This window comes from Vreelandella sp. EE27, assembly GCF_968206495.1.
Window position 1 is genome coordinate 1 of the sequence record NZ_OZ309109.1, and the last position, 56,550, is coordinate 56,550.

47 protein-coding genes, 3 rRNA genes and 1 other RNA gene (1 of these 51 only partly in view) are annotated in these 56,550 nt (G+C 61.6%); 27 read left to right on the forward strand and 24 right to left on the reverse strand.

The annotated features are described in order from the left end of the window. The 4 genes from dnaA (at position 1) to gyrB (ending at position 6,297) form a co-directional block, all read left to right on the forward strand. Positions 1-1,464: a chromosomal replication initiator protein DnaA gene (gene dnaA / locus ACWHVV_RS00005; protein ID WP_447927536.1), complete on the forward strand. Its 1,464-nt coding sequence runs from the start codon at positions 1-3 to the stop codon at positions 1,462-1,464. Between the two features lie 63 nt (positions 1,465-1,527). After that, on the forward strand, positions 1,528-2,631 hold the full coding sequence (gene dnaN, locus ACWHVV_RS00010) for a DNA polymerase III subunit beta (RefSeq protein ID WP_447894765.1): 1,104 nt from the start codon (positions 1,528-1,530) through the stop codon (positions 2,629-2,631). A 102-nt stretch (positions 2,632-2,733) separates the two neighbouring features. Next, on the forward strand, positions 2,734-3,837 hold the full coding sequence (recF, locus tag ACWHVV_RS00015; RefSeq protein ID WP_447927537.1) for a DNA replication/repair protein RecF: 1,104 nt from the start codon (positions 2,734-2,736) through the stop codon (positions 3,835-3,837). A gap of 39 nt (positions 3,838-3,876) precedes the next feature. Further along, a complete protein-coding gene (gene gyrB, locus ACWHVV_RS00020) occupies positions 3,877-6,297 on the forward strand; it encodes a DNA topoisomerase (ATP-hydrolyzing) subunit B (protein WP_447927538.1) in 2,421 nt (806 codons plus the stop codon). Positions 6,298-6,401: 104 nt separating this feature from the next. Here the strand turns inward: gyrB and gmhB are convergent, their stop codons facing one another. The 4 genes from gmhB to glyQ form a co-directional block, all read right to left on the reverse strand. Further along, positions 6,402-6,968 (reverse strand): D-glycero-beta-D-manno-heptose 1,7-bisphosphate 7-phosphatase, encoded by a 567-nt coding sequence (gene gmhB, locus ACWHVV_RS00025; protein ID WP_447927539.1) that lies wholly within the window; start codon positions 6,966-6,968, stop codon positions 6,402-6,404. Further along, positions 6,965-7,756 carry an RIO1 family regulatory kinase/ATPase domain-containing protein gene (locus ACWHVV_RS00030; protein WP_447927540.1) on the reverse strand — a complete coding sequence of 264 codons (792 nt, stop codon included), beginning with the start codon at positions 7,754-7,756 and terminating at the stop codon, positions 6,965-6,967. Before ACWHVV_RS00030 ends, gmhB begins: the two co-directional genes overlap by 4 nt. Positions 7,757-7,930: 174 nt before the next feature. Next, entirely contained in the window at positions 7,931-9,994 is a 2,064-nt protein-coding gene (glyS, locus tag ACWHVV_RS00035) for a glycine--tRNA ligase subunit beta (RefSeq protein WP_447927541.1), read from the reverse strand. Continuing rightward, positions 9,995-10,954 (reverse strand): glycine--tRNA ligase subunit alpha, encoded by a 960-nt coding sequence (gene glyQ / locus ACWHVV_RS00040; RefSeq protein ID WP_447927542.1) that lies wholly within the window; start codon positions 10,952-10,954, stop codon positions 9,995-9,997. Positions 10,955-11,061: 107 nt separating this feature from the next. On the opposite strand from glyQ, the gene rfaD reads away from it, so the two are divergent. Beyond that, positions 11,062-12,018, forward strand: a complete 957-nt coding sequence (rfaD, locus tag ACWHVV_RS00045) for an ADP-glyceromanno-heptose 6-epimerase (RefSeq protein WP_447927543.1) — start codon at positions 11,062-11,064, stop codon at positions 12,016-12,018. After that, positions 12,011-13,057, forward strand: coding sequence for a lipopolysaccharide heptosyltransferase II (gene waaF, locus ACWHVV_RS00050; protein ID WP_447927544.1), 1,047 nt, complete (start codon positions 12,011-12,013; stop codon positions 13,055-13,057). The genes rfaD and waaF overlap by 8 nt, the downstream gene beginning before the upstream one ends. Here waaF and ACWHVV_RS00055 read toward each other — a convergent pair. After that, positions 13,047-14,696: a sulfatase-like hydrolase/transferase gene (locus ACWHVV_RS00055; RefSeq protein ID WP_447927545.1), complete on the reverse strand. Its 1,650-nt coding sequence runs from the start codon at positions 14,694-14,696 to the stop codon at positions 13,047-13,049. The genes waaF and ACWHVV_RS00055 overlap by 11 nt on opposite strands. Positions 14,697-14,814: 118 nt before the next feature. Here ACWHVV_RS00055 and ACWHVV_RS00060 point away from each other — a divergent pair, with 118 nt between their 5' ends. Continuing rightward, positions 14,815-15,576: a glycosyltransferase family 2 protein gene (locus tag ACWHVV_RS00060; RefSeq protein WP_447927546.1), complete on the forward strand. Its 762-nt coding sequence runs from the start codon at positions 14,815-14,817 to the stop codon at positions 15,574-15,576. Here the strand turns inward: ACWHVV_RS00060 and ACWHVV_RS00065 are convergent. Further along, complete coding sequence (locus ACWHVV_RS00065; protein ID WP_447927547.1) at positions 15,538-16,578, reverse strand: glycosyltransferase family 9 protein; 1,041 nt, start codon at positions 16,576-16,578, stop codon at positions 15,538-15,540. The genes ACWHVV_RS00060 and ACWHVV_RS00065 overlap by 39 nt on opposite strands. A gap of 92 nt (positions 16,579-16,670) precedes the next feature. Here ACWHVV_RS00065 and ACWHVV_RS00070 point away from each other — a divergent pair, with 92 nt between their 5' ends. Continuing rightward, positions 16,671-17,777 carry a glycosyltransferase family 4 protein gene (locus tag ACWHVV_RS00070; RefSeq protein ID WP_447927548.1) on the forward strand — a complete coding sequence of 369 codons (1,107 nt, stop codon included), beginning with the start codon at positions 16,671-16,673 and terminating at the stop codon, positions 17,775-17,777. On the opposite strand, the gene ACWHVV_RS00075 is transcribed toward ACWHVV_RS00070, so the two are convergent. Beyond that, positions 17,759-18,487 carry a 3-deoxy-D-manno-octulosonic acid kinase gene (locus tag ACWHVV_RS00075; RefSeq protein WP_447927549.1) on the reverse strand — a complete coding sequence of 243 codons (729 nt, stop codon included), beginning with the start codon at positions 18,485-18,487 and terminating at the stop codon, positions 17,759-17,761. The two genes, ACWHVV_RS00070 and ACWHVV_RS00075, sit on opposite strands and share 19 nt — an antisense overlap. Between ACWHVV_RS00075 and ACWHVV_RS00080 the strand changes: the two genes are divergently transcribed. From ACWHVV_RS00080 to waaA, 3 genes are read left to right on the forward strand one after another with little or no spacing between them, the layout of a single operon-like run. Then, on the forward strand, positions 18,486-19,574 hold the full coding sequence (locus ACWHVV_RS00080; protein ID WP_447927550.1) for a glycosyltransferase family 9 protein: 1,089 nt from the start codon (positions 18,486-18,488) through the stop codon (positions 19,572-19,574). The two genes, ACWHVV_RS00075 and ACWHVV_RS00080, sit on opposite strands and share 2 nt — an antisense overlap. Continuing rightward, positions 19,571-21,001 (forward strand): bifunctional D-glycero-beta-D-manno-heptose-7-phosphate kinase/D-glycero-beta-D-manno-heptose 1-phosphate adenylyltransferase HldE, encoded by a 1,431-nt coding sequence (gene hldE, locus ACWHVV_RS00085; RefSeq protein ID WP_447927551.1) that lies wholly within the window; start codon positions 19,571-19,573, stop codon positions 20,999-21,001. Before ACWHVV_RS00080 ends, hldE begins: the two co-directional genes overlap by 4 nt. Next, complete coding sequence (gene waaA, locus ACWHVV_RS00090; protein WP_447927552.1) at positions 21,001-22,287, forward strand: lipid IV(A) 3-deoxy-D-manno-octulosonic acid transferase; 1,287 nt, start codon at positions 21,001-21,003, stop codon at positions 22,285-22,287. Before hldE ends, waaA begins: the two co-directional genes overlap by 1 nt. Here the strand turns inward: waaA and rpiA are convergent. Then, positions 22,284-22,955, reverse strand: coding sequence for a ribose-5-phosphate isomerase RpiA (gene rpiA / locus ACWHVV_RS00095; protein WP_447927553.1), 672 nt, complete (start codon positions 22,953-22,955; stop codon positions 22,284-22,286). The two genes, waaA and rpiA, sit on opposite strands and share 4 nt — an antisense overlap. 157 nt (positions 22,956-23,112) lie before the next feature. Here rpiA and ilvA point away from each other — a divergent pair, with 157 nt between their 5' ends. Then, positions 23,113-24,627 carry a threonine ammonia-lyase, biosynthetic gene (gene ilvA, locus ACWHVV_RS00100; protein WP_447927554.1) on the forward strand — a complete coding sequence of 505 codons (1,515 nt, stop codon included), beginning with the start codon at positions 23,113-23,115 and terminating at the stop codon, positions 24,625-24,627. Positions 24,628-25,058: 431 nt separating this feature from the next. On the opposite strand, the gene ACWHVV_RS00105 is transcribed toward ilvA, so the two are convergent. From ACWHVV_RS00105 to ACWHVV_RS00115, 3 genes are all read right to left on the reverse strand, one after another. Then, positions 25,059-25,688 carry a 5-formyltetrahydrofolate cyclo-ligase gene (locus ACWHVV_RS00105; RefSeq protein ID WP_447927555.1) on the reverse strand — a complete coding sequence of 210 codons (630 nt, stop codon included), beginning with the start codon at positions 25,686-25,688 and terminating at the stop codon, positions 25,059-25,061. 4 nt (positions 25,689-25,692) lie between these two features. After that, positions 25,693-25,876, reverse strand: a non-coding RNA gene (gene ssrS / locus ACWHVV_RS00110) — 6S RNA. Between the two features lie 56 nt (positions 25,877-25,932). Further along, complete coding sequence (locus tag ACWHVV_RS00115; RefSeq protein ID WP_447527283.1) at positions 25,933-26,241, reverse strand: cell division protein ZapA; 309 nt, start codon at positions 26,239-26,241, stop codon at positions 25,933-25,935. Between the two features lie 177 nt (positions 26,242-26,418). Here ACWHVV_RS00115 and ACWHVV_RS00120 point away from each other — a divergent pair, with 177 nt between their 5' ends. From ACWHVV_RS00120 to ACWHVV_RS00135, 4 genes are all read left to right on the forward strand, one after another. Beyond that, positions 26,419-26,997: a UPF0149 family protein gene (locus ACWHVV_RS00120; protein ID WP_447927556.1), complete on the forward strand. Its 579-nt coding sequence runs from the start codon at positions 26,419-26,421 to the stop codon at positions 26,995-26,997. A gap of 13 nt (positions 26,998-27,010) precedes the next feature. Continuing rightward, positions 27,011-28,351: a Xaa-Pro aminopeptidase gene (pepP, locus tag ACWHVV_RS00125; RefSeq protein WP_447927557.1), complete on the forward strand. Its 1,341-nt coding sequence runs from the start codon at positions 27,011-27,013 to the stop codon at positions 28,349-28,351. Between the two features lie 75 nt (positions 28,352-28,426). Further along, the gene (gene ubiH / locus ACWHVV_RS00130; protein ID WP_447927558.1) at positions 28,427-29,659 is read left to right on the forward strand and encodes a 2-octaprenyl-6-methoxyphenyl hydroxylase; all 1,233 of its coding nucleotides are present in this window, start codon (positions 28,427-28,429) and stop codon (positions 29,657-29,659) included. A 51-nt stretch (positions 29,660-29,710) separates the two neighbouring features. Continuing rightward, complete coding sequence (locus ACWHVV_RS00135) at positions 29,711-30,967, forward strand: UbiH/UbiF/VisC/COQ6 family ubiquinone biosynthesis hydroxylase (protein WP_447927559.1); 1,257 nt, start codon at positions 29,711-29,713, stop codon at positions 30,965-30,967. Positions 30,968-30,982: 15 nt separating this feature from the next. Here the strand turns inward: ACWHVV_RS00135 and ACWHVV_RS00140 are convergent, their stop codons facing one another. The 3 genes from ACWHVV_RS00140 to gpmI form a co-directional block, all read right to left on the reverse strand. Continuing rightward, entirely contained in the window at positions 30,983-32,284 is a 1,302-nt protein-coding gene (locus tag ACWHVV_RS00140) for a S41 family peptidase (RefSeq protein WP_447927560.1), read from the reverse strand. A 66-nt stretch (positions 32,285-32,350) separates the two neighbouring features. Further along, on the reverse strand, positions 32,351-33,508 hold the full coding sequence (locus ACWHVV_RS00145) for a murein hydrolase activator EnvC family protein (RefSeq protein WP_447927561.1): 1,158 nt from the start codon (positions 33,506-33,508) through the stop codon (positions 32,351-32,353). Beyond that, positions 33,505-35,070, reverse strand: coding sequence for a 2,3-bisphosphoglycerate-independent phosphoglycerate mutase (gene gpmI / locus ACWHVV_RS00150; protein WP_447927562.1), 1,566 nt, complete (start codon positions 35,068-35,070; stop codon positions 33,505-33,507). Before gpmI ends, ACWHVV_RS00145 begins: the two co-directional genes overlap by 4 nt. A 256-nt stretch (positions 35,071-35,326) precedes the next feature. On the opposite strand from gpmI, the gene ACWHVV_RS00155 reads away from it, so the two are divergent. From ACWHVV_RS00155 to ACWHVV_RS00165, 3 genes are read left to right on the forward strand one after another with little or no spacing between them, the layout of a single operon-like run. Beyond that, entirely contained in the window at positions 35,327-35,749 is a 423-nt protein-coding gene (locus ACWHVV_RS00155; protein ID WP_447927563.1) for a rhodanese-like domain-containing protein, read from the forward strand. Positions 35,750-35,805: 56 nt separating this feature from the next. Next, a complete protein-coding gene (gene secB, locus ACWHVV_RS00160) occupies positions 35,806-36,321 on the forward strand; it encodes a protein-export chaperone SecB (protein ID WP_447927564.1) in 516 nt (171 codons plus the stop codon). Positions 36,322-36,343: 22 nt separating this feature from the next. After that, entirely contained in the window at positions 36,344-37,096 is a 753-nt protein-coding gene (locus ACWHVV_RS00165) for a 16S rRNA (uracil(1498)-N(3))-methyltransferase (protein WP_447927565.1), read from the forward strand. Between the two features lie 31 nt (positions 37,097-37,127). Here ACWHVV_RS00165 and ACWHVV_RS00170 read toward each other — a convergent pair whose 3' ends face one another. Together ACWHVV_RS00170 and ACWHVV_RS00175 are read right to left on the reverse strand one after the other, a co-directional pair. Then, on the reverse strand, positions 37,128-37,670 hold the full coding sequence (locus ACWHVV_RS00170) for a hypothetical protein (RefSeq protein ID WP_447927566.1): 543 nt from the start codon (positions 37,668-37,670) through the stop codon (positions 37,128-37,130). Next, a complete protein-coding gene (locus tag ACWHVV_RS00175) occupies positions 37,663-39,291 on the reverse strand; it encodes a sodium:solute symporter (protein WP_447527295.1) in 1,629 nt (542 codons plus the stop codon). The genes ACWHVV_RS00170 and ACWHVV_RS00175 overlap by 8 nt, the downstream gene beginning before the upstream one ends. Before the next feature lie 155 nt (positions 39,292-39,446). On the opposite strand from ACWHVV_RS00175, the gene ACWHVV_RS00180 reads away from it, so the two are divergent. The 4 genes from ACWHVV_RS00180 (at position 39,447) to ruvX (ending at position 42,244) form a co-directional block, all read left to right on the forward strand. Beyond that, positions 39,447-40,130, forward strand: a complete 684-nt coding sequence (locus ACWHVV_RS00180) for a CvfB family protein (RefSeq protein WP_447927567.1) — start codon at positions 39,447-39,449, stop codon at positions 40,128-40,130. A 71-nt stretch (positions 40,131-40,201) separates the two neighbouring features. Next, a complete protein-coding gene (gene gshB, locus ACWHVV_RS00185) occupies positions 40,202-41,161 on the forward strand; it encodes a glutathione synthase (RefSeq protein WP_447927568.1) in 960 nt (319 codons plus the stop codon). 70 nt (positions 41,162-41,231) lie between these two features. Beyond that, positions 41,232-41,789 (forward strand): YqgE/AlgH family protein, encoded by a 558-nt coding sequence (locus ACWHVV_RS00190; protein WP_447927569.1) that lies wholly within the window; start codon positions 41,232-41,234, stop codon positions 41,787-41,789. Beyond that, positions 41,789-42,244, forward strand: a complete 456-nt coding sequence (gene ruvX / locus ACWHVV_RS00195) for a Holliday junction resolvase RuvX (RefSeq protein ID WP_447927570.1) — start codon at positions 41,789-41,791, stop codon at positions 42,242-42,244. Before ACWHVV_RS00190 ends, ruvX begins: the two co-directional genes overlap by 1 nt. Before the next feature lie 66 nt (positions 42,245-42,310). On the opposite strand, the gene pyrB is transcribed toward ruvX, so the two are convergent. Further along, positions 42,311-43,336: an aspartate carbamoyltransferase gene (gene pyrB, locus ACWHVV_RS00200; RefSeq protein ID WP_447927571.1), complete on the reverse strand. Its 1,026-nt coding sequence runs from the start codon at positions 43,334-43,336 to the stop codon at positions 42,311-42,313. A 535-nt stretch (positions 43,337-43,871) separates the two neighbouring features. Between pyrB and ACWHVV_RS00205 the strand changes: the two genes are divergently transcribed. The 4 genes from ACWHVV_RS00205 to ACWHVV_RS00220 all read left to right on the forward strand — a co-directional run bounded on the left by ACWHVV_RS00205 (position 43,872) and on the right by ACWHVV_RS00220 (position 50,694). Beyond that, positions 43,872-45,404 (forward strand): 16S ribosomal RNA (locus ACWHVV_RS00205). 289 nt (positions 45,405-45,693) lie between these two features. After that, positions 45,694-48,585: ribosomal RNA gene (locus ACWHVV_RS00210) — 23S ribosomal RNA — on the forward strand. A 111-nt stretch (positions 48,586-48,696) separates the two neighbouring features. Beyond that, positions 48,697-48,812: ribosomal RNA gene (gene rrf / locus ACWHVV_RS00215) — 5S ribosomal RNA — on the forward strand. Together the 16S, 23S and 5S rRNA genes form the textbook arrangement of a ribosomal RNA operon. Before the next feature lie 550 nt (positions 48,813-49,362). After that, a complete protein-coding gene (locus tag ACWHVV_RS00220; protein WP_447927572.1) occupies positions 49,363-50,694 on the forward strand; it encodes a deoxyguanosinetriphosphate triphosphohydrolase in 1,332 nt (443 codons plus the stop codon). Between the two features lie 5 nt (positions 50,695-50,699). Here ACWHVV_RS00220 and ACWHVV_RS00225 read toward each other — a convergent pair whose 3' ends face one another. The 7 genes from ACWHVV_RS00225 to ACWHVV_RS00255 all read right to left on the reverse strand — a co-directional run. Continuing rightward, positions 50,700-51,608, reverse strand: a complete 909-nt coding sequence (locus tag ACWHVV_RS00225; protein WP_447927573.1) for a nuclease-related domain-containing protein — start codon at positions 51,606-51,608, stop codon at positions 50,700-50,702. A 55-nt stretch (positions 51,609-51,663) separates the two neighbouring features. Further along, a complete protein-coding gene (locus ACWHVV_RS00230; protein WP_447927574.1) occupies positions 51,664-52,038 on the reverse strand; it encodes a translation initiation factor Sui1 in 375 nt (124 codons plus the stop codon). Then, positions 52,022-52,738: an HAD family hydrolase gene (locus tag ACWHVV_RS00235; RefSeq protein ID WP_447927575.1), complete on the reverse strand. Its 717-nt coding sequence runs from the start codon at positions 52,736-52,738 to the stop codon at positions 52,022-52,024. Before ACWHVV_RS00235 ends, ACWHVV_RS00230 begins: the two co-directional genes overlap by 17 nt. Before the next feature lie 253 nt (positions 52,739-52,991). Further along, entirely contained in the window at positions 52,992-53,330 is a 339-nt protein-coding gene (locus tag ACWHVV_RS00240; protein WP_447927576.1) for a hypothetical protein, read from the reverse strand. 154 nt (positions 53,331-53,484) lie between these two features. Further along, positions 53,485-54,549, reverse strand: coding sequence for a class II fructose-bisphosphate aldolase (gene fba, locus ACWHVV_RS00245; RefSeq protein ID WP_447527306.1), 1,065 nt, complete (start codon positions 54,547-54,549; stop codon positions 53,485-53,487). Positions 54,550-54,595: 46 nt separating this feature from the next. Further along, positions 54,596-55,768, reverse strand: coding sequence for a phosphoglycerate kinase (locus tag ACWHVV_RS00250; protein WP_447927577.1), 1,173 nt, complete (start codon positions 55,766-55,768; stop codon positions 54,596-54,598). A 34-nt stretch (positions 55,769-55,802) separates the two neighbouring features. Further along, on the reverse strand, positions 55,803-56,550 hold the 3' portion of the coding sequence (locus tag ACWHVV_RS00255) for a type I glyceraldehyde-3-phosphate dehydrogenase (RefSeq protein WP_447927578.1). Its footprint extends 299 nt past the window's final position; the window shows 748 of its 1,047 coding nt (coding positions 300-1,047); its start codon lies beyond the right edge, outside the window; the stop codon is at positions 55,803-55,805.

Below are 56,550 nucleotides of genomic sequence, written 5' to 3' on the forward strand. Positions count from 1 at the left end.
GTGTCACTCGCGCTTTGGCAGCAGTGCCTGGATTATCTGCAGGACGAACTAAGCTCCCAGCAGTTCAATACATGGATTCGCCCCTTGCAGGCCGAAGAAGGGGGCGCCAACGAGCTATGTTTGTTGGCGCCTAACCGCTTCGTGCGCGACTGGGTGAGCGATAAATACGCCAAACGCATTAGCGAGCTGATCCGCGAGCTCGCCCCGGCCAAACCGCCTAAAGTGAGTTTGACCGTCGGCAGCCGTCGCGCCGCGGCAACGCCCCAGCCCCGGGATCTGGGTAACCCGGTCTCCGCCGCGCCTGAGCGCCCTTCCGCACCGGCGGTACATACGCCGCCGCGCGGCGATATCGCCGACGAACGCGAAATCGAAACCCTGCGCGAACAGCCTCAAAACAAGCGCGGCAACGAGCGCCAGGTGCAGGTCGAGGGCAGCCTCAAGCACGGCAGCGGGCTCAACCCCAATTTCACCTTCGACAAGTTCGTCGAAGGTAAGTCGAACCAGCTGGCCCGAGCGGCCTCGCGCCAGGTCTCGGAAAACCCCGGCGGTGCCTATAACCCCTTGTTTTTGTACGGTGGTGTGGGCCTGGGTAAAACCCACTTGATGCACGCGGTAGGTAACGCCCTGGCCGGAAAGCGGGAAAACGCTCGCGTGGTGTATCTGCACTCCGAGCGCTTCGTGGCGGATATGGTCAAGGCGCTACAGCTCAACGCCATCAACGATTTCAAGCGCTTCTATCGCAGCGTCGATGCGCTGTTGATCGATGACATCCAGTTTTTTGCCGGTAAGGAGCGCTCCCAAGAGGAGTTTTTCCACACCTTCAATGCGCTTTTGGAAGGCGGCCAGCAAATGATTTTGACCTCGGACCGCTACCCCAAAGAGATCAACGGGGTCGAAGAGCGTTTGAAGTCCCGCTTTGGCTGGGGGCTAACCGTTGCCATCGAGCCACCGGAGCTCGAAACCCGGGTTGCCATCCTGATGAAAAAGGCCGATCAAGCCAGCGTCGATTTGCCGCATGACGCCGCCTTTTTCATCGCGCAAAAAATTCGCTCCAACGTGCGCGAGCTCGAAGGCGCGCTCAAGAAAGTCATCGCCGATTCGCACTTCATGGGCAAGCCCATCACCCAGGACTTCATTCGCGAATCGCTGAAGGATCTGCTCGCGCTGCAGGACAAGCAGGTCGGCGTGGACAACATTCAACGCACGGTGGCGGAGTACTACAAGATCAAGGTGGCGGATCTGCTCTCCAAGCGGCGCTCGCGCTCGGTGGCCAGGCCCCGGCAAGTGGCGATGGCGCTGGCCAAGGAGCTGACCAACCACAGCCTGCCGGAAATAGGTGACGCCTTTGGCGGGCGCGATCACACGACGGTGCTGCACGCTTGTCGTAAGGTAAAGACCCTGCAGGAAGAGAGTGCGGATATCCGCGAGGATTACAAAAACCTCATGCGCCTGCTCACCAGTTAAGGCTTTGTAAAAATCCACTTAAAAAGCCAGATGCGGCTGACGACCATTTAACCTGGAGTAGTGATGAAGTTTTCAATTTCCCGAGAGGCGTTACTACGTCCCCTGACGCTGGTTGCGGGCGTGGTCGAGCGCCGTCAAACGCTGCCGGTGCTCTCCAACGTGCTGATCCAGGTCGAAGGGGACCAGGTCGCGCTGACCGGTACCGACCTCGAAGTCGAGCTGGTCGGCCGCACGGTGGCAAGTCAGGTGGACCAGGAAGGCGGCGCGACCGTCCCCGCACGCAAGCTGATGGATATCTGTAAATCTCTGCCGGATCAGTCCGAGATTCAGCTAGCGGTAGAGGAGGGGCGGGCGGTACTGCGCAGCGGCCGCTCGCGGTTTACGCTCTCGACGCTTCCCGTGGCCGAGTTTCCCAATATTGAAGATGGCGAAGGCAGCCAGGAGCTCAGCGTACCGCGTGGCACGCTCAAGCACCTGATCGAATCGACGTCCTTCGCCATGGCCCAGCAGGACGTACGCTACTACCTGAACGGCATGCTGCTGGATATCCAGAGCCAACTGCTGCGCGCCGTTGCAACCGACGGACACCGCCTGGCCATGTGCTCGCGGGAAACCGACGTCAACATCGAGCAGGGTCAGAAAATGATCGTGCCCAGAAAAGGTATCCTGGAGCTTTCGCGCCTGCTCGACGACAGCGACGAGCCGGTCAGCCTCACCCTGGGTGCCACGCATCTGCGTGCCCACACCGGTGATTTCACCTTTACCTCGAAGCTGATCGACGGCAAGTTCCCGGACTACGAGCGAGTCGTGCCGAAAAACGGCGACAAGGTATTGATTGCCGAGCGCGCCGAACTCAAACAGGTCCTCTCGCGTACCGCGATTCTTTCCAACGAGAAGTACCGTGGCGTGCGCCTCTACCTTGAAGAGGGCAACCTCAAGGTCATGGCCAATAACCCGGAACAGGAAGAGGCCGAGGAGAACGTGGCCATCGAGTACACCGGACCCGCCATGGAGGTCGGCTTCAACGTCGGCTATCTGGTCGACGTGCTTTCCGTACTCGACGAAGAGCGCGTGCAGATGACCCTGGCCGACCCCAACAGCAGCGCGCTGTTGGAAGAGCCCGGCGGCGGCGATGCGCTGTACGTGGTCATGCCCATGCGGCTTTGATGGTTCCTGAACGAGTGAAACCTCGCTTTAGTTCACGATGCGGCGCCTTTGAAGAAGGCGCCGCTTTTCCATGACCCCCGGCAGTAAAGGCGAACCCCGTTAATGAGCCTGACCCAGCTCAATCTGCAAGGCATTCGTAATCTTGCGCCAGTGGATATGGCGCCGTCGCCCCACGTCAACCTGATTCACGGGCTAAACGGCAGCGGTAAGACGAGCCTGTTGGAAGGTATTCATATTCTGGGTATGGGCCGTTCCTTTCGCACCCACCAGCTCAAGCACGCCATTCAGTTCGAGGCCGCCGCCATGACGCTCTACGGGCGTTTGGCCGGTGACCCGGAGGTAGCCCTTGGGGTGCGCCGCTTGCGGGCCGAGCGCGAGCTCGAGCTGCGCCTGCGCGGGCAAAAGGACGTACGCCTGGCAGAGCTGGTCGATGCCATGCCACTGCAGCTCATCAACCCGGATGCGTTTCGCCTGCTCGAAGGATCTCCTGCCGGGCGACGCGAATTCATGGATTGGGGCGTGTTTCACGTGAAACACGACTTTTTGACCGCTTGGAAGCGTGCCCGGCGCGCGGTGAAACATCGGAATGCACTGCTAAGGCGTGGTAGAATAACCGATGCTGAAATCGCCGTGTGGGAGCAGGAGCTTTGTGAGTCCGGCGAGCGGATGGACGCGCTGCGGCAAACCTGGTTCAACGCTTTTCTACCGGTATTCGAAGAGACGTTAAAACGGCTGCTGCCGACCAAGGGGCTATCACTGCGCTACGCCCGTGGGTGGGATGCCAAGCGCTCTTTGGCCGAGGTGTTGAAAGCCAGCCGCGAGACCGATCAGCAAATGGGGTTTACCCAGCAGGGCCCGCAGCGCGCGGACCTGCGCATAAGGCTCAATAAGCAGCCCGCCATCGAGGTGCTTTCCAGAGGCCAGCAGAAGCTGGTGGTCAGTGCGCTAAAACTGGCCCAGGGGCGGCTTCTGGAAAGCAGCGCCAAGCGGCAATGTATTTATCTGATAGATGATTTACCGGCAGAGCTCGACCATCAGCACCGCAGGCTTTTTTGCGAGTTGTTGGAAGAGATGGAGTGCCAGGTATTTATTACCAGCGTCGACCCACAAGCGCTAAGCGAGCTTTGGCAACCGGCGACCCAAATAAAGATGTTTCACGTGAAACATGACGATAATGGGATCGGCCGGCTGGCCTCAGCCGGGTAGATGACACGGAACGAGACAGACTTCACGACGGAGTGGTCAATGAGCGAGCAGGCTTACGATTCATCAAGCATCAAGGTGCTCAAAGGGCTCGATGCGGTACGCAAGCGCCCCGGTATGTACATCGGTGATACCGACGACGGCACCGGACTGCATCACATGGTCTTCGAGCTGGTGGATAATTCCATCGATGAAGCTCTGGCGGGCCACTGCAGCGAGATTCGCGTGGTAATCCACCCGGACGAGTCCATTACCGTTAGCGATAACGGACGAGGCGTTCCTACCGAGCTTCATGAAGAAGAGGGCGTATCGGCGGCGGAAGTCATCATGACCGTGCTCCACGCCGGTGGCAAGTTCGACGACAACTCCTACAAAGTGTCCGGCGGACTGCACGGTGTGGGTGTATCGGTGGTCAACGCGCTCTCGGCAGAGCTCAAACTGACCATATGGCGTCAGGGTGAAGTATTCGAGCAGCTCTACAGGCATGGCGTGCCCCAGGCACCGCTGGGCGTTGTAGGTCAAACCGAGAAAAGCGGCACCCGTGTGCACTTTCGCCCCTCGACCGATACCTTCGCCAATATCGAGTTTCATTACGACATTCTTGCCAAGCGCTTACGTGAACTATCGTTTCTAAACTCTGGCGTTGCCATTCGTTTAATGGATGAGCGCAGCGGCAAGGAAGAGCTATTTCACTACGAAGGCGGTTTGAAAGCCTTCGTCGAGCATCTTAATCAGAACAAGTCGACGCTGAACCCGGTGTTCCATTTCAACGCGATCCGTGATGATGGTGTCGAGGTGGAAGTCGCGATGCAGTGGAGCGATACCTTCACGGAAAGCATTTACTGCTATACCAATAATATTCCCCAGCGCGACGGTGGTACGCACCTGGCCGGCTTCCGTGCGGCGCTGACGCGTACCTTGAACCACTATATCGAAACCGAAGGCCTGCTGAAAAAAGCCAAGGTCAGCACGGCCGGTGACGATGCGCGGGAAGGTTTGACGGCGATCATTTCGGTGAAGGTGCCGGATCCCAAGTTCTCCTCGCAGACCAAGGATAAGCTGGTCTCCTCCGAGGTGAAAACGGCGGTCGAGCAGGAGATGGGCCGTTTGCTGGCCGAGTACCTGGTCGAAAAGCCCAACGAGGCGAAAGCGATCGTCAACAAGATGCTCGATGCTGCCCGGGCCCGGGAAGCGGCGCGCAAGGCGCGTGACATGACCCGCCGTAAAGGGGCGCTGGATATTGCGGGTCTGCCCGGCAAACTCGCCGACTGCCAGGAGAAAGATCCCAGCCAGTCCGAGCTTTACCTGGTGGAGGGTGACTCCGCCGGCGGTAGCGCCAAGCAGGGGCGTGACCGTCGCACCCAGGCCATCTTGCCGCTCAAGGGTAAAATCCTCAACGTCGAGAAAGCACGCTTTGACAAGATGCTCTCCTCGGCGGAAGTCGGTACGCTGATCACCGCGCTTGGCTGTGGGATCGGCCGCGAAGAGTTCAACCCGGACAAACTTCGCTATCACTCGATCATCATCATGACCGATGCCGACGTCGATGGTTCGCACATCCGCACGCTGCTGTTGACGTTCTTCTTCCGCCAGATGCCGGAACTTATTGAGCGCGGTCACGTGTTTATCGCCCAGCCGCCGCTTTACAAGATCAAGCGCGGCAAGCAAGAGCTCTACCTGAAAGACGAGCAGGCGATGATCGACTACCTGACCACCACGGCGCTCGATGGTGCGGGACTTCACGTCAATGCCGATGCGCCGGCGATTACCGGCTCTCAGCTCGAAGCACTGGTGAATCAGTACCGCAATGTGATGAAGCGTATCGACCGCCTGGGCCGAGTATTTCCGATCGAAGTGCTGCGTCAGGCGGTACACGCAAGCGCCCTTCAAGGCGAAACCAGCCTGAAGGATCGGGTCACCATGGAGAACTGGATTGCCGAGCTGCAAACCGCCATGGACGAACGGGTGGCCTACGAAGGCGGGCCGCGCTACCATTTCGCGCTCAAGGAAGACAGCGAGCGTGGCCTGCTGCTGCCCACGGTGTCGCTCATCGCCCACGGTGTCACCACCGAGTACGTGTGGGGGCTCGATTTCTTCGAGAGCGCCGATTACCGCGCCATGTCGGCACTAGGCGAAACACTGAACAATCTGCTGGAAGAGGGCGCCTTTATCGCCCGCGGTGAGCGCAAGAAGCCCGTTGTAGACTTCTCCGAGGTGCTGGTGTGGCTGATGAACGAAGGCCAGCGAGGGCTCTCGGTACAGCGCTACAAGGGTCTTGGCGAGATGAACCCGGACCAGCTATGGGAAACCACCATGGACCCCGACAGCCGCCGCATGCTGCGCGTGACCATCGAAGACGCCGTGGCCGCGGATTTGATGTTCAACACGCTAATGGGCGACGAAGTCGAGCCTCGCCGTGATTTCATCGAAACCAACGCGCTGGTCGCTAACCTCGATATCTAGCGCTTTGTTTCACGTGAAACATGAGCAAAAAAACGCCGCGCTTAGCGCGGCGTTTTTTTATGTTTTGAACCTGCGATTCTGCGGCTTCCATCCTTTGTTACGCCTTAAGCGGCGAGTAGCCACCGGGTAAACGCCGCCAGGTCATCGAATACCTGGGCGTTCTCCAGCCCCTCACCTTTCTCGAGCGTTCGTGCCCCCTTGCCGGTTTTTACGAGCACCGGCTGGCTGCCTACTGCAACACCGGCTTGAAGATCGCGCAGGCTGTCGCCCACCATCCAGCTGCCTTTTAGGCTTTCAAGATTCAGCGCGTGCTGAATTTGTTGCAAAAGGCCGGGCAGCGGCTTGCGGCAGGTGCAATCGTCGGCGGGTTCGTGAGGGCAGTAAGCAATGTGGGCGATAGTGCCGCCCACGTTTTCGACCAAGTGAGTGAGCTTGTCGTGCATGGCCGCAAGCGTCGCCTCACTAAAATAGCCCCGGGCCAGGCCGGACTGGTTCGTCGCCACGGCCACGGTGAAGCCAGCGTGGGTAAGCTCGCCGATCGCGGCAATCGAGGCGGGGTAGGCGACCCACTCATCGAGGGATTTAACGTAGTGATCCGAGTCGTGATTGATCACGCCGTCGCGGTCGAGGATCACCAGTTTGCTTGCTGATACGGGCAGAGTGGGGCTCATGAGAAGTGCTCGTGTAAGGCCGTAAGCGAGCGCAGGGTGACATCGATCTTGCGCCCGTCGCCGCCCAGGCGCTTGAAGGGGATTTTACGCAGGCGCAGCAGGGCAGGCAGCATCGCCTTGAACTGGCTGACGACGTCCTCGCGTTCGTTCTCGAGCCCGGCAATGAACGCCGGCGTCAACCGCTCGCGCGCAAGCGGTGACTTATGCAGTTTGCCGTAAAGCGAGAATATCAGGCAGTACCAGTCGCGCACCATGCAGTTAACCCGCGTATGTACCTGGCCCGGGTCGGTTTCAAAATCGATGAAGACCACTTTGCCTTCAGTGATGAGAATGTTGCGCGCAAAGGCCTCGCTTAGGTAGGCGTCGTGGCGGTGAAGATCGACCAATGAGTCGAGGCCGAGGGTGAGTAGCGAATCGACCTCGGCTTGTGTCGAGGCGCGCTTGAGCGCATCGAGCAGGGTGGTGGCGGGGGCCTGCGGGGTTCCAGCATCGGCGAGAAGCAGCGCGTTGTCATCCGCGGCCAGCACGGTGGGAACGTTGAAGCCCGCTGCGTCCAGCGCTTGTAGCCTGGCCACTTCGGTTTGAATGCTCTGTTCGCCGCCCAGGTTGGGAACGGGCTTGAGCGCTTCGATCCTGGTGAGTCCGGCTAAAAGTTTGAGCGGCGCGTAGGCGAGCCGCGAATTGCGTTTCGCCGCCCGCTTTAACCATACCTTTTCGCCATCGATTGTATGCGCAGCCATGGACGCCTGTTGGTCCGGGTAGGTCTGCTTTAAAAACGTTTCGTACATCGGGGTCTCTTTTTCGAGCGTGGGCGGCGCCTTCAACGGCTCGCGAACTCTATTAACCTAGCAAGATACGCTAAGTGTTTCACGTGAAACAGCGTGTTTTGCACGCCGTTATTGCCCTAACAAGTATCATAAAAAAAGGGGACCGAGGTCCCCTTGAATACGAGCGCCGGGATTTTACTGAGGCAAAAGCGAGATATCCGCCACCTCGAGGAAGAGCGCCTGCAGGCTTGCCAAAAGCGCCAAACGGTTTTGGCGGATCGCCGGGTCATCGGCCATGACCATGACGTCATCGAAGAAGGTGTCGACCGGCGCCCTGAGCGTTGCCAATGTATCCAGCGCACGTTGGTAGTCGCCGGCGGCAAACAGCGGCGCGACCTGGGTCTGGCTTTTGGAAACGGCGTCAAATAGCGCGCGCTCGGCGTTTTCCTGCAACAGTGTCTCTTCCACGGCGGTGCTGCCGTCGAAGTCTTGTTTGCTGAGGATATTAGAGACGCGCTTGTTGGCGGCGGCCAGCGCCTGGGCTTCTTCGCGCTGGGTAAACGCCTTCACCGCGTGCAAGCGGCGAGCAAAATCCAGCGGTTTGGTCACCGGGCGGGCGCGTACGGCCAGGTACATCTCCGCGGTAATGCCTTCTTCCTGACCCCAGGCACGGAAGCGGTCCAGCATGTAGGTCAGAACGTCGTCGACCAGTTCCGCCGAGGCGAGCTCGCGGTGCTGTTCGGCGGCCACGTTCAAAAGCTCGCCCAAATCCAGGTCGAGCTCACCTTTGACCAGAATGTTGAGCACGCCGATGGAGGCGCGGCGCAGGGCGAAGGGGTCCTTGGCGCCGGTGGGGCGCTGACCGATGGCGAAGATACCCACTAACGTGTCGAGGCGGTCGGCCAGCGCCAGCGCCTTGCCCGCCTGGCTTTGCGGTATATCGTCCGCAGCGAAGCGGGGCAGATACTGCTCCTCCAGCGCCTGGGCGACCTCGACGGGTTCACCGTCCTGCTCGGCGTAGTAGCGGCCCATGATGCCCTGAAGCTCGGGGAACTCGAGCACCATTTCGGTCACCAGGTCGCACTTGGCCAACGCCACGGCGCGCTGGGCATGGCCGGTATCACCGCCGATCTGCTGGGCAATGAACGTGGCAATCGCGGTGCTGCGGCGTACCTTGTCGGCAAGCGTGCCGAGCTGCTGCTGGAACACCACGTGCTCGAGCTGGGGAATGCGCGAGGCCAGGCTCTGTTTGCGGTCGGTATCATAGAAGAACACCGCATCCGCCAGGCGCGGGCGAATCACCTTCTCGTTACCCGCGATCACCTGCTGTGGGTCCTGGCTTTCGATATTGGACACCGTGATGAACAGCGGCTTCAACGCGCCGTCGTCGTCCAGCAGGTGGAAGTACTTCTGGTTCGCCTTCATCGACGAGATCAGACACTCACCGGGTACTTTCAAAAAGCGTTCGTCGAAGGTGCCGGTCAGCGCGACGGGCCACTCGACCAAACCGCTTACTTCTACCAGCAGGTCTTCGTCGATGACGGCGTTGGCATGGTGAACCTCGGCTTCGGCCAGCACCTGCTCGCGGATGCGCTCGCGCCGTTTGGTGCGATCCGCCAGCACATAGGCGTTCTCCAGGGTGGCCAGGTAGTCGTCAGCGTGCGCGAGCTGAAGAGCATCCGGGGCGTGGAAGCGGTGGCCGTAGGTGGTACGGCTCGCCTCCAACCCCAGCGCCTCGGCGGCGATCACGTCACTGCCGTAAAGCGCTAACAGCCAGTGAACCGGGCGCGAGAACTCGACACGGGAAGCACCCCAGCGCATGTTCTTGGGCACCGGCAGGGTAGTCAGCGTCTTGCGAAGAAGCGCCGGCAGCAGGTCCTGGACGCTCTCGCCGGGCTGGTGCTCGCGAAAGCCAAGCCAGGTGCCTTTGTCGGTTTCCAGGTGAATCAACTCGTCCACGCTGACCCCGCAGGAGCGCGCGAAGCCTTCGGCGGCCTTGGTGGGCACACCGTCCTTGAAGGCGGCGGCCAATGCCGGGCCGCGCTTTTCGACTTCGCGGTCGGGCTGCTTGTCGGCCAGCGCCTCGACGCGCACGGCCAAACGCCTGGGCGTGGCGTAGGCGATTACTTTCTCGAAGCCGATCTCGGCATCCGTAAGCCCTTTTTCGATTCCCGAGGCGAACGCGTCCGACAGCGCATCCAGGGCGCTCGGCGGCAGTTCTTCAGCGCCAAGCTCGAGTAGTAGCGTATCAGCGGCCATTTATGCGTCTCCCTGGTCGTCTAGTAGTTCACGGCGAAGGGCCTCGGAGGCCATCGGGAAGCCTGCTGCCTTGCGCGATTCGAAATAAGCGTGGGCCACGTCGCGGGCCAGCGTGCGCACGCGCAAGATGAAGCGCTGACGCTCGGTGACCGAGATCGCGTGGCGCGCATCCAGCAGGTTGAAGGTGTGCGAGGCCTTGAGCACCTGCTCGTAAGCGGGCAGCGGCAGTGAAGCCGCCAACAGCTTCTGGCACTCCTGCTCCTGGTGGTCGAAGTTGGCGAACAGGTGATCGACGTCGGCGTGCTCGAAGTTATAGGTCGACTGCTCGCGCTCGTTTTGCAGGTAGACGTCGCCGTAGGTGACGCGGCTGCCGTCCGGGGCAATCGCCCACACCAGGTCGTACACGCTGTCCACGTCCTGCAGGTACATGGCGATACGCTCGAGCCCGTAGGTCAACTCGCCGGTGACCGGGTAACACTCGATCCCCCCGGCTTGTTGGAAGTAGGTGAACTGGGTCACTTCCATACCGTTGAGCCACATTTCCCAGCCAAGCCCCCAGGCGCCGAGGGTAGGGGACTCCCAGTTGTCTTCGACGAAGCGAACGTCGTGGATCAGCGGGTCGAGCCCCAGGCGTTTGAGCGAGCCAAGGTAAAGCTCCTGGAAGTTGCTCGGCGAAGGCTTCATCACCACCTGAAACTGGTAGTAGTGCTGCAGGCGGTTGGGGTTTTCACCATAGCGCCCGTCGGTGGGGCGCCTTGAAGGCTGCACGTAGGCGGCGTTCCAGGTCTCCGGACCAATTGAGCGCAGGAAGGTGGCGGGGTGGAAGGTTCCCGCGCCCACTTCCATATCCAGCGGCTGGAGGATCACACAGCCCTGTTCCGCCCAGTACTGCTGCAGCGCAAGGATCAAGCCTTGAAAGGTCGACACATCCGGTGTCGATTGGTTCGTCGAGACACTCATCGCAAAAAGCACCATTGGCCATGAATTCAGAAGCCGTCAAGTATACAATCCCAAGCAGATGGGTTATAGGCACCAAAGCCAACCAGAGCGCTTTTGAAGGAGATCTTATGATCGTAGTGACCGGTGGAGCCGGATTTATCGGCGCCAATATCGTAAAAGCGCTCAATGCGCGTGGACGCACCGACATTTTAGTAGTCGACGACCTGTCGGACGGCACCAAGTTCGTCAATCTGGTCGACTGCACGCTGTTCGACTACCGCGACAAGGACGACTTCATCGCCGAGATCAAGGCGTCACTACGCGGCGAGCCCAACGACCTTCCCGCCATCGAGGCGGTTTTCCACGAAGGCGCCTGCTCGGACACCACCGAGTGGGACGGTCAGTACATGATGGAAAACAACTTCGAGTACTCGAAGGTGTTGCTGGAGTACTGCGAGCAGCACGGCGTGGCGCTGTTGTACGCCTCCTCCGCGGCCACCTACGGTGGCAGTGAGGTCTTCAAGGAGGACCCGTCGTTCGAGAAGCCGCTCAACGTGTATGGCTACTCGAAGCTGCTGTTCGATCAGCACGTACGGGCGCGTATGCCGACGCTTGCCACCCAGGTCGTCGGGTTTCGCTACTTCAACGTGTACGGCCCGCGGGAGCAACACAAGGGCAAGATGGCGAGCGTGGCGTTTCATAACCACCGCCAGGTGAGCGCGGGCGAGACGCTCAAGCTCTTTGGCGCCCACGATGGGTTCGAGGCCGGCATGCAGAGCCGCGATTTCGTTTATGTCGGCGACGTAGTCGATGTAAACCTGTGGTTTCTGGATCACCCGAGCGTCTCGGGTATTTTCAACCTGGGCACCGGCCGGGCGGAGCCGTTCAAGGCGATCGGCGAGGCGGTGATCGACTACTACGGCAAGGGCCAGATCGACTACATCGACTTCCCCGAAGAGCTCAAGGGCCGCTACCAGAGCTACACCCGGGCGGATATCGAGCGCCTTCGAGAAGCCGGGTGTGACGTGGAGTTCAAGACCGTCGCCCAGGGCGTGAAAGCCTACCTGGAGTGGCTCAATGGCTAACACCGCCAAGCGGCTTTTGGTCGTGGGTCCCTCCTGGGTGGGGGACATGGTGATGGCCCAGAGCCTTTTTATCGAACTCAAGGCGCGCTACCCGGGCGCCACGCTTGGCGTGGTCGCCCCCGGCTGGTCGCAGCCGATTCTTGCGCGTATGCCCCAGGTCGATGAAGTGTTGGCGCTGTCGGCGGGCCACGGCGAGTTTGGTTTGAAAAGCCGCCGCGAACTGGCGGCGCGGCTTCGCGGGCGGTTCGATACGGCCATCGTGCTGCCCCGTTCCTGGAAGGCCGCGCTGGTACCGTTTTTGGCCCGTATCCCCGAGCGAGTGGGCTTTTTGGGGGAGTACCGCTACGGGCTTTTGACCGAGGCGCGTAAGCTCGACAAAACGGTGCTCGACCAGACCGTGAAGCGCTTCGTCTCGCTGGGCTTGCCCCAGGAGCAGGCCCTAAACGGCGATTTCGCGATTACCCCGCCGCGCCTCGACGTGGATTTAGACAACCTGGTGAACCTGCGTTTGAAGCTTGCGCTTTCGTCGCGCCCGGCGGTGGGAATGATGCCGGGCGCGGAGTATGGCCCGGCCAAGCAGTGGCCGCCGGCGTATTTTCACGCCCTGGCCAAGCGCTTGATCGATGACGGGTTCGAGGTGCGCATTTTCGGCGGGCCAAAGGATCATGCGGTGGGCGAAGAAATCAAACGCGATCTTCCCCACATTTACAACCTGTGCGGGCAGACGGCGCTGGCGGATGCGGTGGATTTGCTCGCCGACTGCCGCCAGGTGGTGACCAACGATTCCGGGCTGATGCACGTAGCCGCCGCCGTGGGCGTGCCGATTCACGCGCTCTACGGCTCGTCGTCGCCGCGCTATACGCCGCCGCTCACCGACAGTGCGACGATCCACTACCTGGGGCTCGAGTGCTCGCCCTGCTTCAAGCGCGTCTGCCCGCTGGGCCACACCAACTGCTTGAACCATTTGACCGAACAGCGGGTTTATAACGCGCTGCACGCAGCTCACGAAGGCGCGCCCAACGTTATCGTCAGCGGTTGAGGTCCGCGTTGCTGGTCGCGGCGTCCGGCCTTTCGAGGGCCTGCTCGGACGGCGTCGACGCGGCGCGGCGTTGCGGGGTCAAACCTTCCCAAAGCCTGTGTTGAAGCGCGGTCTCTTCACGCAGGCGTTCGTTGAGTACCTCCAGCCCGTGGGCCTCGGCAAGCGTCGAGCGGTCGCCCAATAGCGACACGCCAAGCCCCGCGCGGTGCTCCTTTAAAGGCAGGCCCATCGCTTCCAGCAGGGTGGGAAATACGTCGAGCATGGTGGCGTTTCGCCGAATGCGTTGAGGCTCGATGTGATCGCCCAGCATGATCAGGGTATTGTCCCGGTCGAGGGCGGTGAGCTGGTCCCACACCGAGACGCGCATGGTCAAGTGATCGCTCAACACCACGACCAGGGTATTGTCCAAAAGGCCCTGATCGTCCAGGCGCTCGATCAGCTCCCGCGCCTGCCAGGCCGAGCACTCCACCGAGTAGAGAATATCCTGGCCGTCGAACTCGCCCTGGCGGTCGAGGCAGGTTTGCGAAGGAAAGCCGTGGGGGGCGTGGCCAGCCAGGCTTAGATTGACCACTGCCCAGGGGCCGTCATCCTCGCTGTTCAAACGGCGTATCTCCTGCTCGGTCTGATCGTAAAGCGTGTCGTCATAAACGCCCCAGCTATTGATGTACTCCGGGTTATCGAGCTCCTCGACCCACTCCTCCTTGCCTTTGACGGTCTGGAATTGGTGGCCGCGATAAAAAAGCCCTTTGCCGGCAAACTGCGAGCTGGCCCCACCCAGATAACTGAGCCGGTAGCCTTGCCCGGCCAGCACGTCGCCCAAACACTCCACCCCGGGCACTACCTGCTGTAGCGGCTCGAACTGGGTGTCGTGCAAAAGCCCCGCCGGCATCAAGGGCACACCGCACTGGCTTGCGATCATGCCGGCCATGGTCCAGCCGGTGTTCTCCATTTGGCGCACCCCTTCGAAGACCATCCCGCGCTCGCCCAGCGCCTCCAAGTCGGCGTAGGCATTTCCAAAGCGTTCGTCGCCGTAGGTACGCTCCAGGCTCTCCAGGTACATCAGCACCAGGTTGGGTGGGTCGCTCTGGCTGACCTGCGGCGGCGGCGTGTAGCGCCGGTCGAGCCACTCGCCATCGTCGGTGACGATGGCCGCGCTGCGCTGGCCCAAACCATAAAGCAGCGGGTTGATCGCGAGGATCGCCAGCGCGAAAAAACGCTCGGCAAGCCGCCAGCGCTGGTCGTGACGGGCCATCCAGGTCACCGAGGCAAGCACCGCGACCATCGTCAGCGTATAGAGCACGGCGATGACGACCTTGCCGCCGCCGCCGTGGTTGGTGATGCCCGCCTGCAGGTGGAAAAACACCGCCCCCAGATCCACGTTGCCAAAGCTATCGGCCAGGTAGACGTAAATGCCCAGAAGGCTCAAGGGAACCAGCGACCAGGGCCATACGGCGCGATAGCGTGCCCGCCGGGGCTTGCCCCAGCGAAGTTTGAGCCCCGCGCCGATCCAGACGGCGGCAATGATGAAAAGCGTCCACCAGGGCAGGCGCGTTACAACCGTCACGGCGTAGCCAAGGCTTAGCCCTAGAACCATAAGCGGCAGCCAAGGGGTGAGTCGATAGGTCCTTATCCACGCCATGCCATATCCCTTTCCATCGTGAATCAAATGAGTATGCTAGCTTAGCAAATGTGTTGTGTGCGGGTGGCAGATTCCCGGCCGGCAACGATTAACACCCCGTACCTGGCAAAGGTGACCTGTGGCCATTTCCGCTGTACTGATCGTCAAAAACGAAGCGCATCACCTTCGCGCTTGCCTCGAAACCCTGGCCTGGGCCGATGAGATCGTCGTTCTCGACGCCGGAAGCCTTGATGAGACGTGCGCCATCGCCCGGGAGTTCACCGACAATGTCAACGTGAACGCCGACTGGCAAGGCTTTGGCGTTCAACGTCAGCGCGCCGAGGCGCTGGCGCAAGGCGACTGGATCCTGATGATAGACGCCGACGAGCGCGTCACCGATGAGCTTCGCGAAAGCATCGAAAACGCCGTCAAGGCGCCGCCGGCGGTGTACGCCCTGAGTCGGCTCTCCTGGTGCTTTGGCCGTTTCATCCGCCACAGTGGCTGGTACCCGGACCGGGTTTTGCGCCTTTACCCCAAAGGCCAGGCCGCCTATAACGCGGCACTTGTACACGAAAAACTCGTGGTGCCCGAGGCGCTCAGCGTCGAGCCGCTAAACGGCGATCTACTGCACTACACCTACCGCGACGTGCGCCACTACCTGGAGAAATCCGCCCACTACGCCGATGCCTGGGCCGAGCAGCGCGCAGCCCTGGGCAAAAAAGCCTCCATCGGCCAGGGCGTGGCGCATGGGCTGGGCTGCTTCATCAAGATGTACCTGCTCAAGGCAGGGTTTTTGGACGGCCGCCAGGGGTTGCTACTCGCTATTCTCTCCGCGCACTCCACCTTCAACAAGTACGCCGCGCTATGGGTGCGCCATCAGCCGGGTGCGGACAAGCGCTGAAATATCGGCAGCCGCCGCGTCGATATCGATGGCGGCCATGTCCTGGCTATCGGCGTTTTCCGGCGGGCTAAAGGCCAGCCGTTTATCGGCGGCGTTGCAGGTTTGCCAGCGAAGCGGCGTGGCCGAGCGTTTGGCCGGGTAAAACCCGGCGGTGGCGATATTCAAACAGCCGGCGATATGCAGCGGCCCGGTGGAACCGGCAATCAGCATGTCGGCCCCGGCCAGCTGTAGCGCAAACGCCTTGACGCTCTCGCTGGGCGCCAGGCGCGCGGCGCTAATGTCTTCCCGGGCGAGCAGTTCGACCAGCGCCTGAGCCTGGGGTTCTTCACCGGGGCCGGCGCTCACTCGCCAGCAAAGCGCGGCGTCTACTTGTTCATCTACCTGGCGCACCAGCGCGGCGTACTGCGCGGTGGTGAGATTCACCGCCGAGCCGCCGCTGCCCGGATGCACCACGATCGCGAAAGCGTTTTCCTGGCCGACCAGCGCCTGGCGCGCGTGGGCGCGTAGGGCGTCGTCCAGTGGCCAGAAGGGCGGGGCGGGCAGGCGGGGCAGCTTGAGCGAGAGCTTTTCCAAAAGCGCGCAGGCCAGGTCCACGTTGTACTGGTACTCGGTTTTTTTCGATTGCGAGCGACGCTGGGTGATGCGGTCGGTGTAGAAAATTTGCGCCCACTTGGTCGCCGGCGCCAGGCGTAGCGGTATGCCCGCCCGCCAGCCCAGCATGCCAACGCGAGGAGTGGAGAAAAGTGTCAGCAGGGCGTCGAAACGCGCGGCCTTGATGGCCTCGAGCAGCGCCTTTTGGGCGCTCTTGTCGCCCTGTGGGCCCGGGTCGATGATGACCTCGTCCACCCAGGGGCAAGCCTGGGCCAATGCCTGGGTGTAGGCAGGCACCAGCACGGTGACGTGGGGTTGGGGAGTGGCGCTTTTGAGACAGGCAAGGGCCGGCCAGGCCAGCATAAAATCGCCAATTTTGTCGTTACGCACGACCAGCACTTTCTGCGCCATGATGAATACCCGGTTAATTGCAGCCTGTATACTACAAGACAACGACGAACTTGTTTAACGGCGCGTTTAGCGGGGCGATGATGGCGAAGAAAGTGCTACAACTTTGCATGTCCGATGGCAAAGGAGGAATGGAGCTTTATGTCGACCGGGTGATCGAGGACCTTCTCGAGGCCGGGGTCGAGGTCATCGGACTGTGCCTGCGCGAGACTCGAATCGAGACCTACTTCGAGCGCAATGGCGTCACCTTTTTGGCGTTCGAGAGCAACGCGCAGGCGCTCAAAAGCGCGCTGCGCATTCGCCGTTGGCTGATCGACGAAAACGTCCGGGTGATTCACTGCCATAAATCGAGCGATTTGCGCCTGACCTCGCTTTTGAGGCTTTTACTGCCGAGCATTCGCGTTTTGTACACCGACCACGTCGGCGGCCAGCGGGCCAAGAAAAGCCCCTATCACCGCTTCGCCTACGCAAGCGTGGACCGCGTGCTCTCGATTAGCCAGGCCACCCACGCGCGTAACGTCAAGAACCTGCCGCTGGCGCGGGAGCGTATCATCTGCCTGCCCCACGGCGTGGATATCGACAAGTATCATCCGGCTCGAACCCCCGGCGCGGTCAGCGCCAAACGCGGCGAGCTCGGCATTCCCGAAGGTGCGGTGGCCATTGGCCTGCCCGGGCGAGTAACGCCGGGTAAGGGCCAGGACGTGTGGGTTCAGGCGCTTTTGAAGCTTCCCCCGGAGCGCGCGTTTTTCGCCGTTTCGATTGGCGGCACCGACTACGCCTCCGGCGGCACCGAGCATTTCTATGCAAAGCTCCAGGCGATGATCGAGAACACCCCGCTTGCCGAAAAAATCCGCTTTTTGGGCCACCGCAGCGATTTGACCGAGATTCTCCCGGTGCTCGATCTGGTGTGTATCCCGTCGGAAAACGAGGCGTTTGGTCTAACGATCATCGAATCCATGGCCTGCGGGTTGCCGATCATCGGCGCCAATACCGGCTCGCTGCCCGAGCTGGTCGACCCGTCTTCGGGCGTGCTGGTCGATCCTTTCGATGTCGATGGCTGGCGCGACGGCATGGCGGCGCTGATCGACGACCAGGCGCGGCGCAAGGCCATGGGCGCGGCGGCCAGGCAGCGCGTCGAGCAGCACTACAGCAACAAGCGCCACGTCACAAAGCTCATGGGCTACTACGACGCGCTGGCTTGATCGTGGTCATAGCCCGCGGCGATGGCCATCATGGCGGTATCGGGAGAGGCCATGAATTTGGCCATCGAGCGTGCAAGGCGCTCGAGGTTACTCGCCTGCCAGCGCCCCGGCGGGCGTAGCCGACAGCGGTCCAGGTCGATCAGCCAGGGCGTATGCTGCGCGTCGATCAGTATATTGCGCGCGTTGAGATCCACGTGGTCGAGCCCGGCCAGGTGAAAGCGCTTGATCATCGCGCCCACGCTTTCCAGTAGCGCCTCACTGGCGGTGTTCTCGGCGAGAAGCGAAGCAAGCGCCCGGGCGCCGGGAATGCGCCGGGTGATCAGCGCGGCTTCGTAGCTTGCACCCTTGCGGGTGACGCCAGCGGCGATGGGGCGGGGCACCGGCAGGCCCTGGTCATAAAGCGCGGCGGTAAGGCGCAGTTCGCGAAAGGCGCGGGTGCGCTCGGCGCCCAGCCACAGGTAGCGCTTTTCGCTGAGTCGGGCGATCAGCCCGCCGCGCCGGTACGGGCGCAGCACCCACTGCTCATCGCCGGCGCGAAGGAACAGGCTACTGCCGCGCCCCGGCGCCTCGCCCACGACATGGCCCTGGCGGCGCCACTGGTCGCCGTCGAAGAGCGCGGGCCCAGGTTGGTGTGGCGAGGTGTCGTCACTTAAACTGTCTACATCGTGTAGAATCAGCCAATTTTTCTGCTGGAGTGCCGCTAAGCGCATGAAGCCCTCTTTGCCCAAGAATCCTCGCCATATTGCCATTTTACGCCTTTCGGCGCTGGGAGATGTGTGCAATCTCGTACCCACGGTGCGCGCCTTGCAGCGCCAGTGGCCCGAGGCGCGCATCACCTGGATCATCGGCAAGGGCGAGCACAGTTTACTGTCGGGTCTTTCCGGGGTCGAATTTATCGTGTTCGACAAGGCGACCGGCCTTGCGGGCATGCGCAAGATTTGGCGCACCCTCGCGGATACCCGCTTCGACGTGCTCTTGCACATGCAGCAGGCGATCCGCGCAAGCGTGCTGTCGCTCGGGCTCAAGGCCGACGTGCGGCTGGGCTATGACAAGGCCCGCGCCAAGGACTGCCAGCACTGGTTCACCCAGCACCAGCTTACCCCGCGCCGCCATCCCCACGTGCTCGAGTCGTTCATGGACTTTGCACGAGCGCTGGGCGTGGAGGACGACCGGCTGGAGTGGAATCTGGCGATTCCCCCGACCGCTTACGAGGAGGCCCAGGCGCTGGCAGGCCAGGCGCCGTACCTGGTGATCAACCCGTGCAGCAACGCAAGGCTTCGAAACTTTCGCAACTGGTCGGTCAAGGGCTACGCCAGCGTGATCGATCACGCCTACCAGTACCACGGCCTTATAAGCGTGCTCACCGGTGGGGGCAGCGCCGCCGAGCGTGAAATGGGCGATGCGATCGAAGCGCTTTGCAAGAAGGGCAGCGTCGTCAACGCCATTGGCGGTACATCGCTCAAGGGCGTACTGGCGCTGATCGACCAGGCCCGCGCGGTGATCGCCCCGGATACCGGTCCGGCCCACATGGGCAATGCTCTGGGCACGCCGACGCTTGGGCTTTACGCCACCACCAACCCCCAGCGCGCCGCGCCGTATCTGTGGAAAGAGTTCGCCGTCAACGCCTACCCGCAAGCGGTGCGTACCTATCTGAACAAATCGGTGGATGAGGTCAGCTGGGGGCAGCGGGTACGCCACGCCGACGCCATGGATCTGATCAGCACCGACGAGGTGATCAAAAAGCTCGACGCGCTGCTCGAGCACACTGCTACCCACCACAACGGGGTCATTGGATGAAAGTCGATTTAACCACTTTGCAGCACGCCCGCGTTCTGGTGGTGGGCGATGTGATGCTCGACCGCTACTGGCACGGCAACACCTCGCGTATTTCCCCGGAAGCGCCGGTCCCGGTGGTCCGCGTGGAAGGGGCCGACGACCGGCCGGGCGGGGCGGCGAACGTGGCGCTCAACGTGGCCGCGCTCGGCGCGCAAACCGCGCTTGCCGGCGTAGTGGGCGACGACGAACACGCCGCGCTTTTAAGAGAGCAGTTGGCGAGCGCCAATGTAAGCACTCACTTCCAGGTGAGCCCGCGGCTCCCCACGATTACCAAGTTAAGGGTGATGAGCCGTAACCAGCAGCTGATCCGGCTCGATTTCGAGCAGTCGCTTGCCGGCGTGGAGACCGACGACCTGCTCGGCCAGGTGGACGGTGCCCTTGGCGATGCCGAGGTGATGATTCTTTCGGACTACGGCAAGGGCACGCTCAACCAGGTCGAGCGACTCATCGCCATGGCCAGGGCCCGCGGCAAGCGCGTTTTGATTGACCCCAAGGGCACCGACTTTACCCGCTACCGCGGGGCGAGTTTGATTACCCCCAACCTGGCCGAATTCGAGGCGGTGGTGGGCGTATGCGAAAGCGACGAAGCCCTGGAGCGCCGCGGTGAGGCACTGCGCGCCGAGCTCGAACTCGATGCGCTTTTGATTACCCGCAGCGAAAAAGGCATGACGCTAATTCGCAAGGATCACCCCGCGCTTCACCTGCCCACCCGCGCCCAAGAAGTGTTCGACGTCACCGGCGCCGGCGACACCGTGATCGCTTTGATGGGGCTGGCGCTGGCCGCCGGTAGCGAGTTGCCGGATGCCATGATGCTCGCCAACCTGGGGGCCGGGCTGGTGGTGGCCAAGCCCGGCACCGCCACGCTCAGCGTGGAGGAGCTTTCCAGCGCCCAGTACGGCGACAAGCCTGCCGAGTTCGGCGTGACCGAGTGCGAGGCGTTGGTCAAGGCGGTGCGCGCCGCCAACCAGCGCGGCGAGCGGGTGGTGATGACCAATGGCTGCTTCGATATCCTCCATGCGGGCCACGTAAGCTACCTGGAGCAGGCCAGGCGCCTCGGCGACCGGTTGATCGTGGCGGTCAACGACGACGCTTCGATCCGCCGGCTGAAAGGTGCCAAGCGGCCCATCAACCCGCTCGAGCGGCGCATGCAGGTGCTCGCGGGGCTCGGCGCGGTGGACTGGGTCGTGCCCTTTAGCGAGGACACCCCGGCGGCGCTGATCGAAACCGTGCTCCCCAATATTCTGGTCAAGGGCGGCGATTACCGCCCGGAGGAGATCGCCGGAAGCACGGCCGTGCTCGAAAACGGCGGCGAAGTGAAGGTGCTCGGCTTCGAAGACGGCGTATCGACCTCGGCCATGATCGACACCATCCTCGAGCGCGAGCGCTGATGAAGCGCCCCGGGCTTGCCAGGGGGCTCTACTGTGCGGCGCTCTACGCGCTCTCGCCGCTGATATTAAAGCGGGTCTGGCGTGAGCAAGTGCCCACTTACCCGCGCCGCCAGCGTCTTGGCCTGGGTCTTGGCGCGCTCCCCCCGGCGCCGCGCATTTGGCTGCACTGCGCTTCCGTGGGGGAAGTGCGCGCCGCGCGCGCGCTGATCGAGGCGCTGCTGGCGCGTTACCCGCGTCATACGCTTTTGATCACCACCATGACCGCCACCGGCGCAAAGCAAGCCCAAACGCTGATCGACGCCCAGCCCGAGCTGCTCAAGGCGCGCCTGGCTCACCGCTTTCTACCGCTGGACTTTCCCGGCGCCGCCCGCCGGTTCGTCGCCCGCCTACGCCCGGCGCTTGCCTTGATGTTCGAAACCGAGCTCTGGCCCAACCTGCTCCACGCCTGCCAAAAGCAGGGCGTGCCGGTGGCCGTGGTCAACGGGCGGCTCTCCGCAAAGGCGCTGGCGCGCTACCAACGTATTCGACCCTTGATGGCCGCCGCGCTTTCAAACGTCACCTGGCTTGCCGCCAAATCCACAGGCGATGCCGAGCGTTTCCACGCCCTGGGCATGCCCGGGCGCACTAGCGTGGTGGGCTCGCTCAAGTTTGACGTTTCTATCGATGAAAGGGGGTTGGAAGAGAGTAAGCGCTTACTTTTTGGTGAGCGTCAGCGCCCGGTGTGGGTGGCGGGCTCGACCCGGGACGGCGAAGAGGCGCTGTTGCTAAGCGCCCATCAGGCGTTGCAAAAGCGCTATCCAGAAGCGCTTTTAATCCTCGTACCCCGCCACCCGCAGCGCTTTGACGAGGTCGCCACGCTTTGCAAGCGCCAGGGCTTCACAACGGCCAGGCGAAGTGCGCAGGCGGGCGTGACCGACGACGTGGAGGTTTACCTGGGCGATACCCTGGGCGAACTGGCCACTCTTTACGCGGCGGGGGATATAGCGTTCGTGGGCGGCTCGTTGGTGGCGCTGGGCGGGCACAACGTGCTCGAACCCGCCGCGCTCGGCCTGCCGGTGCTTAGCGGGCCGTCGCTCGAGAACTTCGACGACGTGGCAGCGCCGCTACTCGAGGCGGGCGCGCTCACCCAGGTCGCCACCTTCGAGGCGCTGGCAGAGGCGCTCGAAACCCTGTTCGCCGACCCAGGTGCTGCCAGGGCACGCGGCGAAGCGGGCAAAGCCGTCATCCGGGCGAATCAGGGCGCGCTTAAACGCACCCTGGACGGCCTCGATGAGCTTTTGAGTTAGCGCTCACTACGCTTTACGCCCTCTTTAGTGCCGAGTAGCAGCACGTCGGCGCCGCGGGCGGCGAACAGGCCGTTGGTGACCACGCCGACGATGGCGTTGATGCGTGTTTCCATCTCGACCGGGTCCGTGATTTGGACCTCGAAGCAATCGATGATTTGGTTGCCGTTATCCGTCACCACGCCCTGGCGGTAGACCGGCTCGAAACCGAGTTTGGTAAGCTCTCGCGCGACGAACGAGCGCGCCATGGGAATCACCTCGACCGGCAGCGGAAACTCGCCGAGGGTGTCCACGCGCTTGGAGCCATCGGCGATGCAGATAAAGCGCTTGGCGCAGGCGGCCACGATCTTTTCACGCGTGAGCGCCGCGCCGCCGCCCTTGATCATATGAAAGTGAGCGTTCACTTCGTCAGCGCCATCGATGTAGAAAGGTACGTCACCGACATCGTTGAGCTCGAACACCTCGATGCCCAGCGCCTCGAGGCGCGCTTTAGAGGCATCCGAGCTTGCCACGGCGCCTTTGAAACGGTCGCGAAGCGGCTTTAAGCGGTCGATAAACAGGTTCGCCGTCGAGCCGGTGCCGATGCCCAGCACGGTCTCTTTCTCGAGGTGCGGGGTAATCTCGGCGATGGCGGCGTCGGCAACGGCGGCTTTTAGCTCGTCCTGCGTCATAAGGGGGCTCCGGGGCAGTGTAAGGGCGGCGTCAGTATAACGCCTCTGGCCTTGCGTGTTGATGCGCGCGTATAACGCTGGACGCCATTAGGCGCGATCTGCTACCAATAAGGGCTTTTCCTGCCCGACCGGGCCGTTTCACAATCTGGATATCCGCATGCTCGAAGCTACCGTCAAAAAGATTCTGCAGGCCCGCGTCTACGAGGCCGCCTGCGAAACGCCTATCTCTCCCGCTCCCTTTTTGTCGCGCCGCTTCAACAACCAGATTTTGATCAAGCGTGAAGATCTGCAGCCGGTGTACTCGTTCAAGATTCGCGGCGCCTACAACAAGATGGCCCAGCTATCCGATGAGCAGAAGGCGAAAGGCGTAGTCGCCGCCTCCGCCGGCAACCACGCCCAGGGCCTGGCCATGGCGGCGAAACTGATGAACGTGAAGGCGACCATCGTGATGCCGCGCAGTACCCCGGAGATCAAGGTCCAGGGGGTGCGCTCCCGCGGCGCCCGTGTGGTGCTCAAGGGCGACGCTTTCGCCGATGCCGCCGCCCACGCCCAAACGCTAATCGAGGAGCACGGCTACACCTACATCCCGCCTTTTGACGACATCGACGTGGTGGCAGGCCAGGGCACCATCGGCGTCGAGATACTGCGCCAGCACAGCGGGCGGTTGGATGCGATCTTCGTGCCGGTAGGCGGCGGCGGTTTGATCGCCGGCGTGGCCGCCTACGTGAAATATCTGCGCCCGGACATCAAGGTGATCGGCGTCGAGGCCGAGGACAGCGCGTGCCTGAAGGCCGCGCTCGAGGCCGGGGAGCGCGTGGTGCTCGACCAGGTCGGCACCTTCGCCGAAGGCGTGGCGGTGGCGCAGATCGGCGAGGTGCCGTTTAGCCTGGCCAAAACCCTGATCGACGGCGTGATCACGGTCAATACCGACGAGATCTGCGCGGCGGTGAAGGATATTTTCGAGGACACCCGGGCGGTGTCGGAAACCTCCGGGGCGCTGTCTTTAGCCGGGCTCAAGAAGTACGTGCAGCAAACCGGCGCCGAGGGCGAAACGCTTTTGTGCATCAACTCCGGTGCCAACACCAACTTCGACCGGTTGCAGCATATCGCCGAGCGTACCGAACTTGGCGAACAGCGCGAGGCGATTTTGGCGGTCACCATCGAAGAGAAGCCCGGCAGTTTCAAGAAATTCTGCCGTACGCTTGGTCGGCGCATGGTCACCGAGTTCAGCTATCGCTACGCCGATGACAGTGACGCCCATATTTTCGTCGGCGTTCAGGTCAAACCCGGCGGGGAGGACCGCCAGGCCGTGATCGACCGACTGACGGAGGGCGGCTACCAGGTCGAGGATCTCACCGATAACGAGCTTGCCAAGCTGCACATTCGCCACCTAAGCGGCGGGCGGCCCAGCGAGCGTTTCGAGGAAGAGCTTTACCGTTTCGAGTTCCCCGAGCGGCCCGGCGCGCTGATGAACTTTCTCACCCAGCTGCCCCACGACTGGAACATTTCGCTGTTTCACTACCGCAACCACGGCGCCGCCTACGGGCGCGTGCTGGTCGGTATGCAGGTGCCCAGCATCGACCGCACCCACGTGGCCGAGTATCTGGACGCCATCGGCTATCGCTACTGGCAGGAGAGTGACAACCCGGCCTACAAGCTCTTCATGGCCTAGCGGTGTAAGTATTTACTAACTTTGCGTCTCAGAGCACGCAAGCGTCTGTAATGTGTTAAAACGTTTAAATAAGCGCTAAAAAGGGCTCTTTGGGCTATTGTCAGCGGCCCGCTCTTGGCTCTATAGTCGGCTTTGAAAATTAGTCAAGTGGGCCATCTCTTGATACGACAGCCAGATGGCGCGCTTTAAAGCATTGGCAACGAATAAAGACGTTGGAGACAAGGCATGCGGCGTAAAAAGCCCGATGTGGTGATGGCGTTAACGGTGGTTTTTCTTCTAGGCGTACTGGCCACCGGATACGCCCAGGCATTGGCAGGGAGCTGATCGCCACTGGCAAGGTCAGCGCCGGGTATGACGCAACCAACCGCTGACACACACGCTTAAAAAAAGGGCTGATTTCTATCAGCCCTTTTTTTCGTTCGTTTTTTCGTTCATGAGCTACGCCGTGCGATCCCTCGATCGCTTACCACCGCGTTCAACGGGATATCCCAGGCCTCGACGGCTAGTTCGTTCACCTGCTGACAGGCGTGAGCCACGCCGATCAGGTTGGGCTTTGGGCCCTTGCGGCGCATGAAGGCGAGGGTTCGGTCGTAGAAGCCGCCGCCCATGCCCATGCGGTTGGCCTGGGCGTCGAAGCCCACCAAAGGCACGATGAGCGTATCCAGCGCCCAGGCGGGCAGCCGATTATGACGCCTGGCGCCAAAACGGGTGCAGGGCTCGCGGATGCCGAAGCGGTTCTCGACCATGGGGGTATCGTCGTCGAAGCGAACGAACCAGAGCGCATTGTGGCTTAACGGGCGTAGCACCGGCAGGTAGACCTGCACGCGGCGCTTGGCCAACCAGCCAAGTAGCGGGGTCGGGTCGATTTCGCCGCCCACGGGCAGGTAGAGGCTTACGCGGCTGGCGCGCTGAAGTTCGGGAAGGTGTTGGAGACGCTGACAAAGCGCGGTGGCCGCTTTTTGCTGCTGCGCTTCGCTCAACCCACGCCGTCTGCGGCGAAGTTCGCGGCGCAGGGCGTTTTTATCAAAACGTTGGGCGTCGATCACGGTGTGGTCGTTCAAAATAGGGTTCCCCAGAGTGCCGCTGTCATTCTGGCCCTGAACCTACTGGTTCAGAGTGGGTGGCCGCAGCCAGACCGTCAGGCTTTCCGACGCACGGACATGCACACGGGTCTGGCTAGCATTTGGCCCCCTGGGTACATCGCATAGGCTCGAGGGACTATAACGACTGGCGCACACTCCAGAGAACCCGCTTATCTTAACAGAGCCAGGCCCGATGCCATAGACCCGGGCTTAACGGTTTGCCCTAGGGCTGCTCCGCCGGGCGGGTACCTTGTAAGGCACGCTCCAGTCGGTCGTGCAGCCGGTTCAGGCTCGCCTCGCCCGCTTTGTGTTCGTCAAGCGCCTCGAGAAGCTCGTGGGTGATATTCAGCGCCGCCATGATGGCGATGCGCTCGCTGCCCAGCACGCTGCTTTGCTTGTGGATGCCCTGCATGGCGCGGTCCAGGTAGCGAGCGGCGCGTTCAAGCTTGGCTTGTTCGCCGGTGTCGCAGGCGATCATGTAGCCGCGACCCAGCAGGGTGATTTCTTTGGTTGGCCGCTTGGCGTTACTCATCGAAGGCTCCGGCACGGGCACGTCAGGGCCCGAATGCGTTAACATCACGGTATAGGAAGGCAGGTCGGCGTTCACTATAAGAGAGCCACTTGCGCGGGGTCAACGCGCACTCGCCCGCTCGGGTGTTTCATGTCGGCCCCTCTTGCCCATTTTTTAAAGCGTAAAAGCGAGAACACCATGTCCCTCATTGAACAGCGCCAGGACTTTTCCGACGTGGCTGACGTCTTTCTTCTTCACGGCAGCATGCAGTCGCCCGCGTTTCTCGACGGGCGGCTTTGCGCGCTTCTGGCGCTTCGCGATGTCAGCGCCGAGGCCTGGCTCGATGAAGTTTGCATGAGCCTGGGGGTCGAGCAGCCCAAAGACGAGCCAAGCGCCGAGCGGTTGCTTGGCTGGCGCCGGCAAACTCTGGAGGCATTAAGCGCCAGCGACTTGAACTACGCGCCGCTTTTGCCCGACGAGCTTTTCTCCCTCGGCGAGCAGGCCCAGGCGCTCAAGGAGTGGGCGCTAGGCTTTATGGAGGTCATCGACGAGGTAGCCGACGAGGCGCTCAAAAAGCGCTGGTCGCAGCCGCTGGCCGAGGCGATCGACGATCTATCGAACTTTGGCCAGATCGATGCGGACATCGACGACTCGCCGGAAAACGAGAACGATTTGTTCGCGCTGAGCGAGCATGCGCGTATGGCTGCGATGATGCTCTACACCGAGCAGCACCCGGGCCAGCCCCAGGTAGAGCAGACCGACGCCCCGGTTCACTGATCAAGGAGTTTTGATGTTACCCGAGATGCTTGCGCGCCCCGCCGCGATCGCCAACGACGAATACCGCGCCCGCCGCGCGGCGCTGATGGCGCAGATCCCCAACGATGCCGCCGTGATCGTTCCCGGCGCTTCGCTTGCGACCCGCTCCAACGACAGCGAGTACGCCTTTCGCCAGCAAAGCGACTTCTATTATCTGACCGGCATCACCGAGCCCGACGCGCTGTTGTTGTTGCTGCCTGGCCGGGAGGCGGGGCAAAGCGTGGTGTTCTGCCAGGACCGCGACGCTACCCTGGAGGCCTGGACCGGCCGCCGATTGGGCGCCAGCGGCGTAGTGGCGCACCACGATATCGATCAAGCTTTCGAGAACGCCGAGCGCGAAGAGCGTTTGGCCGGCCTGCTCGAAGGGCGCACGCTGCTCTACGCGCCGCTGGATCAGCCCGAAGCGCTTGCCATCGCCGAAGAGGCGCTGGCGTTCGCACAAGCGGGCAAGCGCCGGGGTTTGCCCGCGCTCAAGGGCTGGCTCGATAGCCGCGAATTGATCCACGCCCAGCGGCTGGTCAAAAGCCCGGCGGAGCTTGCGCTATTGCGCCATGCCTGCGCGATTTCCGCCCGCGCCCATTGCCGGGCCATGCGCACCTGTACGCCCGGGCTTTTCGAATACCAGCTTCAGGCCGAGCTCGAGCACGAGTTCGTCTGGCAGGGTGGCAGCGGCCCGGCCTATAGCACCATCGTCGGCGGTGGCGCCAACGCTTGCGTGTTGCACTATATTGAAAACAGCGCCGAGCTTACGCGCGATTCGCTGGTGCTGATCGACGCCGGCGCCGAGTTCGACCTGTACGCCGGCGACATTACCCGTACCTTCCCGGTCAACGGGCGCTTCAACGAGGCGCAGCGCGCACTTTACGAGGTCGTGCTCAAGGCCCAGGAGCGCGCCGTGGCCGCCGTGGTCCCCGGCGCCACCCTGGCCGCTATTCACGCCAACGTGGTCGAGGATTTGACCCGCGGCCTGGTCGAACTCGGGCTTCTCGAAGGCGATGTGCAGGCGCGCATCGAGGATGAAAGCTATCGGCGCTTCTATCTGCACTCCACCTCGCACTGGCTAGGCCTGGACGTTCACGATGTCGGCACCTACCGGCTGGATGAAAAAACGCCGCGCCCGCTCGATCAGGGCATGGTCGTTACCGTCGAGCCTGGCCTTTACGTGCCCGACGACGACGATATCCCGGCGGCCTATCGCGGTATCGGTATTCGTATCGAGGATAACGTCGTGGTGAGCGAAACCGGCGGCGAGGTGCTCACCGCAGACGTGCCCAAGCAGGTGGCTGAAATCGAAGCGTTAATGGCGAATAAGTAACCAGATTAAAACGTCAGAAAATATCTTTATGTAAGTTACGTTACGAAATTACGAATGGCTTAGGGAGGCCGCTTAATGCCCACGAAGGCGTCTGAAAAAGCTTCAAAAACGGCTGCTTACGATATCGTGATCGTGGGTGGCGGGCTGGTGGGGGCAAGCCTTGGCTGCGCGCTGGCGCCGCTGATCGAGCGTCATGGCTTGAGCGTGGCGATCGTGGAGGCCACTGCGCTTTCGTCCCCGGACCAGGCGCCCACCTGGCAGCCGAGTTTCGACGCCCGGGCCAGTGCCATCGCCGCCGGCTCCGCGCAGCGCTTTCGCGAGCTCGGCGTGTGGGCGGCTATGCAGCAGGAGGCCTCACCGATCTCACGTATTCATATCAGCGAGCGCGGCCGTTTGGGCGCCACGCGCCTCAATGCCGGTGAGCTGGGCGTCGACGCCCTGGGCTACGTCATCCCCAATGCCTGGATGGGCCAGGTGCTGCATCAAAAACTGGGCGAGCTGCCCATCGAGTGGTACTGCCCGGCGAAGGTCGACACCATGGCCGCCGACGGCGGTGGCCATCGGCTGACGCTGTCGACCGGCGACACGCTTCACGCCGCGTTGACCGTGCTGGCGGATGGCGGGCGGTCCGGGCTCAAGGAGCAGTTGGGCATCGAAAGCCAGCGGCGCTCCTACGAGCAGACCGCGCTAATCACCCACGTAGGCATTAGCGAGCCTCATCACGGTGTGGCGTTCGAGCGCTTCACGGACGAAGGGCCGATTGCGCTGTTGCCGTTGCCCAACCAGGCCATGGAACTGATCTGGACCCATGAAAACGGTGCCGAGCACGCGCGCATGGCGCTCGATGACGGCGCCTTTTTGGATCAGCTACAGCGCGCCTTTGGCGACCGGGTGGGCCGCTTTACCAAAGTGGGCAAGCGCTTTAGCTACCCGCTGTCTCTGGTCACCGCCAGGGAGCCGGTTCGCCCGGGGCTTGCGGTGCTGGGCAACGCTGCCCACGCGCTGCACCCGGTGGCGGGCCAGGGGTTTAACCTGGCGCTGCGCTCGGTGATGGACCTGGTCGAAGCACTCGAGCAGGGCACGCAGCAGGGCCGGGGGCTGGGTGATATGCACACCCTGCTCGCCTTCGAGCAGAGCCGGGCCCGGGATCGCACCAACGTGATCCGCTTTAGCGACAGTCTCGTGCGCCTTTTTGGCGCCTCGTTTCCGCTGCTGCCTCACGCCCGCGCCGCGGGGTTGATCGGCCTCAATCTCATCGGCCCGCTGAGGCGAAGCCTGGCGCGTCGCGCCATGGGCCTCGAGCGCTAAACCGGCCGGTCATCCACGGCCCCACCTCTACCACTCACGACAAGGAAGGTTATGCATACCCAACAGGCGTCATCGCGCAACACCCGCGAGCCGTTCGATGCGGTCATCGTTGGCGCGGGCATGGTAGGCACCGCCCTGGCGGGGCTTTTGGCTAATGCCGGCATGCGCACCGCACTGGTCGAGGCCAACGCCGCGCCGCTCGATTTGAAAACCCTCGACGTGACGATGCCGACGCCCAGGGTGAGTGCGCTGACCCCGGTGTCCCAGCGGCTTTTAACCCAGCTGGGCGCCTGGCCCGCCATGGCCGCCAAACGGGTCACCCCGTACCGCTATATGCACGTATGGGACGGTGAGGGCAGCGGCAGCATCGATTTTTCCGCCGATGAGGCCGGCACGCCGGTGCTTGGCCACATCGTCGAGAACAGCGTCACGCTGGCCGCGCTCAACGAGCAGGTGTTGGGCCTGCCCGCGCTGAGCCTTTTTTACGGCGTTAAGGTCACGGCGTTGCAAACCACGCCCCAGGGGCGCTACCTGGTGCTCGAGGATGGCCGTACGCTGCAAACATCGCTTTTGATCGCCGCCGATGGCGCCCGCTCGGCGCTGCGTGAACTGGCCGGGATCGAGACCACCGAAGAATCCATGGCCCAGGACGCGGTCGTGACCACCGTGCGCTGTGAAAAGCCGCACGGCGGCTGCGCCCGCCAGGTGTTCAACGATGGCCGGCCGCTGGCCTTTTTGCCGCTCACGGTCGACGGCGACGAACGCTACTGCTCGATCGTCTGGTCGACCACGGCCGAGCACGCGGACACCCTGGAAGGGCTTTCCCGGGCGGCGCTGGGGGCGGCGCTTGGCGAATCGTTTGGCCATCGGCTGGGCGGCGTCGAGGTGCTGGATCACGCCTATCGCTTCCCGCTCATTCAGCGCCACGCCAACACCTACGTACAGCCACATTTCGCGCTGGTGGGCGACGCCGCCCACACGATTCACCCGCTGGCGGGCCAGGGGGTGAATCTGGGGTTGATGGATGCCGCGGTACTCGCCGAAGAAGTGGTGCACGCCTGGCGGCGCGGCGCCCCCTGGGGCGAGCTTTCGACGCTTTCGCGTTTCGAGCGCCGCCGCCGTTTGGACAACGCTGCTATGCTTGCGCTCATGAAGGGGTTCAAGGGACTTTTTGGCAGCCGCCTGCCGGTGCTGACGCTTGCGCGCAACCTGGGGCTGAGTGGTATGAACCAGGCGGTGCCCCTCAAGCGGTTGATCATGCGCCAGGCGACCGGGGAACGGGGTCGCCTGCCGCAAACCTGCCGCTAGGCCAAAGCTTAAGGCCTAGCGGCGGCGGTCCACCACGTTGAGGGCCTTGAGTAGATTGAGCGCTTCGCTGAGCTGGTAGTCGTCGCGCAGCCGCTCGGAAAGCCCGCTGCGCTCGCGCGCGCCGCCGGCCTGGTTGTTCAGGTGGCCCTCCAGGTCGATTTCGCGAATTTCGCGGCGCCCTTCGGCGACCTCGAGGCGCCCGCGCACCACGTCTACGTCCGGCGTGATCCCCTGGGCCTGAATGGAGCGCCCGTTGGGGGTGTAGTAGAGCGCGGTCGTAAGCTTCAAGCCCTCGCCGTTACCCAGCGGCATGATCTGCTGTACCGAGCCTTTACCAAAGCTTTCGGTGCCCATGATGACCGCCCGGCGCTGATCCTGCAGCGCACCGGCCACGATTTCGGCGGCGGAGGCGCTGCCGCCGTTGATCAGCACCACCAGCGGAATGTCCCGAGCCGGGGTCTGCGGGTTGGCGGAAAACGACATCTCGGTATTGTCGAGACGCCCTTCGGTGTAGACGATCAGCCCGTTGTCCAGGAAAAGGTCCGCCACGCCCACCGCAGCCTGCAGCACGCCGCCGGGGTTGTTGCGTAAGTCGAGCACCAAACCTTCCAGCGGCTGGCTTTGGGCCATGCGCTCGAGTGCCTGGCCGGCCTGTTCTGGCGTGCGCGATTGAAACTGACTAATGCGCAGATAACCGTAGCCGGATTCCAGCAGCTCGTGCTTGACGCTTTCGCTGCGAATCACCTCGCGGGCCAGGCTGATGTCCCGCGGGCTCTCTTCGCCGGCGCGCAGAATCGTCAGGTTGAGCTGGCTTCCGGGCTCGCCGCGCATCAGCGTGACGGCTTCCTGCAGCGACAGGCTCTCGGTGGGCGTACCGTCGATGGTCAAAATGATATCCCGGGCGAGCAGCCCCGCCCGGGAGGCGGGGGTATCGTCGATCGGCGTAATCACCATCAGCTGGCCGCCTTCGGTGCCCACCTCGATGCCAATCCCGCCGAACTCGCCCTGGGTGGATTCACGTAGGCTCTGGAACTCGTCCACGTCCAGGTAGGCGGAGTGGGGGTCGAGCTCGCTCAAAAGCCCGCGCATGGCGTTACGCAAAAGCGTGGCGTCGTCCACCTCTTCGACGTAGCCGCGCTTGATACGCTCGAACACCTCGGCGAAGGTTTGGATCTCCTCCAGCGGCAGCTCGTCTTGATCGGCCGCGTTTACGCCCTGGGCCGTTAGCGGCAGCGGGGCGGCCAGCAGCGCCAGCGGTAGCAGCGTCACCATCAGCCGCCTGGCGGGGGCCATTACCTCGTTAACAGTTCGCGTCATGCAGACTCCGCAAGGCAGTGGGCGGCGCGAAGGACGCCGCGTGTATAGTCGTGTCAGCTTATCCCGTCAGCGGCGCGCAATCCAACGCTGTGGATTAATTGGCTCGCCACGGTTTCTTACTTCGAAGTAAAGCGCGGCGCGGCTCTGGCCGCCACTATTTCCCACCCGGCCGATTTCGTCGCCGCGGCTCACCTGTTGGCCCGGCCGGGCGCTGAACTGCTGCATATGGGCATAGAGGGTCATGACCTGGTCGCCGTGGTCGATGATCAACAGGTTGCCAAAGCCGCGCATCCAGTCAGCGAACACGACCCGCCCGGCGTGGACCGAGGTGACCGGCGTATTGGCGCTGGCCTCTATGACGATACCGTTGTAGTGAACGCCGTCCTGGCCGCGAAAGCCCGCGCTGATCGCCCCCTGTACCGGCCAGGGGAGATCGCCCTGGGTACGCCCGATGTGGGTGGTCGGCGACGCCTCGGCCAGTTGCGCCATTTCCGCCTGAATGCGGCGAAGCTGCGCCTCGGCCTCTTCGCGGGTCTGGTTGAGATCCGCCAGGCGGTCGGCTTCGCTGGCGTAGCGGTCGTCCAGGGTGGCCACCACACTTTGGCGTTCGGCGCTGGTTTCGGCCAGCTTTTCGCTTTGCGCCTCGAGCTCATCGGTTAGCGCTGCAAGCCGTGTCTGGCGCGCATCGAGCTCGGTTTCGGTCTCGGCCAGGGCGCTATCCAGCTGGGCAATATCGTCGAGCTTTTGCTGGCGCGCCCGGGTCAGGCGGTTCAGGTAGGCCTGCATGCGATCGAGCTGGGCCGGGTCGCTCTGATTGAGTAGAAGCTTCAACTGGGGCGTCGGCCCCAGCCGGTAGAGCGCGGCGAACTGCTCGGCCAGCGCCGCCACCTGGCCGGCGCGCTCGCCCTGAAGGCGGTCGCGGTGGCGGCGCAGGGCCTGGGTTTCATCGTCCAGGGTACGTCGCTCGGCCTGTAGGGTGTCCAGGCGCTGGTGAGTCTGGGCCAGCTCGGTTTCCACCGTGGCCAGCGCCTGGGTCGCGCTGTCCCGGGCCTGGTCGGTTTCGCTTAGCTGCGTGGCCAGCGAATCGATCTGTTGGCCCAGGGCGTCGAGCTCCTCCCGGGCGGCGCGCTCGTCCTGGCCCGCCGCGCCCCCGGCGCTGAGCGCCAGGACAACGCCGGCGCTCAGCAGCGTGCGGCGCAGGGCGCGGGCGGGGCGTTTCATCATGATGAAAAAGTAAGTAGCGGCTTGCCGGTCATGGCGTCGGGCACGCTTTGCTCCATCATGGTCAAAAGCGTCGGCGCTAGATCGCAAAGACGACCCTCTTCAAGCGCGGCCTGGCGCTCGCCCACGTAGATCAAAGGCACCAGGAAGGTGGTATGGGCGGTTTGCGGCGCGCCGGTTTCCGGGTGGACCATCTGCTCGGCGTTGCCGTGATCGGCGGTGATCAGACACGCCCCGCCGGCCCGCTCGATCGCCTCGACCACCCGGCCCACGCAGGTGTCCACGGTTTCGATGGCTTTCATCGCAGCGTCGAAGTCGCCGGTGTGGCCGACCATGTCGCCGTTGGCGTAGTTGCACACGATCAAATCGAAGCGCTGGCTGTCGATCGCCTCGACCAGCTTGTCGGTGATCTCGAAAGCGCTCATCTCGGGCTTTTCGTCGTAGGTTTTCACATCCCGCGGCGAGGGCACCAGAATGCGTTCTTCACCTTCGTACTCGTTCTCCTCGCCGCCGGAGAAGAAAAACGTCACGTGGGGGTACTTCTCGGTTTCGGCGATGCGCAGCTGGCTCAAACCCCGCTTGGCGACCACTTCCCCCAGGGTATCGGTCAAATCCGTGGGCGGAAAGGCGGCCGGGGCCGGAATGTCGGCGGCGTACTGGGTCATCATCACCAGGCCCTCGCCCGCCAGTGCCGGGCGGCGCTGGCGGGTGAAACCGTCGAAATCGTCGTCGACGAAGGCGCGGGTCAGCTCCCGGGCGCGATCGGAGCGGAAGTTGAGGAAAATCGCCGCGTCGCCGTCTTCCAGGGTCACGCCGTGATCAGCAGGGCGTACCTGGCTTGGCGTGACGAACTCGTCGGTTTCACCCCGCGCGTAGGCGGCGTCCACCAGGGCCTCGGCGCTTTTCGCGGTGTGCTCGGCCTCACCGTCGGTGAGCAGGCGGTAGGCTTTTTCCACGCGCTCCCAGCGGTTGTCGCGATCCATGGCGTAAAAGCGCCCAATCAATGAGGCGACGAAGCCGTTGTCCGCCCCGACCAGCTCGGAAAGCTTGGCATTGGCGCGCTCGATCGAGGCCAGCGCGCTTTTCGGCGCGGTGTCGCGGCCATCGAGAAAGGCGTGCAGGTAGATGCGCTTGGCACCGCGGCTGGCGGCAAGCTCCGCCATGGCGAGGAAATGATCCTCGTGGCTATGAACGCCGCCGGGGGATAAAAGCCCTAAAAGATGCACCGCACGGCCGTTGGCCACCGCTTCGTCGATGGGCCGGGTAAGCGGTGCGATGTGTTCGAGCTCGCCCTCCTTGACCGCCTTGGTGATCCGCGTGAAATCCTGATACACCACGCGCCCCGCGCCCAGGTTCATGTGGCCGACCTCGGAGTTGCCCATTTGCCCTTCGGGCAAGCCCACGTGTTCGCCGTCGGTGTGAAGGAAGGCGTGGGGGCGCGATGACCAGAGCGCGTCCATGTTCGGCGTGTTGGCGGCGGCCACGGCGTTGTGCGCCGCATCGGGGTTGTGGCCGTAGCCGTCCAGAATGATCAGCGCCACCGGGCGCGGGGTCGATGTAGCCATTGAAGCCTCGTTATGTCGGATCGTGGTGTAAAAACATCCTGCGATAATAAAGACGTGCTGGAAAGCGGTGCGCTTGCGTGGCGTTTCCAGCATGCCCTTTTGGTGGGGGTCGCGGCGCGTGCCCGCTTGGGGCATCATAACGCAGCCAGTCGTTAGGCGTCATGACCTGCGCTTACCGGTCCGTGACGTGTATACTTGTCGGGTTTGACAGTGGCCTGGCCGCTTTTTTTGCATATACCAAGAGATTGTGTTCGCGATGATCGATCAGCTGTTCGAATTCGTAATGAACCACCCCCTGCTGGTGGGCGCATTTTTGCTGGTGCTGCTGGCGTGGCTCGTCTACGAAACCCGCAATGCGTCGACGCACGCCGTGAGTTCCTCGCAGGCCACCCAGCTCATCAACCGCGAAGACGCGGTGGTGGTGGATGTGCGCGAGAGCAAAGAGTTCAAGGCCGGCCATATCGCCGGTGCGCGCAACATTCCCCAAAGCAGCCTGGACAGCCGCATGAAGGAGCTGGAGAAAGTGAAAGACCAGCCCATCATCGTGGTGTGCAAGCATGGCCAGAGCGCGGGCACCGTTCAAGCCAAGCTCGCCAAGGCGGGCTTCGAGCGCGCCAACAAGCTCAAGGGCGGCATGGCGCAGTGGCAAGCCGACGGCCTGCCGGTGGTGAAAAAGTAAGCCTTTTGCGCCGCGGCGCAGCTCATTCAAACGTATAAATCATCAGGAGAACTCCCATGGCGGAAGACAACAATGCCCCTCAAGCCGGCGCTGGCGCAGCCGAAGGCGAAAAGCCCCAGCTGAAATTCTCGCTGCAGCGTATTTACGTTAAAGACATCTCTTTCGAGGCGCCGAATTCGCCGTCGGTCTTCAAGCAGTCGTTCAAGCCCAAGGTCAATCTGGATTTGAACACCACCAGCACCAAAATCGACGAAAATCAGTATGAAGTCGTGGTGAAGGTAACCGCCCAGGTCAACGACAGCGAAACCGGCACGACCTCGTTTTTGGCCGAAGTCGAGCAGGCAGGCCTTTTTCGCATCGCCGGCATCGAAGGCGCGCAGCTGGACCAGACCCTCGGTGCGTTCTGCCCGAACCTGCTGTTCCCCTACGCCCGCGAGTGCGTGGATAACCTGGTCAACCGGGGCGGCTTCCCGCCGCTGATGCTGGCGCCGGTCAACTTCGAGGCCATGTACGCCCAGCGCAAAAAGCGCGAAGCGCAGCAGGACCCGGCCGCTACCGAAAATACCCACTAAGTCGCACGCCCAGGACAACGCCATGAAAGCCGACTGGTACGCTCAGCACGGTAAAATGCCGCGCCTCTACGTGAGCGCCGCGCTCAGCGTCGGTGCCCGGGTGGAGCTACCGGAAGGGCCGGCGCGTCACGTCACCCGGGTTTTGCGCATGGGGGAGGGCGCGCCGCTGGTGCTGTTCGACGGTAACGGCCAGGAGGCCGGCGTGCGCCTCGTCGAGGCTGGGCGCAAGCGTACCATCGCCCAGGTCGAAACCGTGTGGTTGGGCGAAGGCGAGTCGCCCTTGGCGGTTCACCTGGGCCAGGCGATCTCCAAGGGCGACCGGATGGATTACGCCATCCAGAAAGCCGTGGAACTGGGCGTAGCGGCGATCACCCCGCTTTATACCCAGCGCGGCGATGTGCGCTTGAAAGACGAGCGCGAAGCCAAAAAGCACGCCCATTGGCAAGCGGTGGCCGAAAGCGCCTGCGAGCAAAGCGGGCGGGCGACGGTGCCGGTGGTGCATCCGCCCATGGCGCTCGAGGCCTGGCTTGGCGCGCGGGATGAGCCGCTCAGGCTGATGCTGCACCTGGCCACCGGCAACCGCTTCGATTCGATCGAGCGCCCCGAAAGAGCGGCGCTATTGATCGGCCCGGAGGGGGGGTTGACCGAGCAGGATATTAGCGCAGCCCAGGCCCTGGGCTTCACACCGTTGACCCTGGGGCCGCGGGTACTACGCACCGAAACCGCCCCGGTGGTTGCGCTGACCCTTCTTCAGCACCACTTTGGCGACATGTAAGCGCTTACTTACATGATGCACCCCTTCTGAATCAACCTTCGCTTTTCATCTTTTCTTTCTCCAAAAGCGGTTCACCGCGCGGGTTTTGCCGTGCCGCCCGTTCGAGCCCGTCGAGTATCGCGGGTTTGAGTACCGGCAGGGTTTCGCCGGAAAGTCCGCTCAGCACGATCACGCGGTGCTGGCGCCCCTTCGAGTAGCCAAGCCAACAGGGCAGCCAGAGCGGCTTGGGCGGGTCTTCCAGTAGCTGCACCTTCCAGCGCCTGGGGTTGGCCATCCGCTCCCAAAACCACTGCCTGGTGACGGCGTCGGCGGCGGGTGCTTCACCGCCCTCGAGCGCCAGTTCTCCGGCGGGGCGCGCTTGTTGGCTGGCAAGCATGACACTGGTTAAAAGCATCGGTCGGCGCAGGGTAAGACTTGCCAGCAGCCACGCGCAGGGCGTTTGGGGCGCTGTGCCCAGGGCAAATGCCCAGAGCGGCACCCAAACGGGCTCGAAGCGCTGGGCGCCCAAGCGTTTGAAGCGCTTTTGGGCGGCGTCGAAGTCGATACGCCGCGCAAGCGTTAAAGGCTTATCCATTCGCCCATCCCTGGAGCAGGGCGAGCAGGGCAAGCATCAGCACAAACCACGCCGCGAGCCCCAGGCAGCGCCGCCGGGTCAGGCGTGCCTCGAAGCCCACTTCCGGGGCGCTGTTGGCCCGGGCGGCAAGGATCGCCTGCATGTCCGGGGCGGTCTCGTCGATGAGGACATCGCTGAGCTGCTCGCTTTGTGGCGCGGGGCTCGTCAGGCTCACCAAATACCCCACGCCGACCGACACCGCCACGCCAATGGTGTTGTTGTAAAGCCAGGAGATATCCATGAAGGCGGTGGTCGCCCAGACCGCCAGCATGCCGGTGCAGAGCCCTGCCAGAGCGCCCCGGCCGTTGCTGCGGTGGCTGAAAATCGCGAGCAAAAAGGTGCCCAAAAGCGCTCCGTAAAACCAGGAGCCCACCTGATTGACCACCTCGATGACCGGGCCCAGATTACCCGCGAAAAACGCAAAGAGCGTAGCGTAAAAGCCCCAGAAGACCGTCGCCCAGCGGGAAGCTTTCAGGTAGTGGGTATCGCTTGCATCGGGCTTTATATAGCGGCTGTAGAAATCGCGCACGGTGACCGCCGAGAGCGAGTTGAGCGCTGAATCAAGACTCGACATCGCCGCGGCGAACACCCCGGCGATCACCAGCCCCGCCATGCCGGAGGGGAAGGTCTCGACCACGTAGCGGGGCAGCAATTCGTTGAGGTTCTCCGGCGCGGTCAGGCCGTTTTGCTGGTAGTAGGCGGCCAGGATGATGCCGACGAACAAAAACAGCAGCATCTGCGGGATGAGCAGGTAACCGCCGATCAGCAGCGAACGCTGGGCATCCGGCACGGAAGGGCTCGAGAGCACGCGCTGAATCTGACTCTGGTCGGTACCAAAGTACGCCACGTGGAGAAAGAAGCCGCCAAAAAGGCCCGCCCAGAGGGAGTAGGTGACGCTTGGGTCAAGCGACAGGTCGATGGCGTTGAACATGCCAGAGTCCGCGCCGAAGGCAAACACATCGCTCCATCCGCCAGGGAGGCTCGTGACCAAAAAGATCACGCTCAATAGCGCGCCGAGCCAGAGCACGAACATCTGGATGACGTCGGTCCAGATCACCGCGCTAATCCCGCCCAGCACCGTGTAGCTGATGGCCAGTACCGCCATGATGATGATGGTGAGGTTCACGCTCCAGCCGGTGACGACCGCCAGCACCAGCGCCGGGGCATAGAGCACGACGCCGGTGGCAAGGCCGCGGGCGATCAAAAACAAAAGCGCGGTCAGCGTACGCGTACCCGGGCCGAAGCGGCGCTCCAGAAGCTCGTAGATGCTGTAAATCCCTGCGCGGTGAAAGATCGGGACAAACACCAGGATCAGTACGATCATCGCAAGCGGCACATTGATGAAGGTGACCAGCCGTTCGAGACCGCCTTCGAACCCCCAGCCCGGTGCGCCGATAAAGGTAATCGCGCTTGCCTGGGTCGCCATGACCGAAAGCCCGATGGCCCAGCTGGGTATTTTGCGCCCACCCAGAAAGTAATCCTCGGGACTGTGCTGGTCCTTGCCAAAGCGCGAGCCGATCCAGGCGATCAGCGCGATATAACCGATCAATACGACCGTATCCAACAACGTGAACCCTTGCATACACCTCTCCTGCCCTTTTGTTGTGTCTTTTTTGAGCATAGCAGGTTGTCTTAAGGCCATTGAATCAAGCGCGCCTGGGTAAAAACACTCCGGCGGCTTTGCCCGGGGGCGGGCCAGGCGCCATAATGAGGGCTCATTTTTCGAGGATGCTGTTCATGGCTGACGACGCGCGCTCAACCCCCAGGTCGGCAAGCGATGCAAGCGCCCAAATAGGGGAAGTGGCTTACCTGACGGTAACGGCTGTCAATAATACCGGTGCGTTTCTGCGCTGGGGCCCGCCCAAGGACGTGCTACTGCCCTATAGCGAACAGCGCTTTCGCCCCGACCCCGGCAAGCGCGTCCTGGTGATGCTTTACGAGGACGACCAGGGCCGCCCGGTGGCGACGATGCGGCTGGACCGCTTTTTGAGTGACGACGCCACCCCCCTTGAAAACGGCGAGGAAGTCGCCATTATCGTGGCCGACCGTACCGATCTTGGCTTGAAAGTGGTGGTCAATCACCGCTACTGGGGCCTGATCTATCAGGACGACATCACCAAGCCTCTGCGCCGTGGCCAATCGGTCACCGGCTACGTCAAGCAGCGCCGTGAGGATGGCCGCGTGAATATCTCGTTGCTGCCGCCCGGGGCGGCGCGCCTGGACGTGGTGGGCGAGAAAATTCTCGCTGCGCTTCGCGAAAGCGGCGGTTATTTGCCGCTGGGCGATAAAAGCGACGCCCACGCGATCAAGGCGCGCCTGGGGGTCAGTAAAAGCGCCTTCAAGCAGGCGATCGGTCGGCTTTACAAGCAGCAACTGATCACGCTTGCGCCGGATGCAATACGCCTGGTGCCCGGCACTTGAGCCCTGAGGTTGGAGCCGTATCACCAGTGCGGCATACTGCTTCCCTACGTTTATGAATGGATAGTGCCCCGATGAGTCAATCGAATCTGCAGCTTGGCGTCGTGATGGACCCCATCAGCGACATCGCCTACAAAAAAGACACGACCCTGGCCATGCTGTGGGCTGCCCAGGCGCGTGGCTATACCCTCTACTACATGGAGCAGGGTGATCTTTTCATGCAGGCGGGCAAAGCCTACGCACGCATGCGCGCGCTCACCGTGCACCACGACCCGGCGCACTGGTTCGATCTGGGCGAGACCGAGTCGCGTCCGCTGTCGGATCTCGATGCGGTCTTGATGCGCAAGGACCCGCCAGTGGACGCCGAGTTCATCAACGCGGTGCATCTGCTCGGGTTTGCCGAGCGTGAAGGCGTGCTGATCGTCAATCCGACCCAGGCGCTTTTGCAGTGCAACGAGAAGCTCTTCGCCCAGCAGTTCCCCGAGTGCTGCACGCCGACGATCGTGGCCAGCCGCGATGACGTACTGCGCGCGTTTCATGCCGAGCACGGCGATGTGATCTTCAAGCCGCTGGATGGCATGGGCGGTACCGGCATTTTTCATATCGGCCCGGACGGGCGCAATATCGGCGCGGTGATCGAGCAGCTCACCCTGCGCGGTCAGCGCCAGATCATGGCCCAGCGCTACCTGCCCGAAATCAAGGATGGCGACACGCGCATTCTGCTGGTGGATGGGGAGCCCGTGCCTTTTGGGCTGGCGCGCATTCCCTCTGCCGGTGAAACCCGGGGCAACCTGGCCGCCGGTGGGCGTGGCGTAGCCCGCGAGCTCACCGAGCGCGACCACTGGCTGATCGACCAGGTCAAGCCGGCCATCAAGGAAAAGGGCCTGATGTTCGTAGGCCTCGACGTCATCGGCGATTACATTACCGAGATCAACGTCACAAGCCCTACCTGTGTGCGCGAAATCGACGACCAGCGCGGGACCGATATCGCAGGCTTGCTACTGGACGCCGTCGAGCGTCGGCTCGCCTCGTAAGGCCCAATAACCCGCGATTTACTGCACATCAAGCGAGGCGCGCTGGATTTCCGCGCGCCGTAGGAGACGCATGCAAAGCTTAAAGCACCACTTTTTAATGGCCATGCCGCACCTGGATGATGCCAACTTCGCCGGTAGTCTGATCTATCTGTGCGACCATGATCACAACGGCTGCATGGGCGTGATTCTCAATAGCCCGATGGATATCACCCTCGATACGCTGTTCGAGCAGCTCTCGCTGGGCGGAGACGACAGCCCCCATCGCAATGCGCCGGTTTACTACGGCGGGCCGATGCACAAGGACCGCGGCTTCATTCTGCATGTGGGCGACAGCCAGGCGTGGGACTCAAGCGTCCAGGTCGATGACAATATCGCGCTGACCACCTCGATGGATATTCTCAAAGCGCTGGCCGATGGCGAAGGCCCCGAGCAGTTTTTGGTCTGCCTGGGGTGCTCTGGCTGGGAAGTGGGTCAGCTCGAAGAGGAACTCAAGGAGAATAGCTGGTTGACCGTGGAAGGCGACGGCGGCGTTATTTTCGAAACCCCGCCCGCTGAGCGGCTGGCCGCCGCCGCCGGTATTCTCGGCGTCGACCTTAATCTGATGACCCGCGATGCAGGGCACGCCTAATGGCCATGGCGGGCCAGCGCCTGATACTTGCCTTTGATTACGGCACGCGGCGTATCGGTTTGTCGGTGGGCAACGAGCTTCTAAGAAGCGCGCGCGAGCTCGAGCCATTGACCGCGCGCGACGGCATTCCCGACTGGCAGCGTGTCGAGGCGCTATTAAAGGAGTGGCAGCCGGATCTGCTGGTGGTGGGCCTGCCGCTCAACATGGACGGCAGCGAATCGGCCATGAGCACCCGGGCACGCAAATTCGGCAATCGTTTACACGGGCGCTTTGGTCATCCGGTGGAAATGGTCGATGAGCGCGGCTCCACCAGGGAAGCCAAGACAATCGCTCGCGAGGCGGGCCATCGCGGCAATTACCGTGAAGAGAGTGTCGACGGCATTGCCGCCGTGCTGATACTGGAAGGCTGGTTCGCCCACCAGGAAGGCTTACCCGGCGGGCGGCTTTCGCTCTAAAAGGCGCTCTTTAAAGAGCGCTTTTTTAATGCTCGTCGTTTCTACACGACCCAAATGGACAGGGCGTCAGATATCCAGCGTGCCGGTTTGGCCGGGCACGAACCAGCGTACCGGGTGCAGGTCCTTGGCGATCAGCCCATCCACTTTCAAAAGCGTGGCAAAAATGGCCATACGCATGGGGATACCGTTATCGGTCTGGCGGAAAATCGCCAGCCGCGGGTCGCCGTTGAGATCCACGTCGAGATCGTTGGCCTGGGCGCGGCTGTCCCGCGGCAGCGGATGCATCACGATGGTGGACTTACCGCAGTACTGGTCCAGAAACGCCTTGTTCACCACGAAGTCGCTGGAAAGCCCCTTGAAGCCCTCGTTCATTTCTTCGGTAAAGCGCTCTTTTTGAATCCGCGTGGTGTACACCACGTCCAGGTCGCTGAAGTCCATGCCCAGATGTTCGCGTGTCTCTACCCGGTGGCCGCGGGATGTCACCAGGTCGATAAGCGAGGCCGGCATCTCCAGACCCGGCGGCGAGACCAGGGTAATCCGCAGCGGGTCATATAAAGAGAGCAGCTTGATCAGCGAATGTACGGTGCGGCCGTACTTCAAATCCCCGGTCAATAGAATGTGCGCACCGCTTAACGTCTTGCCGAGGCGCTGAAACTCCTTGTCGATCGTATAAAGGTCTAAAAGCGCCTGGCTTGGGTGCTCGCCGGGGCCGTCGCCCCCGTTGATGACCGGCACGTTGGTCGCCTCGGCAAACTCGGCCACCGACCCCTGGTCGGGGTGGCGCATCACGATGGCATCGCAGTAGCCGCTCATGACCCGGCTGGTATCGTAAAGCGACTCGCCTTTCGCCATGGAAGAGAAGGTAAAGCCGGTGGTATCGCAAACGCTGCCCCCCAGACGACAAAACGCGGCGTTGAAACTAACGCGGGTACGCGTACTGGCTTCGAAGAACAGATTACCCAACACCGCGCCTTCCAATACGCGCGTAACCTGCTGGCGGCTGGCGATGGGCTCCATTTGCGCGGCAACGCGTAAAAGGTGGTTAACGCTTTCGCGGTTTAATGAGTCGACGGATAGCAGGTGGGGGCTCATCACGGACCTCGGTGAAATGGTGGGCGAGAGCGCTAGTGTAACCGCCAACCCGCACCTTGCCGAAACGCTTTAATGAGCTTCCTTTACCTAGTGAAGCATTTTCTCTAAAAAGCCCTTGCGTTCAAGCCGGTGAGGCCGTAAAGTACGCATCCGCTGCCGGGGACGCAAGGCGTTGCCAGCGGTGAATGAGAGTGAAAACTCTCGGTTTGTCAGGAAGTTAGCGGTTTTTTGTTCGCTCGCTTCACTCGCCAAAATCGGCGGTTGACAAATTCAAGGATGAGCGTAGAATACGCCTTCCTCGCAACGGCAACCGGCTCAGGTCATCGAGTCAGTGTTTAAGCCGAAGCGAAACCGCTCTTTAACAATTTGATCAGGTAATTCATGTGGGCGTTTGCCGATGAGGGTGACAAGTCACCTTATATCAAGGCAAGCGCACAAGAAGAATTTTCGAATTCTTCAAATTCGTTTGAACCTTGAGCCAGGATTGATTCGCCTCTGTTGCTTTCGAGCGACAGGCAAGAATCACAATGATTTTAAACTGAAGAGTTTGATCATGGCTCAGATTGAACGCTGGCGGCAGGCTTAACACATGCAAGTCGAGCGGTAACAGGTCCAGCTTGCTGGACGCTGACGAGCGGCGGACGGGTGAGTAATGCATAGGAATCTACCCGGTAGTGGGGGATAACCTGGGGAAACCCAGGCTAATACCGCATACGTCCTACGGGAGAAAGGGGGCTTTGGCTCCCGCTATCGGATGAGCCTATGTCGGATTAGCTGGTTGGTGAGGTAACGGCTCACCAAGGCAACGATCCGTAGCTGGTCTGAGAGGATGATCAGCCACATCGGGACTGAGACACGGCCCGAACTCCTACGGGAGGCAGCAGTGGGGAATATTGGACAATGGGCGCAAGCCTGATCCAGCCATGCCGCGTGTGTGAAGAAGGCTTTCGGGTTGTAAAGCACTTTCAGCGAGGAAGAACGCCTGGCGGTTAATACCCGCCAGGAAAGACATCACTCGCAGAAGAAGCACCGGCTAACTCCGTGCCAGCAGCCGCGGTAATACGGAGGGTGCAAGCGTTAATCGGAATTACTGGGCGTAAAGCGCGCGTAGGTGGCATGACAAGCCGGTTGTGAAAGCCCCGGGCTCAACCTGGGAACGGCATCCGGAACTGTCACGCTAGAGTGCAGGAGAGGAAGGTGGAATTCCCGGTGTAGCGGTGAAATGCGTAGAGATCGGGAGGAATACCAGTGGCGAAGGCGGCCTTCTGGACTGACACTGACACTGAGGTGCGAAAGCGTGGGTAGCAAACAGGATTAGATACCCTGGTAGTCCACGCCGTAAACGATGTCGACCAGCCGTTGGGTGCCTTGTGCACTTTGTGGCGAAGTTAACGCGATAAGTCGACCGCCTGGGGAGTACGGCCGCAAGGTTAAAACTCAAATGAATTGACGGGGGCCCGCACAAGCGGTGGAGCATGTGGTTTAATTCGATGCAACGCGAAGAACCTTACCTACCCTTGACATCCTGCGAACCCGGAAGAGATTCCGGGGTGCCTTCGGGAACGCAGAGACAGGTGCTGCATGGCTGTCGTCAGCTCGTGTTGTGAAATGTTGGGTTAAGTCCCGTAACGAGCGCAACCCTTGTCCCTATTTGCCAGCACGTAATGGTGGGAACTCTAGGGAGACTGCCGGTGACAAACCGGAGGAAGGTGGGGACGACGTCAAGTCATCATGGCCCTTACGGGTAGGGCTACACACGTGCTACAATGGCCGGTACAAAGGGCTGCGAACTCGCGAGAGTAAGCGAATCCCAGAAAGCCGGTCTCAGTCCGGATCGGAGTCTGCAACTCGACTCCGTGAAGTCGGAATCGCTAGTAATCGTGGATCAGAATGCCACGGTGAATACGTTCCCGGGCCTTGTACACACCGCCCGTCACACCATGGGAGTGGACTGCACCAGAAGTGGTTAGCCTAACTTTGGAGGGCGATCACCACGGTGTGGTTCATGACTGGGGTGAAGTCGTAACAAGGTAGCCGTAGGGGAACCTGCGGCTGGATCACCTCCTTAAACGATGCGTCACTCTCCCGGCAAGCGCTCACAATGAATTACCTGATCAAGTAGCTGCTAAATGAGCAGTGATAAGTCAATCGCCTTCGGCGATGCCTTATCACTGCTTATGGCAGTCGCTCTTTAACAATGTATATCATGCTGACAGTATCGAATGACGATACGAAGACAAAAGCCCCCGGGCTTGCGTGTTCGTGGCGTGATCTCGATACGCAATTGTTTTGTGATACGTTTCAAGCGTATCCGGCAATCGTTGTCATTGCGGGATCCAGACTCCTTCGGGTTATAGGGTCAAGCAATGAAGCGCACACGGTGGATGCCTAGGCAGTCAGAGGCGATGAAAGACGTTGTAGCCTGCGATAAGGTTCGGTGAGGTGGCAAACAACCTGTGACCCGGACATCTCTGAATGGGGAAACCCACTGACCACAAGGTCAGTATCGTATCCTGAATACATAGGGATACGAGGCGAACCGGGGGAACTGAAACATCTAAGTACCCCGAGGAAAAGAAATCAACCGAGATTCCCCCAGTAGCGGCGAGCGAACGGGGACCAGCCCTTAAGCATGTGAATGGCTAGACGAACGGATTGGGAAGTCCGGCCGTAGCGGGTGATAGCCCCGTAGTCGAAAGTCTGATCATGTGAAATCGAGTAGGTCGGGGCACGAGAAACCCTGATTGAAGACGGGGGGACCATCCTCCAAGGCTAAATACTCCTGACTGACCGATAGTGAACCAGTACCGTGAGGGAAAGGCGAAAAGAACCCCGGCGAGGGGAGTGAAATAGATCCTGAAACCGTGTGCGTACAAGCAGTAGGAGCCCACTTGTTGGGTGACTGCGTACCTTTTGTATAATGGGTCAGCGACTTATATTCAGTGGCGAGCTTAACCGATAGGGGAGGCGTAGCGAAAGCGAGTCTTAACTGGGCGACCAGTCGCTGGATATAGACCCGAAACCGGGCGATCTATCCATGAGCAGGGTGAAGGTTGAGTAACATCAACTGGAGGCCCGAACCAGGATCTGTTGAAAAAGATTTGGATGACTTGTGGATCGGAGTGAAAGGCTAATCAAGCCCGGAGATAGCTGGTTCTCCTCGAAAGCTATTTAGGTAGCGCCTCACGTATCACCACCGGGGGTAGAGCACTGTTTCGGCTAGGGGGCCATCCCGGCTTACCAACCCGAGGCAAACTCCGAATACCGGTGAGTGCAGCGTGGGAGACACACGGCGGGTGCTAACGTCCGTCGTGAAAAGGGCAACAACCCGGACCGTCAGCTAAGGTCCCCAAATCCTGGTTAAGTGGGAAACGATGTGGGAAGGCTCAGACAGCTAGGAGGTTGGCTTAGAAGCAGCCATCCTTTAAAGAAAGCGTAATAGCTCACTAGTCGAGTCGGCCTGCGCGGAAGATGTAACGGGGCTCAAACCAGGTACCGAAGCTACGGGTTCATCCTCTGGATGAGCGGTAGAGGAGCGTCGTGTAAGCCGATGAAGGTGGATCGAGAGGTCTGCTGGAGGTATCACGAGTGCGAATGCTGACATGAGTAACGATAAGGGGAGTGAAAAACTCCCCCGCCGGAAGACCAAGGTTTTCTGTTCGATGCTAATCAGAGCAGAGTGAGTCGGCCCCTAAGGCGAGGCCGAAAGGCGTAGTCGATGGGAAACGGGCTAATATTCCCGTACCGGATGTCATTGCGATGGGGGGACGGAGAAGGCTAGGTGAGCCAGGCGTTGGTTGTCCTGGTGAAAGCGAGTAGGCCTGGGTCTCAGGTAAATCCGGGACCCTTTAAAGCCGAGACGCGAGACGAACGGACCAAGGTCCGGAAGTCACTGATGCCACGCTTCCAGGAAAAGCCTCTAAGCTTCAGATGACATGCGACCGTACCCCAAACCGACACAGGTGGTCAGGGTGAGAATCCCAAGGCGCTTGAGAGAACTCGGGTGAAGGAACTAGGCAAAATGGTGCCGTAACTTCGGGAGAAGGCACGCCGGATTAGGGTGAGAGGACTTGCTCCTTTAGCCCGAACCGGTCGAAGATACCAGGTGGCTGCAACTGTTTAGTAAAAACACAGCACTCTGCTAACGCGCAAGCGGACGTATAGGGTGTGACGCCTGCCCGGTGCCGGAAGGTTAAGTGATGGTGTTAGCCCTCTGGGCGAAGCTCTTGATCGAAGCCCCGGTAAACGGCGGCCGTAACTATAACGGTCCTAAGGTAGCGAAATTCCTTGTCGGGTAAGTTCCGACCTGCACGAATGGCGTAATGATGGCCACGCTGTCTCCACCCGAGACTCAGTGAAATTGAAATCGCCGTGAAGATGCGGTGTACCCGCGGCTAGACGGAAAGACCCCGTGAACCTTTACTATAGCTTCACACTGGATACTGATGTTGCCTGTGTAGGATAGCTGGGAGGCTTTGAACTCCGGACGCCAGTTCGGAGGGAGCCAACCTTGAAATACCAGCCTGGCATCATTGGTGTTCTCACTCGGGTCCGTTATCCGGATCGAGGACAGTGTGTGGTGGGTAGTTTGACTGGGGCGGTCTCCTCCCAAAGAGTAACGGAGGAGCACGAAGGTACCCTCAGCACGGTCGGACATCGTGCAATGAGTGCAAGAGCATAAGGGTGCTTGACTGCGAGACAGACACGTCGAGCAGGTGCGAAAGCAGGTTCTAGTGATCCGGTGGTTCTGTATGGAAGGGCCATCGCTCAACGGATAAAAGGTACTCCGGGGATAACAGGCTGATACCGCCCAAGAGTTCACATCGACGGCGGTGTTTGGCACCTCGATGTCGGCTCATCACATCCTGGGGCTGAAGTCGGTCCCAAGGGTATGGCTGTTCGCCATTTAAAGTGGTACGCGAGCTGGGTTTAGAACGTCGTGAGACAGTTCGGTCCCTATCTGCCGTGGGCGTTGGATGTTTGAGAAGGGCTGCTCCTAGTACGAGAGGACCGGAGTGGACGCACCTCTGGTGTTCCGGTTGTCACGCCAGTGGCATTGCCGGGTAGCTATGTGCGGACGGGATAACCGCTGAAAGCATCTAAGCGGGAAGCCCCCTTCAAGATGAGACATCCCCGAGGCCTCGAGCCTCCTGAAGGGCCCAGCGAGACCAGCTGGTTGATAGGCACGGTGTGGACGCGCTGCAAGGCGTTGAGCTAACGTGTACTAATGGCCCGTGAGGCTTGACCCTATAACACCCAAGGGGTCTGGTTTCGCAGTGACAACGACGCTCGACAGAGCACCGGATACGCAAAAAAGAAACGATCACAAGACAGTCAGCCGATATACATTGAAAGTTACGCCTGACGACCATGGCTTGCGTGAACCACCCGATCCCTTGCCGAACTCGGAAGTGAAACCGCAACGCGCCGATGGTAGTGTGGGGTCTCCCCATGCGAGAGTAGGTTATCGTCAGGCACCTCTTCGAAAAAGCCCCGAGCACTCTGTGTTCGGGGCTTTTTTATGCGTGCAGGAAATGTTCCCGTGCCGCCGCCACCCCGGCGGCGCGGTGCGCCGCATCGCTGGCTGAAGTCTGCTCCTACAAAAGCAGGGGGCGCAAGAACCTCGGTGCCACCGCGGCCTTGTAGGAGCCCGATTCATTGGTGGTCCGACACCTCGGCGATGGCGGCGTCAGCCGCCCGGGGTTGGATTCGCCACCGTGCCGGCCGCCCACCCCGGCGGCGCGGTGCGCCGCATCGCGGGCTGAAGTCTGCTCCTACAAAAACGAGGGGCACAAGAGCCTCGGTGCCTCCGCGCCCCTGTAGGAGCCCAATTTCATTGGGCGATGGCGGCGTCAGCCGCCCGGGGTTGAAGCGAGCACAGTGCCCGCCATCCACCCCGGCGGCGCGGTGCGCCGCATCGCTGGCTAAAGCCTGCTCCTACAATGCCTGCCCCCGTATAACACGCTGCCCCCCACTCACGCCGGATCGCCATTTGTGTCAAAATGCACGTCTCAAGGAGGATTGCCATGACACAGATGCGCTGGGAGCAGCTGCTCTCGCCCCGCCGTTTGCACGACAAGCGCTCGACCACTGGCCGCGAAATAGGGCGTACTCCGTTTCACAAGGACCACGACCGCATCGTGTTCTCGGGCTCGTTTCGTCGGTTGGGCCGCAAGACCCAGGTTCATCCGCTTACCGAAAACGACCATATCCATACCCGCTTGACCCACTCCTTGGAAGTAGGCTGCGTAGGGCGCTCGCTGGGCATGATCGTAGGCGAGCTGCTCCAGGACCAGCTCCCGGAATGGATTACGCCGGCGGATCTGGGCGTGATCGTGCAGACCGCCTGCCTGGGTCACGATATCGGCAATCCCCCCTTTGGCCACGCCGGCGAGTACGCCATTCGCGACTGGTTCCGCCGCGCCCAGGGCAGCGGGCTGCTGGAGGGGTTGTCCGAGGCCGAGTGTGAGGACTTGCTTACCTTCGAAGGCAACGCTCAGGGCTTTCGGGTCATTACCCAGATCGAGTACAACCAGTTCAACGGCGGGATGCGTCTCTCGGCAGCGACCCTGGGGACGCTGCTGAAATACCCCTGGACGGCGCGCTACGGCGGTCGGGCGGGCAAATTTGGTTGCTACCAGTCCGAGCAGGCGCTGCTGGCCGAGGTAGCCGAGGCGGTGGGCCTTTTACCCCAGGGCGAGCAGCGTTGGTGTCGCCACCCGTTGGCGTGGCTGGTCGAAGCCGCGGACGACATCTGCTACGCGCTGCTCGACCTGGAAGATGGCCTGGAGATGGGCATTCTGCGCTATGAAGAGGTCGTCGAGATTCTGCGCCAGGTCGCCGGCGAGTTTCCGCCGGAGTACGACGAGATGCTCAGCCGTAACGTCTCTCAACGCCGGCGTATTGCGCTATTGCGCGGGGCGGCCATGGAACGCGCGGTCAATGAAGTAGCCTCGGTGTTCGTGCAAAACGAGCAGGCATTGTTGACCGGCACACTGGGCGACGATTTGCTGGAACTTTGCCATCCGGACCTGGGGTGGGGGGTACAGGCCGCTAAACAGTTGGCAAGAGAGCGGATCTTTCAAAACGAGCGCAAGGCAAAGCTCGAGATCGGCGCCTATACGACGCTGGGGATTCTGTTGGAGGCGTTTATCGGCGCGGCCCACGAGCTACACCACACCGGGCAGAGCTCGTTCAAGCATCAGCGCGTATTGGCGCTAATTGGTGAGAACACGCCGCTGCCTTCCTGGACGCTTTACGACAGCTATCGGCGGATGCTCGATTTCATCGGCGGGATGACCGACCACTACGCCGTGGACTTGGCTCAGGAAATGGGCGGCCGGCTGCGCGGCGACTAAAGGCGTTATACCGACGGCTGACGCAGATGGCGGGGTTCCATGATCCGTGAGCGCTCCATGAGCACATGAATGACCTTGTCATGCATGATATCGCTAAGCGGCCCCGTCGTGATGTGGTTTAGCTGACGCGAGAGCTGCTCGCCGCTGACCACCATCACATCCGGCGCGGCTTCACTCGTGTCGATCTCCCAGCCGGGTAGCACCAGTACGCCTTTCACCTTGACGGGTACGCCGCAGCGCTGCTCCAGCCACTGGGAAAGCCAGGCCACCCCCTGGCGGGTTTTATGCAACGGGCGGCGCTCCTGCCAGTGGGGAAAACGCAACCGTTCCCGCTCGACCGCGACCTGGTTGACCTCTTTACCCTGGGTATTGATCGCTAGCGTCCGCGCCCGGGTTTCCACGACGAAGACGCCTTGCGGCGTGACCACGACGTGGTCGAGGGTGAAGCTATCGGTAGGCACATCGTGAAACACGTAATAGGGATGCGCTTCGGGGCGAATCATCCGCTCGAGTTCCTGGCCGACGGCCAGCTCGCAAGCGAGCCCCAGCTTGAGCCGGCGAATGCGCTGATAGTCGCGAATCAAAAGCAGCGAAAACGCCACCACCAATAGCGTACTCAGCAGGCCGTAGAGCGCCCATTCGATCCACTCCTGACGGATGACGAACAGCATGCGCCCCATGCCGTAGACCAGCGGCGCAAGGCTTATGATCGGGCCTAGTGCACCGTTTAAAAACAGGCTGGAATAGGCCTGGTCGAGGCGGTGGCGAAGGGCCTGGCCCGGTTCGCGTAGCGGTGCATCGAAGGGTGATTGGACCCGCGCATCGTGCAGGCTGCGCAGCGCCAGAACGACGCTGGCCATGGCGGCCATCGGGAACAGGAAAATGAGCGGTAGCAGGTAATCCAGCCAAACCATTGCAGTGCCTTACCGGTAAGCAGAGTCACTCTGCGGTGTTTGCCTGGCGGGTCGTCTAGCCACCCGCCAGCTTGACCTTGTAGCCCATCGCTTCAAGCGCCACTTTGAGCGTTTCGCGATGGTCCCCTTGAATCTCGACGATACCGTCTTTCACCGCGCCGCCGGTACCGCAGCGCTTCTTGAGCGTCTTGGCAAGCGTTTTGAGTTCTTCACCGCCAAGCGGAATGCCACTTAGCGTCGTGACCCCTTTGCCTTTACGTCCGCTGGTTTCGCGGCGGATGCGCACGATGCCATCTAGGGCTTCGATCCGCGCCTGTTCGCTGGCCTCTTCGCAGCGACACTGCTCGACCGGTTCGCGGCAATCGGGGCAGGTTTTACCCTGTTCGGTTGAGTATACAAGACCACCCAACTGGTCACGTAATGACGCCATACTGTTTCTCTACTAACGATTCGGGTATTGCCGCGGGCTCTCGTTCGAAGGCCAGACGCTCCACCACCCCGGTCAACTCGCGCATGCTGCGAATCTCGAGTGCGCCCTCGGGCGTGGTTTCTGTCTCGGGAAAGCGGTTGAGGTGGATGACCGTCATCCCCGCTTTCAAGGCGGCGCGCACACCGACCAGGGCATCGTCGATGGCGATGCACTCACCGGCGCTATACCCCATGATACTGGCTGCGTGTAAATGTAGACAGGGTTCGGGCTTCCAGCAGTTGGCGGTATAGCCGCTGAAAAAGCGCTTACCGAAGTAGCTGTCTAACCGGGTAGCCTTGAGGGCGGTCTGAATCTTGGTTTCCGGACCGTTGGAGACCACGGCGCTGGGAAAATGGCTCAGATTTTCGAGCGCATCGTACACCCCGGTTAGCGTCGTCAGTTCCTGGGCAAGACGAAAAGCCAGATTTTCGCGCATGATGCGCTCGGCTTGATCGAGGGTTTCGGCATCGACGGCGCCGAAACGGGCCTGAAGCTCGGCGACGATATTGCGAAAGCGCGCGCCGCGGAATTCACCCATGTAATCGCTGCGTTCGAAGGGCAGTCCGACACTGCTCAGCGCCGTGGCCATCTCTTCGGCAAGAAGGGGTTCGCTATCAACCAAAGTGCCATCACAATCGAACAACAAAAGTGGAAGCGGCATCGTTGATCCTTGCAGCGTTTCGCTGCGTGTAGTGATAAAAGCCGACCGTTGACCTATTGAACGAGATTTTTAGGGTTTTGTGAACACTGTTTTATAATTTTTTTACAGTTATATAACGCCGCCGCGGCCCTTGTGGGGCCGCGAGTAATGGTAGGCAGCGGCAAAAAGCGTGTTAAAACCTTCACCTAACGACGAAAGCTACAACGACGAAAGCTTATTCGGCGCAAACCGCACCGATGCAAAAGCTAAAACCTTAGCGCGTGAGTCGGCGGGAGTTGGCCCGGCTGCGGCGATGATAGGGCGAAAGCGTGTTTTGGCTGGTGACCCACCAGGGTGCGTAATGGCCGCTTAGCGCGTTAAGAAAGGTCTTTTGCATCACCATTCCGGCTTCCAGGCTCGCCTCGATTTTCTCGGTGACCATGCGCTGATTCTCCAGCATCATCGAGGGGCTGAAAAACGGCTGCGTCTGCCATAGCTTTTGTCGCTCGGTAATCGTCGAAAGCGAGGTGCTCCAAAGCTCGAAAGCCATGAAGCCCGCTTTGTAGATGCCCAGTACGGGTAGAAAGGGGGCGCTAAACGGCGTTTGTTTCATAAGAGCTACCTGTAACGATGCGGGATAGGTGCGCAAGCGCCCCTAAGCACCATACTACACCGATGCTGCGCTGCAACAACCGTTTTAGCGCCTGGGGCGGGCAAATAAAAAAAGGCGGCCGGGGCCGCCTTTGTCCATGCACAACAGCGTGAGATTATTTTACCTTGGGATCCAGCTCGCCGCGTGCGTAGCGTTCGAACATCGCTTCCAGGTTGATCGGCTTGATCTTGCTGGCGTTACCGGCGGTGCCGAAGGCCTCATAACGAGCGATACACAGATCGCGCATGGCCGTGACGGTCTCTTTCAGGAATTTACGCGGGTCGAATTCGGCCGGGTTCTGCGCCAGAAAACGGCGTACCGCGCCGGTGGAGGCCAAGCGCAGGTCGGTGTCGATGTTGACCTTGCGCACGCCGTGCTTGATACCTTCGACGATCTCGTCGACGGGCACGCCGTAGGTTTCCGGAATCTCGCCGCCGTACTGGTTGATGACATCCAGCCACTCCTGGGGCACCGAGGAGGAGCCGTGCATCACCAAGTGGGTGTCGGGAATGCGGGCGTGGATCTCCTTGATCCGCTTGATCGAGAGCGTATCGCCGGTGGGCGGCTGGGTGAACTTGTAGGCGCCGTGGCTGGTACCGATGGCGATGGCCAGCGCGTCCACGTGGGTCGCCTTGACGAACTCGGCGGCCTCTTCCGGGTCGGTGAGAAGTTGCTCCATGTCGAGCTTGCCTTCCGCGCCGATGCCGTCCTCTTCACCGGCCATGCCGGTTTCCAGGCTGCCCAGACAGCCAAGCTCGCCCTCGACGGAAACGCCGCAGGCGTGGGCCATTTCCACCGTGCGACGGGTCACGTCGACGTTGTAGTCGTAGTCCATGGGCGTCTTGCCATCTTCACCGAGTGATCCATCCATCATCACCGAGGAGAAGCCGAGCTGAATCGAGCGCTGGCATACCGCGGGGCTGGTGCCGTGATCCTGATGCATGGCCACGGGGATATGCGGAAACTCTTCGACCGCGGCGAGAATCAGGTGGCGCAAAAACGGCGAACCGGCGTACTTGCGCGCCCCCGCCGAGGCCTGAATGATGACCGGCGAGTCGGTTTTGTCTGCGGCCTCCATGATGGCGCGCATCTGCTCGAGATTGTTGACGTTGAAGGCCGGGATGCCGTAGCCCTGCTCGGCGGCGTGGTCGAGCATTTGGCGCATGCTGATTAAAGCCATGAAGTCACCTTAAGTTTGTCTGTATTGATGGATGAGGTGGATGCAATTACCGGGTGCCGCGGGCGGCGGCTTCAAGGGCAGTCACGGCGGGGAGCTCCTTACCCTCGACGTACTCTAAAAACGCGCCTCCTCCGGTCGAGATATACGAGACGCGGTCACTAATGGCGTACTTGTCGATAGCCGCCAGAGTGTCGCCCCCGCCGGCAATCGAGAACGCCGGGCTTTCGGCGATGGCGTTGGAAAGCGCCTCGGTGCCCTTACCGAACTGATCGATTTCGAATACCCCCACCGGGCCGTTCCATAAAATGGTACCCGCCTCTTTCAAAAGGCCGGCCAAGCGCTTGGCGGTCTCCGGGCCGATATCCAGAATCATCTCGTCGTCATTGACCTGGTCGACCGGCTTGACCGTCGCTTCAGCGGATTCGGAAAACTCGGTAGCGACGACCACGTCCGTCGGCAGCGGGATATCGACCGTGGCCATTAACGTTTTGGCCTTGTCGACTAGCTCCGCCTCGTAAAGCGATTTGCCCACATTGTAGCCCGCCGCGGCGATGAACGTATTGGCAATCCCGCCGCCGACGATCAACTGGTCGCACTTTTCAGAAAGCGCGTTGAGCACGTCGAGCTTGGTGGAGACTTTCGAGCCGCCGACGATCGCCGTCATCGGGCGCTTCGGGTTGGCCAGCGCCTTCTCCAGCGCCTCGAGCTCCTGGGCCAGCAGCGGGCCGGCGCAGGCTTTTGGCGCAAAGCGCGCGACGCCGTGGGTCGAGGCCTGGGCGCGGTGAGCGGTGCCGAAGGCGTCCATTACGAAGATATCGCAAAGCGCGGCGTAGCGTTTGGCAAGCGCCTCGTCGTCGCCTTTCTCACCGCGGTTGAAGCGTACGTTTTCGAGCAGCACCACCTGGCCGTCGTCGAGGGTCGGCGGCTGGTCCAGATAATCGGTCGAGAGCGTGACCGGCTGGCCCAGAAGCTCACCCAAGCGCTCGGCGACCGGGGCCAGCGAGAACTCCTTTGCCGACTCGCCTTCGGTAGGCCGGCCCAAATGACTCATCAGCATGACCTTGGCCCCTGCGCTTACCGCCGCTTGAACGGTCGACAAAACGGCGCGCAGGCGCGCATCACTCGACACACGGCCATGCTTGATCGGTACGTTCAGGTCCTCACGGATCAGTACACGCTGTCCTTGAAGCGATAATTCGGACATTTTTTGCACGTTCATCTAGGCGGCTTCCTTGTGGTTGGGCGGTGACGCGTCATGGTTTCGAGCGCGCGGTGGCGGTCAAAGCGGCCAGGCGCTGGCTGATGTCCAGCATACGATTGGCAAAGCCCCATTCGTTATCGAACCAGCAGAGTAGCTTGACCAGGCGCTTGCCGGCCACGCGGGTCTGGGTGGCATCCAGAATGCCCGAGTGCGGGTCGTGATTGAAGTCTATCGACGCCATCGGTGCCTCGGTATAACCCAGCACCCCGGCCAGGCGCGTTTCGGCGGCCTGGCCCAGCAGCGCGTTGACCTCGCAAGCGTCGGTATCGCGGCGCACGGTGAGCGAGGCGTCCATGGCCGAAACGTTAATCGTCGGCACGCGTACGTGCAAGCACTCGAAGCGTCCGGCAAAGCGCGGCATCAATCGGCTGATACCCACGGCCAGGCCCGTGTCCACGGGCACGATGGAGTGCATCGCCGAGCGGGTCAGGCGAAGATCGGTCTGGTGGTAGGCATCGATCACCGGCTGGTCGTTCATGGCCGAGTGGATGGTCGTGGTGACGCCGTGCTCCAGGCCCAGCGCCTCATCCAGCACGGTCAAAAGCGGCACCAGACAGTTGGTCGTACACGAGGCCGCCGACAGAATGCGCTGCTCGAGCGAAAGCGAATCCTCGTTGATGCCCCATACGATGGTGGCATCCACGTCCGACTCCGCCGGCTGGGAGAAAAGCAGCCGCTTCGCGCCGGCTTCGATATGTTTTTCGGCGGTGGCGCGGTCCTTGAAACTGCCCGAGCACTCC

Excerpts from the sequence above, each read along its gene's own strand:
- pepP (WP_447927557.1), top strand. The coding sequence starts at position 27,011 with ATGTTACCCGAGATGCTTGCGCGCCCCGCCGCGATCGCCAACGACGAA.
- rpiA (WP_447927553.1), bottom strand. The coding sequence starts at position 22,955 with ATGACGCAGGACGAGCTAAAAGCCGCCGTTGCCGACGCCGCCATCGCC.
- ACWHVV_RS00145 (WP_447927561.1), bottom strand. The coding sequence starts at position 33,508 with ATGATGAAACGCCCCGCCCGCGCCCTGCGCCGCACGCTGCTGAGCGCC.
- ACWHVV_RS00055 (WP_447927545.1), bottom strand. The coding sequence starts at position 14,696 with ATGGCGTGGATAAGGACCTATCGACTCACCCCTTGGCTGCCGCTTATG.
- dnaN (WP_447894765.1), top strand. The coding sequence starts at position 1,528 with ATGAAGTTTTCAATTTCCCGAGAGGCGTTACTACGTCCCCTGACGCTG.
- secB (WP_447927564.1), top strand. The coding sequence starts at position 35,806 with ATGGCGGAAGACAACAATGCCCCTCAAGCCGGCGCTGGCGCAGCCGAA.
- ACWHVV_RS00170 (WP_447927566.1), bottom strand. The coding sequence starts at position 37,670 with ATGGATAAGCCTTTAACGCTTGCGCGGCGTATCGACTTCGACGCCGCC.
- glyS (WP_447927541.1), bottom strand. The coding sequence starts at position 9,994 with ATGGCCGCTGATACGCTACTACTCGAGCTTGGCGCTGAAGAACTGCCG.
- ACWHVV_RS00190 (WP_447927569.1), top strand. The coding sequence starts at position 41,232 with ATGCAAAGCTTAAAGCACCACTTTTTAATGGCCATGCCGCACCTGGAT.
- ubiH (WP_447927558.1), top strand. The coding sequence starts at position 28,427 with ATGCCCACGAAGGCGTCTGAAAAAGCTTCAAAAACGGCTGCTTACGAT.
- ACWHVV_RS00175 (WP_447527295.1), bottom strand. The coding sequence starts at position 39,291 with ATGCAAGGGTTCACGTTGTTGGATACGGTCGTATTGATCGGTTATATC.
- waaF (WP_447927544.1), top strand. The coding sequence starts at position 12,011 with ATGGCTAACACCGCCAAGCGGCTTTTGGTCGTGGGTCCCTCCTGGGTG.
- fba (WP_447527306.1), bottom strand. The coding sequence starts at position 54,549 with ATGGCTTTAATCAGCATGCGCCAAATGCTCGACCACGCCGCCGAGCAG.
- ACWHVV_RS00065 (WP_447927547.1), bottom strand. The coding sequence starts at position 16,578 with ATGGCGCAGAAAGTGCTGGTCGTGCGTAACGACAAAATTGGCGATTTT.
- hldE (WP_447927551.1), top strand. The coding sequence starts at position 19,571 with ATGAAAGTCGATTTAACCACTTTGCAGCACGCCCGCGTTCTGGTGGTG.
- ACWHVV_RS00230 (WP_447927574.1), bottom strand. The coding sequence starts at position 52,038 with ATGGCGTCATTACGTGACCAGTTGGGTGGTCTTGTATACTCAACCGAA.
- ACWHVV_RS00135 (WP_447927559.1), top strand. The coding sequence starts at position 29,711 with ATGCATACCCAACAGGCGTCATCGCGCAACACCCGCGAGCCGTTCGAT.
- recF (WP_447927537.1), top strand. The coding sequence starts at position 2,734 with ATGAGCCTGACCCAGCTCAATCTGCAAGGCATTCGTAATCTTGCGCCA.
- ACWHVV_RS00140 (WP_447927560.1), bottom strand. The coding sequence starts at position 32,284 with ATGACGCGAACTGTTAACGAGGTAATGGCCCCCGCCAGGCGGCTGATG.
- ACWHVV_RS00250 (WP_447927577.1), bottom strand. The coding sequence starts at position 55,768 with ATGAACGTGCAAAAAATGTCCGAATTATCGCTTCAAGGACAGCGTGTA.
- ACWHVV_RS00165 (WP_447927565.1), top strand. The coding sequence starts at position 36,344 with ATGAAAGCCGACTGGTACGCTCAGCACGGTAAAATGCCGCGCCTCTAC.
- ACWHVV_RS00220 (WP_447927572.1), top strand. The coding sequence starts at position 49,363 with ATGACACAGATGCGCTGGGAGCAGCTGCTCTCGCCCCGCCGTTTGCAC.
- ACWHVV_RS00240 (WP_447927576.1), bottom strand. The coding sequence starts at position 53,330 with ATGAAACAAACGCCGTTTAGCGCCCCCTTTCTACCCGTACTGGGCATC.
- ilvA (WP_447927554.1), top strand. The coding sequence starts at position 23,113 with ATGCTCGAAGCTACCGTCAAAAAGATTCTGCAGGCCCGCGTCTACGAG.
- gmhB (WP_447927539.1), bottom strand. The coding sequence starts at position 6,968 with ATGAGCCCCACTCTGCCCGTATCAGCAAGCAAACTGGTGATCCTCGAC.
- ruvX (WP_447927570.1), top strand. The coding sequence starts at position 41,789 with ATGGCCATGGCGGGCCAGCGCCTGATACTTGCCTTTGATTACGGCACG.
- ACWHVV_RS00080 (WP_447927550.1), top strand. The coding sequence starts at position 18,486 with ATGAAGCCCTCTTTGCCCAAGAATCCTCGCCATATTGCCATTTTACGC.
- ACWHVV_RS00120 (WP_447927556.1), top strand. The coding sequence starts at position 26,419 with ATGTCCCTCATTGAACAGCGCCAGGACTTTTCCGACGTGGCTGACGTC.
- ACWHVV_RS00155 (WP_447927563.1), top strand. The coding sequence starts at position 35,327 with ATGATCGATCAGCTGTTCGAATTCGTAATGAACCACCCCCTGCTGGTG.
- glyQ (WP_447927542.1), bottom strand. The coding sequence starts at position 10,954 with ATGAGTGTCTCGACGAACCAATCGACACCGGATGTGTCGACCTTTCAA.
- ACWHVV_RS00075 (WP_447927549.1), bottom strand. The coding sequence starts at position 18,487 with ATGCGCTTAGCGGCACTCCAGCAGAAAAATTGGCTGATTCTACACGAT.
- ACWHVV_RS00225 (WP_447927573.1), bottom strand. The coding sequence starts at position 51,608 with ATGGTTTGGCTGGATTACCTGCTACCGCTCATTTTCCTGTTCCCGATG.
- ACWHVV_RS00030 (WP_447927540.1), bottom strand. The coding sequence starts at position 7,756 with ATGTACGAAACGTTTTTAAAGCAGACCTACCCGGACCAACAGGCGTCC.
- gshB (WP_447927568.1), top strand. The coding sequence starts at position 40,202 with ATGAGTCAATCGAATCTGCAGCTTGGCGTCGTGATGGACCCCATCAGC.
- rfaD (WP_447927543.1), top strand. The coding sequence starts at position 11,062 with ATGATCGTAGTGACCGGTGGAGCCGGATTTATCGGCGCCAATATCGTA.
- ACWHVV_RS00115 (WP_447527283.1), bottom strand. The coding sequence starts at position 26,241 with ATGAGTAACGCCAAGCGGCCAACCAAAGAAATCACCCTGCTGGGTCGC.
- ACWHVV_RS00235 (WP_447927575.1), bottom strand. The coding sequence starts at position 52,738 with ATGCCGCTTCCACTTTTGTTGTTCGATTGTGATGGCACTTTGGTTGAT.
- ACWHVV_RS00180 (WP_447927567.1), top strand. The coding sequence starts at position 39,447 with ATGGCTGACGACGCGCGCTCAACCCCCAGGTCGGCAAGCGATGCAAGC.
- gyrB (WP_447927538.1), top strand. The coding sequence starts at position 3,877 with ATGAGCGAGCAGGCTTACGATTCATCAAGCATCAAGGTGCTCAAAGGG.
- waaA (WP_447927552.1), top strand. The coding sequence starts at position 21,001 with ATGAAGCGCCCCGGGCTTGCCAGGGGGCTCTACTGTGCGGCGCTCTAC.
- gpmI (WP_447927562.1), bottom strand. The coding sequence starts at position 35,070 with ATGGCTACATCGACCCCGCGCCCGGTGGCGCTGATCATTCTGGACGGC.
- pyrB (WP_447927571.1), bottom strand. The coding sequence starts at position 43,336 with ATGAGCCCCCACCTGCTATCCGTCGACTCATTAAACCGCGAAAGCGTT.